The organism is Pseudomonas sp. PDM24 (assembly GCF_019218905.1).
In the GTDB taxonomy this organism is placed as follows: Bacteria; Pseudomonadota; Gammaproteobacteria; order Pseudomonadales; family Pseudomonadaceae; genus Aquipseudomonas.
Genome location: NZ_JAHUWR010000007.1, coordinates 57,672 through 115,202 on the forward strand (window position 1 = coordinate 57,672; position 57,531 = coordinate 115,202).

General features: G+C 58.5%; 50 protein-coding genes and 1 other RNA gene (2 of these 51 running past the window's edge). 29 read left to right on the top strand and 22 right to left on the bottom strand.

Annotation, left to right across the window (positions count from 1 at the left end):
* Nucleotides 1-698: the 5' portion of an AraC family transcriptional regulator gene (locus tag KW837_RS21990; protein ID WP_218398618.1), read on the bottom strand. Its footprint begins 283 nt before the window's first position; the window shows 698 of its 981 coding nt (coding positions 1-698); it begins with the start codon at nt 696-698; its stop codon lies beyond the left edge, outside the window.
* A gap of 188 nt (nt 699-886) precedes the next feature.
* Between KW837_RS21990 and KW837_RS21995 the strand changes: the two genes are divergently transcribed.
* The 6 genes from KW837_RS21995 (at nt 887) to KW837_RS22020 (ending at nt 6,884) form a co-directional block, all read left to right on the top strand.
* Nucleotides 887-2,071 carry an aldo/keto reductase gene (locus KW837_RS21995; protein WP_218398619.1) on the top strand — a complete coding sequence of 395 codons (1,185 nt, stop codon included), beginning with the start codon at nt 887-889 and terminating at the stop codon, nt 2,069-2,071.
* Nucleotides 2,072-2,248: 177 nt separating this feature from the next.
* On the top strand, nt 2,249-2,785 hold the full coding sequence (locus tag KW837_RS22000; RefSeq protein ID WP_218398620.1) for a LasR-specific antiactivator QslA: 537 nt from the start codon (nt 2,249-2,251) through the stop codon (nt 2,783-2,785).
* A 1,065-nt stretch (nt 2,786-3,850) separates the two neighbouring features.
* Complete coding sequence (locus KW837_RS22005; RefSeq protein WP_218398621.1) at nt 3,851-5,257, top strand: YfjI family protein; 1,407 nt, start codon at nt 3,851-3,853, stop codon at nt 5,255-5,257.
* Entirely contained in the window at nt 5,244-5,609 is a 366-nt protein-coding gene (locus KW837_RS22010) for a hypothetical protein (RefSeq protein ID WP_218398622.1), read from the top strand. The genes KW837_RS22005 and KW837_RS22010 overlap by 14 nt, the downstream gene beginning before the upstream one ends.
* Complete coding sequence (locus KW837_RS22015) at nt 5,593-6,573, top strand: integrase domain-containing protein (protein WP_218398623.1); 981 nt, start codon at nt 5,593-5,595, stop codon at nt 6,571-6,573. Before KW837_RS22010 ends, KW837_RS22015 begins: the two co-directional genes overlap by 17 nt.
* Entirely contained in the window at nt 6,570-6,884 is a 315-nt protein-coding gene (locus KW837_RS22020; RefSeq protein ID WP_218398624.1) for a hypothetical protein, read from the top strand. The genes KW837_RS22015 and KW837_RS22020 overlap by 4 nt, the downstream gene beginning before the upstream one ends.
* Nucleotides 6,885-7,288: 404 nt before the next feature.
* On the opposite strand, the gene KW837_RS22025 is transcribed toward KW837_RS22020, so the two are convergent.
* Nucleotides 7,289-7,798, bottom strand: coding sequence for an Lrp/AsnC family transcriptional regulator (locus KW837_RS22025; RefSeq protein WP_217857988.1), 510 nt, complete (start codon nt 7,796-7,798; stop codon nt 7,289-7,291).
* Between the two features lie 199 nt (nt 7,799-7,997).
* On the opposite strand from KW837_RS22025, the gene KW837_RS22030 reads away from it, so the two are divergent.
* From KW837_RS22030 to KW837_RS22050, 5 genes are all read left to right on the top strand, one after another.
* Complete coding sequence (locus KW837_RS22030; RefSeq protein ID WP_024077475.1) at nt 7,998-9,014, top strand: 1-aminocyclopropane-1-carboxylate deaminase; 1,017 nt, start codon at nt 7,998-8,000, stop codon at nt 9,012-9,014.
* Between the two features lie 137 nt (nt 9,015-9,151).
* On the top strand, nt 9,152-9,616 hold the full coding sequence (locus KW837_RS22035; protein ID WP_218398625.1) for a transketolase: 465 nt from the start codon (nt 9,152-9,154) through the stop codon (nt 9,614-9,616).
* 60 nt (nt 9,617-9,676) lie between these two features.
* Entirely contained in the window at nt 9,677-10,099 is a 423-nt protein-coding gene (locus KW837_RS22040; protein WP_217857986.1) for a hypothetical protein, read from the top strand.
* Nucleotides 10,096-12,795, top strand: coding sequence for an alpha-ketoglutarate dehydrogenase (gene mdeB, locus KW837_RS22045; RefSeq protein ID WP_218398626.1), 2,700 nt, complete (start codon nt 10,096-10,098; stop codon nt 12,793-12,795). The genes KW837_RS22040 and mdeB overlap by 4 nt, the downstream gene beginning before the upstream one ends.
* Nucleotides 12,796-12,834: 39 nt before the next feature.
* Nucleotides 12,835-14,100, top strand: a complete 1,266-nt coding sequence (locus KW837_RS22050; RefSeq protein WP_218398627.1) for a dihydrolipoyllysine-residue acetyltransferase — start codon at nt 12,835-12,837, stop codon at nt 14,098-14,100.
* A gap of 727 nt (nt 14,101-14,827) precedes the next feature.
* Here the strand turns inward: KW837_RS22050 and KW837_RS22055 are convergent.
* The 7 genes from KW837_RS22055 to KW837_RS22085 form a co-directional block, all read right to left on the bottom strand.
* Nucleotides 14,828-15,982, bottom strand: coding sequence for a M20 family metallopeptidase (locus KW837_RS22055; RefSeq protein ID WP_218398628.1), 1,155 nt, complete (start codon nt 15,980-15,982; stop codon nt 14,828-14,830).
* Nucleotides 15,979-17,403: a M20 family metallopeptidase gene (locus KW837_RS22060; RefSeq protein ID WP_218398629.1), complete on the bottom strand. Its 1,425-nt coding sequence runs from the start codon at nt 17,401-17,403 to the stop codon at nt 15,979-15,981. The genes KW837_RS22055 and KW837_RS22060 overlap by 4 nt, the downstream gene beginning before the upstream one ends.
* A complete protein-coding gene (locus KW837_RS22065; RefSeq protein WP_218398630.1) occupies nt 17,400-18,389 on the bottom strand; it encodes an ABC transporter ATP-binding protein in 990 nt (329 codons plus the stop codon). The genes KW837_RS22060 and KW837_RS22065 overlap by 4 nt, the downstream gene beginning before the upstream one ends.
* Nucleotides 18,386-19,402 (bottom strand): ABC transporter ATP-binding protein, encoded by a 1,017-nt coding sequence (locus KW837_RS22070; protein ID WP_218398631.1) that lies wholly within the window; start codon nt 19,400-19,402, stop codon nt 18,386-18,388. Before KW837_RS22070 ends, KW837_RS22065 begins: the two co-directional genes overlap by 4 nt.
* 16 nt (nt 19,403-19,418) lie before the next feature.
* Complete coding sequence (locus KW837_RS22075; protein ID WP_218398632.1) at nt 19,419-20,321, bottom strand: ABC transporter permease; 903 nt, start codon at nt 20,319-20,321, stop codon at nt 19,419-19,421.
* A 9-nt stretch (nt 20,322-20,330) separates the two neighbouring features.
* Complete coding sequence (locus KW837_RS22080; protein WP_217857978.1) at nt 20,331-21,248, bottom strand: ABC transporter permease; 918 nt, start codon at nt 21,246-21,248, stop codon at nt 20,331-20,333.
* 105 nt (nt 21,249-21,353) lie between these two features.
* The gene (locus tag KW837_RS22085; protein WP_218398633.1) at nt 21,354-22,874 is read right to left on the bottom strand and encodes an ABC transporter substrate-binding protein; all 1,521 of its coding nucleotides are present in this window, start codon (nt 22,872-22,874) and stop codon (nt 21,354-21,356) included.
* A gap of 189 nt (nt 22,875-23,063) precedes the next feature.
* Between KW837_RS22085 and KW837_RS22090 the strand changes: the two genes are divergently transcribed.
* Complete coding sequence (locus KW837_RS22090) at nt 23,064-23,981, top strand: LysR substrate-binding domain-containing protein (RefSeq protein ID WP_218398634.1); 918 nt, start codon at nt 23,064-23,066, stop codon at nt 23,979-23,981.
* A 355-nt stretch (nt 23,982-24,336) separates the two neighbouring features.
* Here the strand turns inward: KW837_RS22090 and KW837_RS22095 are convergent, their stop codons facing one another.
* The 9 genes from KW837_RS22095 to KW837_RS22135 form a co-directional block, all read right to left on the bottom strand.
* A complete protein-coding gene (locus KW837_RS22095) occupies nt 24,337-25,593 on the bottom strand; it encodes an integrase domain-containing protein (RefSeq protein WP_218398635.1) in 1,257 nt (418 codons plus the stop codon).
* Nucleotides 25,594-25,780: 187 nt separating this feature from the next.
* Nucleotides 25,781-26,174, bottom strand: a transfer-messenger RNA (tmRNA) gene (gene ssrA, locus KW837_RS22100).
* A gap of 116 nt (nt 26,175-26,290) precedes the next feature.
* Nucleotides 26,291-26,566 carry a hypothetical protein gene (locus tag KW837_RS22105; protein WP_218398636.1) on the bottom strand — a complete coding sequence of 92 codons (276 nt, stop codon included), beginning with the start codon at nt 26,564-26,566 and terminating at the stop codon, nt 26,291-26,293.
* Nucleotides 26,567-26,784: 218 nt separating this feature from the next.
* A complete protein-coding gene (locus KW837_RS22110) occupies nt 26,785-27,066 on the bottom strand; it encodes a hypothetical protein (RefSeq protein ID WP_008005503.1) in 282 nt (93 codons plus the stop codon).
* Nucleotides 27,067-27,195: 129 nt separating this feature from the next.
* Nucleotides 27,196-30,006 (bottom strand): FAD-binding and (Fe-S)-binding domain-containing protein, encoded by a 2,811-nt coding sequence (locus tag KW837_RS22115; protein WP_218398637.1) that lies wholly within the window; start codon nt 30,004-30,006, stop codon nt 27,196-27,198.
* A complete protein-coding gene (locus KW837_RS22120; RefSeq protein WP_218398638.1) occupies nt 30,003-30,674 on the bottom strand; it encodes a lactate utilization protein in 672 nt (223 codons plus the stop codon). The genes KW837_RS22115 and KW837_RS22120 overlap by 4 nt, the downstream gene beginning before the upstream one ends.
* Nucleotides 30,674-32,128 (bottom strand): LutB/LldF family L-lactate oxidation iron-sulfur protein, encoded by a 1,455-nt coding sequence (locus tag KW837_RS22125; RefSeq protein ID WP_123498862.1) that lies wholly within the window; start codon nt 32,126-32,128, stop codon nt 30,674-30,676. The genes KW837_RS22120 and KW837_RS22125 overlap by 1 nt, the downstream gene beginning before the upstream one ends.
* Nucleotides 32,125-32,949: a (Fe-S)-binding protein gene (locus KW837_RS22130; RefSeq protein WP_218398639.1), complete on the bottom strand. Its 825-nt coding sequence runs from the start codon at nt 32,947-32,949 to the stop codon at nt 32,125-32,127. The genes KW837_RS22125 and KW837_RS22130 overlap by 4 nt, the downstream gene beginning before the upstream one ends.
* 151 nt (nt 32,950-33,100) lie before the next feature.
* Nucleotides 33,101-34,792, bottom strand: coding sequence for a lactate permease LctP family transporter (locus KW837_RS22135; protein ID WP_218398640.1), 1,692 nt, complete (start codon nt 34,790-34,792; stop codon nt 33,101-33,103).
* A 262-nt stretch (nt 34,793-35,054) separates the two neighbouring features.
* Here KW837_RS22135 and KW837_RS22140 point away from each other — a divergent pair, with 262 nt between their 5' ends.
* A complete protein-coding gene (locus KW837_RS22140; protein WP_218398641.1) occupies nt 35,055-35,822 on the top strand; it encodes an FCD domain-containing protein in 768 nt (255 codons plus the stop codon).
* 142 nt (nt 35,823-35,964) lie between these two features.
* On the opposite strand, the gene smpB is transcribed toward KW837_RS22140, so the two are convergent.
* Nucleotides 35,965-36,447 carry an SsrA-binding protein SmpB gene (gene smpB, locus KW837_RS22145; RefSeq protein WP_007900551.1) on the bottom strand — a complete coding sequence of 161 codons (483 nt, stop codon included), beginning with the start codon at nt 36,445-36,447 and terminating at the stop codon, nt 35,965-35,967.
* A 118-nt stretch (nt 36,448-36,565) separates the two neighbouring features.
* On the opposite strand from smpB, the gene KW837_RS22150 reads away from it, so the two are divergent.
* The 3 genes from KW837_RS22150 to KW837_RS22160 are packed head-to-tail and all read left to right on the top strand — an operon-like array spanning nt 36,566 to nt 38,718.
* Entirely contained in the window at nt 36,566-37,969 is a 1,404-nt protein-coding gene (locus KW837_RS22150; protein WP_123498868.1) for a sodium-dependent transporter, read from the top strand.
* Nucleotides 37,970-37,976: 7 nt separating this feature from the next.
* Nucleotides 37,977-38,411, top strand: coding sequence for a type II toxin-antitoxin system RatA family toxin (locus KW837_RS22155; RefSeq protein ID WP_008067191.1), 435 nt, complete (start codon nt 37,977-37,979; stop codon nt 38,409-38,411).
* Entirely contained in the window at nt 38,404-38,718 is a 315-nt protein-coding gene (locus KW837_RS22160) for an RnfH family protein (RefSeq protein ID WP_192346343.1), read from the top strand. The genes KW837_RS22155 and KW837_RS22160 overlap by 8 nt, the downstream gene beginning before the upstream one ends.
* 61 nt (nt 38,719-38,779) lie before the next feature.
* On the opposite strand, the gene KW837_RS22165 is transcribed toward KW837_RS22160, so the two are convergent.
* Nucleotides 38,780-39,307, bottom strand: a complete 528-nt coding sequence (locus KW837_RS22165) for an outer membrane protein assembly factor BamE (RefSeq protein WP_007900538.1) — start codon at nt 39,305-39,307, stop codon at nt 38,780-38,782.
* Between the two features lie 97 nt (nt 39,308-39,404).
* Here KW837_RS22165 and fur point away from each other — a divergent pair, with 97 nt between their 5' ends.
* Nucleotides 39,405-39,809, top strand: coding sequence for a ferric iron uptake transcriptional regulator (gene fur, locus KW837_RS22170; RefSeq protein WP_003197684.1), 405 nt, complete (start codon nt 39,405-39,407; stop codon nt 39,807-39,809).
* A gap of 75 nt (nt 39,810-39,884) precedes the next feature.
* Here the strand turns inward: fur and recN are convergent, their stop codons facing one another.
* Nucleotides 39,885-41,558 (bottom strand): DNA repair protein RecN, encoded by a 1,674-nt coding sequence (gene recN, locus KW837_RS22175; protein WP_008067195.1) that lies wholly within the window; start codon nt 41,556-41,558, stop codon nt 39,885-39,887.
* Between the two features lie 241 nt (nt 41,559-41,799).
* On the opposite strand from recN, the gene grpE reads away from it, so the two are divergent.
* From grpE to KW837_RS22215, 8 genes are all read left to right on the top strand, one after another.
* Nucleotides 41,800-42,366: a nucleotide exchange factor GrpE gene (gene grpE / locus KW837_RS22180; protein ID WP_007900531.1), complete on the top strand. Its 567-nt coding sequence runs from the start codon at nt 41,800-41,802 to the stop codon at nt 42,364-42,366.
* Between the two features lie 102 nt (nt 42,367-42,468).
* Complete coding sequence (dnaK, locus tag KW837_RS22185) at nt 42,469-44,385, top strand: molecular chaperone DnaK (protein ID WP_007900530.1); 1,917 nt, start codon at nt 42,469-42,471, stop codon at nt 44,383-44,385.
* A 297-nt stretch (nt 44,386-44,682) separates the two neighbouring features.
* Nucleotides 44,683-45,807, top strand: a complete 1,125-nt coding sequence (dnaJ, locus tag KW837_RS22190; protein WP_008067198.1) for a molecular chaperone DnaJ — start codon at nt 44,683-44,685, stop codon at nt 45,805-45,807.
* Between the two features lie 9 nt (nt 45,808-45,816).
* Nucleotides 45,817-46,623 (top strand): 4-hydroxy-tetrahydrodipicolinate reductase, encoded by an 807-nt coding sequence (gene dapB / locus KW837_RS22195; RefSeq protein ID WP_008067200.1) that lies wholly within the window; start codon nt 45,817-45,819, stop codon nt 46,621-46,623.
* 259 nt (nt 46,624-46,882) lie between these two features.
* On the top strand, nt 46,883-48,019 hold the full coding sequence (carA, locus tag KW837_RS22200) for a glutamine-hydrolyzing carbamoyl-phosphate synthase small subunit (RefSeq protein WP_192346341.1): 1,137 nt from the start codon (nt 46,883-46,885) through the stop codon (nt 48,017-48,019).
* A gap of 117 nt (nt 48,020-48,136) precedes the next feature.
* Nucleotides 48,137-51,358, top strand: a complete 3,222-nt coding sequence (gene carB / locus KW837_RS22205; RefSeq protein WP_123498879.1) for a carbamoyl-phosphate synthase large subunit — start codon at nt 48,137-48,139, stop codon at nt 51,356-51,358.
* On the top strand, nt 51,355-51,831 hold the full coding sequence (greA, locus tag KW837_RS22210) for a transcription elongation factor GreA (RefSeq protein ID WP_007942892.1): 477 nt from the start codon (nt 51,355-51,357) through the stop codon (nt 51,829-51,831). Before carB ends, greA begins: the two co-directional genes overlap by 4 nt.
* A 28-nt stretch (nt 51,832-51,859) precedes the next feature.
* Nucleotides 51,860-52,264: an MFS transporter gene (locus tag KW837_RS22215; protein ID WP_123498883.1), complete on the top strand. Its 405-nt coding sequence runs from the start codon at nt 51,860-51,862 to the stop codon at nt 52,262-52,264.
* Between the two features lie 9 nt (nt 52,265-52,273).
* Here KW837_RS22215 and KW837_RS22220 read toward each other — a convergent pair whose 3' ends face one another.
* Nucleotides 52,274-52,582 carry a YhbY family RNA-binding protein gene (locus KW837_RS22220; RefSeq protein WP_192346335.1) on the bottom strand — a complete coding sequence of 103 codons (309 nt, stop codon included), beginning with the start codon at nt 52,580-52,582 and terminating at the stop codon, nt 52,274-52,276.
* A 101-nt stretch (nt 52,583-52,683) separates the two neighbouring features.
* On the opposite strand from KW837_RS22220, the gene rlmE reads away from it, so the two are divergent.
* The 4 genes from rlmE to glmM form a co-directional block, all read left to right on the top strand.
* Nucleotides 52,684-53,313 carry a 23S rRNA (uridine(2552)-2'-O)-methyltransferase RlmE gene (rlmE, locus tag KW837_RS22225; protein ID WP_007900501.1) on the top strand — a complete coding sequence of 210 codons (630 nt, stop codon included), beginning with the start codon at nt 52,684-52,686 and terminating at the stop codon, nt 53,311-53,313.
* A gap of 202 nt (nt 53,314-53,515) precedes the next feature.
* Nucleotides 53,516-55,426 (top strand): ATP-dependent zinc metalloprotease FtsH, encoded by a 1,911-nt coding sequence (gene ftsH, locus KW837_RS22230; RefSeq protein ID WP_123498885.1) that lies wholly within the window; start codon nt 53,516-53,518, stop codon nt 55,424-55,426.
* Nucleotides 55,427-55,434: 8 nt separating this feature from the next.
* On the top strand, nt 55,435-56,286 hold the full coding sequence (gene folP, locus KW837_RS22235) for a dihydropteroate synthase (RefSeq protein WP_218398642.1): 852 nt from the start codon (nt 55,435-55,437) through the stop codon (nt 56,284-56,286).
* A gap of 16 nt (nt 56,287-56,302) precedes the next feature.
* On the top strand, nt 56,303-57,531 hold the 5' portion of the coding sequence (glmM, locus tag KW837_RS22240; protein ID WP_218398643.1) for a phosphoglucosamine mutase. The gene runs 109 nt beyond the window's last position; only the first 1,229 of its 1,338 coding nucleotides appear in the window; its start codon is at nt 56,303-56,305; the stop codon falls past the right edge of the window.

The window sequence follows — 57,531 nt, forward strand, 5'->3', positions numbered from 1 at the left end:
AGCGGTTTGTCATAGTGATGTTTCAACCATTCAATGGCTCTCACGATGCCCTTGTCTCGGTAACCATCGCGAGTGACGCTGCGTAACCACTGGCCCGCTCCACTGAGCAGTAGCCGAACGCATATCTCCCGCTTGATAAGGTCCGACATCAAGCCTGCCTCAAGCGGCCGTTCGATCAGCGTGGCGAGTCGAGCGAACGCATCGAGCATCTCACTCGACGCCGCACCAGATGCGAAGCCCCGTGCTTCAGAAGCCATTTCCTGCCTTGGTGCTTCCAAGGTCTGGATCACCTCATTGAGCATGGAAAGATCGAGCTTCAACACAACTGATAAATAAGGGGTTTGCTCGTTAGCTGCGGTAACGCGAGCCAGTGTGGGTATATCGACCGAAGTGACGAAGAACGCCCCCTGCCCGAACTCACAGGCTTCCTCACCGAACGTGATCTCCTTCGCACCCTGCAGAATGATGGCTACGCAAGGCTCATAAATGCAGTACGTGGGCGTACCTAGCTCGGCCATTCGATAAAAGGTCAGGCCTGGAATCGATGTTGTGCAGACCTCGTTCAAACCAATCTGCATGGTGACTTTTTCGATAAGCCGTCTGAGTACCTGGAGGCGTTCGTTGGGCTGAGCGGGTTCGCTCAAGGTCAGGGAATGCACATGGCCGGAACCAAACTGCGAGAAGGAACCGCTCGTCATCACATGCACCCCTATTTACGGAATGTTCGAGTCTGCTGAGAGTGCGTGACCAGCACAAGTGCATCGGCAGGATTGTGCAAAAGATATGGCGCATTAGGGTCACCCGGCCAACCCTCGTTGTTCTAGTTTCTAGTATGAAGACCGGCTTCGATGAGCCCGTGAACCCTCAGTCGCGAAAGGAAAGTTGGATGGACAGACGAGATTTTCTTACCTATTCGGCGGCGGGTGCTGTTGCAGCCGCTTTGCTGCCAGCATCGAGTATCGCAAGTTCGGTGGCTACAGCCCCAGCGCCCTCTTCGCTGACAGAGCGCGGAAGCGTGATGCGTACGGAAGGGCGGCTCGTGCGCGCAGACCTGCCCCTCAATTTGCCCTCGCATACAATGAGATACATGACGCCTCAACGCTTTGGTATGGGCGGGACGCAGATCGGCAATATCTTTGCGCCGATCAGCGACGAGCAGGCGGGTTTGGTTCTGCAGGCTGCTTGGGGTGCGGGTGTAAGGCTTTACGACACGTCGCCGTTCTACGGGTTTGGCTTGAGTGAATATCGTCTAGGCCGCTTCCTGCATGGCAAAGATCCAGACGACTATGTGGTCTCCACCAAGGTCGGCCGCGTATTGACGGCCGCTGGTGGCCTGCGCGCGGACCATGCCATCTGGAAGTCGTCGGCGCCCTTCAAATATCGATATGACTACACCGCAGCAGGCACGCGTCGTTCCGTGGAAGACAGTCTGCAACGTCTGGGGTTACCCCGTATCGATATCGTCTTTATCCATGACATCTCGCCAGATAACACCGAGCTGGAAGGCGGATGGGACGCGGCGTATCGAATTGCGCGCACAGGGGCGATGGTAGAGCTTGAAAAGATGCGTGACGAAGGGCTCATCAAGGCATGGGGCTTCGGAGTCAATACGCCGAACGCGGTGATTCAGGCACTGGCCAGTAATGACCCGACTCCCGACATCGTGTTGCTTGCTTGCCAGTATTCCCTCCTTGACCACGGCGATGCGTTGCGCAGCACCTTTCCGGCGTTGAGAAGTAAGGGCACCAGCGTCGTGGTTGGAACACCACTGAATGATGGATTTCTGGGAGGTCGCAGCCGATATAACTTCAGCCAGGATCTACCTGCCGGTGCGGTAGAAAAGCGCGCGCGAATCATGGGAGTTGCCAGCCGACATGGCATCGACATTCATACTGCCGCCTTGCAGTTCGCAGCGGCACATCCGCAAGTGTCCGCGATCATTCCGGGGGCGCGTTCGCCGGGGCAGGTAGTTTCCAATGTACAGGCGATGAAGGTCGGTATTCCGGCAGCCTTTTGGGAGGAGCTGAAGAGCCAGAGCTTGATCGATGCTCAAGCACCGGTTCCTTCCTGAGTAGTTAAGCGTACCCCAGCGACTGTATGTCAAGTTAAGCACGGCTTACCGTCAAACGGCTGATGGCAGCTTTTTACTTGTCCAAGGAGATAAGGAAAATGGCATACCCCCCTTTAAGCTCGTGCGCCACCCTGGCCGTTTGGATCGTCCCGCAAACTATCTCGGAGGACATCCGTGATGTTTGAGCTCTTGCTTCTAATCAGCCTTCCCAAACCCAACACCATCGATACCGCATCGCTTACCCCCGAAGATGCCGCAATTAAACTAAGGCAGGCTGCCACGCTTCGGCTTAATGGAGCTCAAAGCATCCTGCTTCATTTTCCGCAGGACGTTGAGCTGGCGGTAGAGCTTTTGGATGATGCCGCAGTGTTGTTCGACAAGGCGTTCCAATATCTGACGGGTATCCCATCTCAACGAGTTCATCAACCGATCGGTGAGTACTACTCAGTTCCGTCCACTGAAGGCTGTCCCGGTATTCGAACCCCATGGGGCAATGAGTTCGGCCCGATGATTGAGGACGGTGTTCGTTGTGCGCGGACCTGGCTTGATGGCTCATCACTACCGCTATGGTGGGCACTGGCGCAGAACCGAAAGCGTCATCGTCCAGGTGATCCTCAAGATGCGTTCGAAGCCGGTTTTCTGCTACGGCTGCAACAGGCGCTGGTCATGCGGCGTGAAGCCGCCACCGCCCAATCAACCAGCGTTGATGCTTGAGGCGGTCTTTGACGTTTGAATTTTTGCTTTTCCGCCAAACCCTCCGATCCAGCGATCTTTGATCGCGCCGATCGGAGGGTTCCTCGCTCTTTCTCGGAGCCACCTCGTTCCTTCCCCCCCCATTTCAAATTTGATTAGCTCCGTCTTCTTTTTCCCGAGTAATTGCCCACGACCTCTATCGAGCGCAACGCAGGTTCAGCGTCAAAGCCGAGCTTGTCGTAGGGGCTATGGTTGGAGATGTGGCGACACCGGCGACAGCGGCGACAACCCGCGCAGCACGGGGCCTGGAGCGTGGCGACAAAAGTGGCGACAGTCGCCACTTTTTGCACGCTTTGGCCGTGATGCTTGACCACCTTTTCGAGTGGGTATAACAATTGGCGCACGGACCGCTGTCGTTGACAGCACCTGCCCAGGTAGCCAGAACCTTCAAGGCTACGCCACTGGCGTGGTGGTTCTCCCGAAGTGCGATTAGCGTCCGGCGGCTCGCACGGTCACTCCCCAAGAGTGATGGATGCCTACTCGACTTATCTGCCCACTGCGGCAGACGATGGACTTTCCTCGCTGCGCTGCAGCAACTTCACCTCTCGACGCACTTCGTTGCGCCAGACTGCGCCCGTCTCTTTCTCCTGGAAAGAGACGGGCGCTCGTACCACTGCTGCAAGCCACGTCGTACAGGGCATTGCCGCAACTCTCCTCGTGACAATCGACCTGACAAATTCGATTTGTCGCTATCCGCAACGACACAGATACCGGTGCCGCAGCCATGGAAAGGCTGCACCTGGCTGACAGTCAGGCATGCCCCAGGTGTCCAGGTCTTTGCCTTCTCCCACCCAGGATCTCCAGGTGCCGAACTCGTCAGTCGGCACAGCCTCCGCCCGCCCGTATCTTCGGATACGTCAAGGAGGTCAGGTTCATGGGTTCATGCCCTCGCTCCCGGTCGTAAGGAGCCGTTCGTTCCGCGTCAGTGAACACCTCACAGGCCGCAGGGGCCTTGATCCCTGATAACACTCAACAGCCGTGGTGGGACTACGTGAGGACAACCAGCAATGAACGAGGAGAGGGCCCATGCAGCAGTTAGATTCGAAGCTTGAACTACCACGATCCCCTCGACCGTTAATCGAGTCGAATCCGGAGGCCGAGCCTTATCCTGTCCAGGCACTGGGTGAAATTCTCGGGCCTGCAGTCGAGCGCATATCCGAGGTCATCGGGGTGCCCCAGGCATTGGCTGCACAATCGGTCTTGGCTGCCTCAGCGCTGGCCACTCAAGGTCATGCGGGCTTACAGCTCGACGGGAGGAAGTATCCCCTGTCGCTGTACTTGATCACGGTGGCCGCGTCCGGAGATCGCAAGACCGCGGCAGATCGATGTGCATTGCTGCCCGCGCGGCAATGGGAGCGTGAGCAGTGGCAGTGCTACCGCGAACAGCTCGCCCGGTACCGTGTCGCGCAGCGACAGGCACTGCGTATCAACCCTGTCGAACCCGACTGCACAGTAAGCATGGCGCTGAAAGCGGAGCCCTCTGCCCCTCGGCTGATCACCACCGATCCTACTATCGAGGCCCTGATCAAGGGGCTCTGTCACGACCTGCCCAGCATGGGCCTGTTCTGTGATGAGGGCGGACAGTTCCTCGGCAGCAGCACCATGAGTCGGGATAACCGTTTGAAAGCGGTCACGACCTTGTCGTCACTCTGGGACGGCAGCCCGATTGATCGAGCTCGCTCGATGGCAGGCGAAAGCCTGCGAGCCTATGACCGGCGCGTGAGCCTGCACTTGATGCTGCAACCTTACCTGGCCATGCAGTTACTCAGTGATCCGTTGTTGCAGGGACAAGGCATCCTCGGTCGCTGCCTGATGACCTGGCCCACCAGCCTGGCCGGACAACGTCGCTATCAGGCTGTCGACTTATCCAAAGACGCTGCCCTAAAGCGCTATCACCACCGTCTTTCGGCCCTGTTTCATCAGCCTTGGTCACTTACTCCTGACGGTGCCTTGCGGCTGTCACCGCTGAGCCTCAATCCGCTGGCCCGCCGTCGCTGGATTGATCTGCATGATGCCATCGAAGCCCAGTTGGGTGAGTTTGGGGAACTGGCCAGCGTACGGCCCAGCGGATCGAAGGCCGCCGATAACCTGCTTCGAATCGCCGGCATCCTGGCAGTGGTGGAGGAGAGCAGCACGGTGGAGGCCGACCATATCCAACGGGCCTCGGCCTTAATCGGCTACTACCTCACCGAGATCCAGCGCCTGACCGAACAGGAACCGGTATGCCGGGTGAAGGAGGAGGCGGACCGCCTGCTGCGCTGGCTGCAGGTCAAGGATTGGAAGCGCTTCAGTATTCGAGAGCTGAACCGCAACGGTCCCCGCTTTGCCCGCAAGAGCAGCCATCATGCCGCCAAGTTGTTGGTCGAGTTGATTGATCATCAGTGGTTGATCACCGACGGTCATACCTTCGAGGTGCGCGATGTTCAATCTTGATGAGGCGCTACGTAACCATTTAGCTCAGCGCCAAAAAGAGCCAAAAACGCGGTTTGTCGCCGCTACTGTCGCCGCTACTGTCGCCACTTTGTCGCCACGCTCAAAGCCAGGCAGGAAAAGGGTTGTCGCCGCTGTCGCCGGTGTCGCCATCACCCATAAAGCTACTGCCTCGACGACAGCGATCATCCAATGGTTGAAAGAGGAGGGCGCGCATCTTTACGTCACCGACAACACGCTGTGTTTTCGCCCGACTGATTGGGCTCAGTTCGCTATCGTGAGTGCGAACTGGCGAGCCCTTTTGCATGATCTCGCGGCAGTCGATCAGGAACAGAGCAATGGCTCGGGTCGGTAAGCGAGCTGGGCGCAATTTTGGCTTCGGTCGCCAGCTCAGCTATGCCGGACCGCAAGCCCTGAAAGATCTGTTTGGCGATGGCCATTTTGCTACCGTCAAAGCCCATAGCGATCGCTGGCAGGCCTTCGTGCGTTGGTGTCGATCCGATGAAGGACCGAGGCTTAATGATGCGCGACAGATCGACCGTGAGATCCTCATGCGGTACGCCACCTACATGCGGGAGCAGGTCGATCAGGGCAACGTCGGCATCGCCACCGCGCAAAACCGCCTGTCCAGCGTGAACCGAACGATGGCCGCGCTGCGCGGTGATCAGTACGTCAAAATTCCCAGTCCGAGCAAGGCGCTTGGCTTGCAGCGCTCAAGTGTGCGTAGTGAGGCCCCGCGAGGCCAGGACCGTGTGCAGGTCAGGCTGATTGCGCAAGCGCTGTCAGAGCGACAGCAAGCGAGGGTGAGTGCCATTGTGCTCCTCGCCCGGGAGACCGGCATGCGCCTGCGTGAAGCGATCTTGGCGGACCTGCCACGGTTGCAACGAGAGGCTCAACGACTGGGGAAGATCAATATCCAGGACGGCACTAAGGGCGGCCGATCCGGCGCGTCTGCACCGCGTTGGATTACGGTCACGGATCAAGTCCGCGGCGCCCTGGATAGAGCCTGCGAGGCGTCACCCAGTGGCAGCTGGAATTTGTTGGCGCCCAATGAAAGCTACAAAGGCTTCATCCAGACAGTTGTGCGGCCGGCACGGGATATTCTGCATGAGCAGGGATTGAAGGGCTTACATGAACTGCGTGCGGCTTACGCCTGTGAGCGCTATGAGCAACTGACCGGCTTTCCTGCACCCGTCAATGGCGGTCGTGGTCACCGAGAAGATCGAGAGCTTGATCGGCGCGCCCGTCAGCAGATCAGCCACGAGTTGGGGCATAACCGCATCGAAGTGGTGAGTGCCTACATCGGAGGTCGGCGATGAAAGCCGAGTTCAATATGGCGTTGTTTCTGAGTCCGGTGCTCAACGGTGCGCATGCCACGCGGCAGCGGCACATCAGGCAAGCAGAAAAGATGCGTGAGGTGATTCGTGAGCGCTGGGATTGCGCGACGCCCTGGTCCTGGAAGGAAAAGCACACGAAATGGTTTTTGGAGCACTATCTGCGTTGCTCTGCACCAGCGACCGTTTACTACTACGAATTAACAGCAAGGTTGATTCGTCGAAGATGTGAAGGCCGTTCAGCTGACTATCAGCTCAATATGGATAAACGCTCCCCAAGCCATAACGGTAAATAAGCCAAATGCTCTGCTTCAAGCTGACTCTCCCAGGGCCTCTACGGAAGCGCTCCATTGGGTTTAGGGGGAGGAGATCGCTGTTTGTAAGGAATCATAAGCGGGGTGGTAGGAGTGGTACTCAGCCAAGAAAATACGGTCGGTACCTAGCATTCTCGCGATTAATCCGCATAAAAGCCCCACGGGACTGACCCCGCCGATGGCGATGCTAGAGCCGTTACTGACTTTGTATTTTCACGGTCTGGAAGGTTGTCGCCTGCTTTTGTCTCGAAACGCTGAAATGGGCTCCATCAAGGTTTACATAGGATGCAGGTTATAGAAACAACGCTCTCACGAGGGGATTCATCCTGTCCTTGAGTTGCTCGGGCAGCGGGTCGATACAACCTGACATCGGGCTAAATTGAGCCTCATAGGGGGATGTGGGTTGTCGACAAGACCTGGCGCAACCCCATGAACGAGCGAATCTGGCGAACCCCGGGCAGGTAAAGCAATTGCTCCGCGTGGAGCCGGTTGAAACTGTTGCTGTCCTTGGTTCGTATCAACATGAAGTAGTCGAATTCCCCCGTCACCACATGGCATTCCATGCAGCCGGACACCTTTTGCGCCGCGGCTTCGAAGGCTGCGAAGGATTCCGGCGTCGAGCGGTCCAGTACCACGCCGATCAACACCACCATCCCTGCATCGAGCGCTTGATTGTCCAGCAACGCGACAATGCCCTTGATCAGGCCCGCCTGTTTGAGGCGTTCGACTCGTCGCAGGCAGGCCGGCGCGCTCAGTTTCACCTTCTCGGCGAGCGCCACATTGGAGATAGAGGCGTCTCGCTGCAGGGTCTTGAGAATGGCGCGGTCGGTTCGGTCCAGCGGGTGCGGCTCCGCACCTGAAGTGCCGGGTTTCTTGTGATTATTTGTTGCGCTCATATTGGTTTCTACACAATAAAAATATGTTTTAAGTAGTGGTCGATGATTTATGTTTCTTTAATGGATTGAAACTTGCAACACATATTTTCAGCTTTGTTCTTAATATTGAACTCATCGAAGCCCTCTGAAAGAACCTGGAACGCAGCCTTTTTGCCTTTCGGTCTGGCGCTTGGATATCCAATAAACAAGGAGCAGAGTCATGAACCTGAATCGTTTTAAACGTTATCCGCTGACCTTCGGTCCTTCTCCGATCACGCCCTTGAAACGCCTCAGCGAACACTTGGGCGGCAAGGTCGAGTTGTATGCAAAACGTGAAGACTGCAACAGTGGCCTGGCCTTCGGCGGCAACAAGACGCGCAAGCTCGAATACCTGATTCCCGAGGCACTCGAACAGGGCTGCGACACCTTGGTGTCCATCGGCGGGATCCAGTCGAACCAGACCCGGCAGGTCGCCGCCGTCGCTGCCCACCTCGGCATGAAGTGTGTGCTGGTGCAGGAAAACTGGGTGAACTACTCCGACGCTGTGTATGACCGGGTCGGCAATATCGAGATGTCCCGCATCATGGGGGCGGACGTACGACTGGACGCTGCCGGGTTCGATATCGGTATTCGGCCCAGCTGGGAGAAGGCCATGAACGACGTGGTGGAGCGGGGTGGCAAGCCGTTCCCGATACCGGCGGGTTGTTCCGAACATCCCTACGGCGGGCTCGGGTTCGTCGGCTTTGCCGAGGAAGTGCGGGAGCAGGAAAAACAACTGGGGTTCAAGTTCGATTACATCGTGGTCTGCTCCGTCACCGGCAGTACCCAGGCCGGCATGGTCGTCGGTTTCGCCGCGGACGGCCGTTCGAAGAACGTTATCGGCATTGATGCCTCGGCCAAGCCCGAGAAAACCAAGGCACAGATCCTGCGTATCGCCCGGCACACCGCTGAGCTGGTGGAACTGGGTCGTGAGATCACCGAAGACGACGTGGTGCTCGATACACGCTTCGCCTACCCGGAATATGGTTTGCCCAACGAAGGTACGCTGGAAGCCATTCGTCTGTGCGGCAGCCTTGAAGGTGTGTTGACCGACCCAGTGTATGAAGGCAAATCCATGCACGGGATGATCGAAATGGTCCGCCGTGGCGAGTTCCCCGAAGGCTCGAAAGTGCTTTACGCACACCTGGGCGGGGCACCTGCGCTGAACGCCTACAGTTTCCTGTTCCGCAACGGCTGATTAACGCCAATAACCTGTAGGCGCGAGCTTGCTCACGAAGCGGTGGGTTAGTCGGCATCAATGTTGAATGTCACGGCCGCATCGTCGGATCACCGCCCGGAGCAAGCTGCTCCTACCAAACCGCCGGGAGTACCGCCATGCATGCGATATCGCAATCCGCAGTCTGGATCAAGGAACCTTCGGCGGATGCCGGAGTGGTCATCGTGACCAGCGCCGCGTTGCCCAAAGACATGATCGACAAGCTGCACGTGGCGATAGATGACTGGGACCAGGTGGCTTATCTAGCCGTTAAGCAATCCGAGGAGTTGATGGTCGACTGGTTGCGGGTCGGGTCTAGCCCGGAGCAATCTGCTGGGGGCTACGCGTGTTATGCCAGCCACCTGTTGCGCTCCGTCTCCCACGGCAGTTTTTTACTGGATGTCGAAGTCGGCACGGTTCCCGGCTTGACCTGGCTGGGGTCCGTGCGCGGTCACCCGTTGCGCGTCGTCGAACTGGGAACGATAGCCTCATCCACCGCAGCGATGGATCAACAGGTAGAACAAGTGCTTTCGGCGACCCGCCGTCTGGCGAAAAGCGTGCTGCAGGCGCGCGGCGTCATTTAGCCAGTGTCCTCGCCAATTCGCCTGTTGAATCAACCACCCCAAACAACAAAGGCAACGCCTATGAGCCAAGCTGCCGACTGTCGTACCAACGCCCTGAAGTGGATGCGCGAGCCTTCAAATTGCACACGTATCGTGGTCATCGCGTGCGGGCTTGATAGCGATCATATTGACTTGATCCATCAGGGTTTCAGCTGTTTTGACAATGTGGCACTGATCCATGTCGATGCTGTGAACACGATGCCTGGCCAGCTCGCTGAAGTGCGAGTGGCCAAGGGTGACTACTGTTTTGTCGTGCTCGGTGAACTGGATGAGCGTTTATTGCACGACCTTTCCATTGGTCAGCCCTGCATCTACCCGATTGCTTCAGACGGGGCGGCCGAACGTTCGGTCATTGCGGCGGTAGAACAGGTGAAAAGCCTTGCCCGAGTGAACCGTTCGCACCACCTTGAAGTGTTATCCGACACCTGCAGGAGTTGCTCATGAGCCCGTCCGATATCCAGACCCAATTGCCGGGCCAGACAGCTGAAGATGCACAGGAAATGGCCGAGTGGCGGGAGGCGTTGCTGTCCGTCATCGCCCACGGCGGCACGGTCCGGGCAAAACAGATCCTCGACATGCTGGTGGCCGTGGCCAGCACTTCCGAGATCGGTTGGCGGCCCAGCCACGGCACGCCCTATATCAATACGATCAGCGTCGAGCAGCAGCCGGTGTTTCCGGGCGACCTGGCGTTGGAAGAGCGACTGGCTTCGATCATGCGCTGGAACGCACTGGTCATGGTCGCCAGGGCCAACCAGGCCTATGGGGAACTGGGTGGCCACATCGCCAGTTACGCCAGCGCCGCCGATTTGTTTGAGGTGGGCTTCAACCATTTTTTCAAGGCGCGCACCGACAGTCGCGGCGGTGATCTGGTGTTTTACCAGCCGCACTCGGCACCGGGCGTTTATGCGCGGGCCTTTCTGGAAGGGCGCCTCGAGGAGCAGGATCTGCAACATTATCGGCAAGAGATCGGCGCGCGCGCCAATGGCGCCCGGGGTTTGTCGAGTTACCCGCACCCGTGGTTGATGCCGGACTTCTGGCAGTTCCCGACGGGCTCGATGGGCATCGGTCCGATCAGCTCGATCTACCAGGCGCGTTTCATGCGTTACCTGGAGCACCGCGGCCTGCAAAATACCTCGGGGCGGACCGTCTGGGGGGTGTTTGGCGACGGTGAAATGGATGAGCCGGAAAGCATGTCGGCACTGACCCTGGCGGCGCGTGAAGGGCTGGATAATCTGGTGTGGGTGGTCAACTGCAACCTTCAGCGCCTGGACGGTCCGGTGCGTGGCAACGGTCGCATCATCGATGAGCTGGAGGCGCTGTTCGGCGGGGCCGGCTGGAACGTCATCAAACTGGTCTGGGGCTCCGACTGGGACGGATTGTTTGCCCGGGATAAAGACGGCGCGCTGGTCCGGGCATTGTCGGCAACGGTCGATGGCCAGTTCCAGACGTTCGCGGCCAAGGATGGGCGCTTCAACCGTGAGCATTTCTTTGGCCAGAACGAAGCCCTGTCGCATTTGGCTCAAGGCTTGACCGATGAACAGATCGATCGCCTCAAGCGTGGTGGTCATGACCTGGTGAAAATCTTTGCCGCGTATCAAAGCGCAATGCTCGAGGGCAAGAAGCCTACGGTGATTCTGGCGCAAACCAAGAAAGGCTTCGGCATGGGCGACGCCGGGCAGGGCAAGATGACCGTGCACCAGCAGAAGAAACTCGACAAGGACGCCTTGATCGCCTTCCGCAACCGCTTCAATTTGCCGCTGACCGATGAACAGGCGACCTCGCTGAGCTTCTTCAAACCTGCCACCGACAGCGCGGAAATGCGTTACCTGCACGAACGTCGCCGGGCGTTGGGCGGGTACATGCCGTCGCGGCCCACCACTTCGGCGTCGTTGGTTGTGCCTGACGTCAACAGCTACGCCGGGTTTGCCATCACCGCCGAAGGCAAGGAAATGTCCACCACCATGGCCTTCGTGCGGATGCTCAGCGGTTTGCTGCGGGACAAGCAACTGGGGCCGCGCATCGTGCCGATCGTGGCGGATGAAGCGCGTACCTTCGGCATGGCCAGCCTGTTCAAGCAGATCGGCATCTACTCCAGCGTGGGGCAGCGTTATGAGCCGGAGGACATTGGTTCTATTCTGAGTTATCGAGAAGCCCTAGACGGGCAGATTCTCGAAGAGGGCATCAGCGAGGCCGGCGCCATCAGCTCCTGGGTGGCTGCCGCGACCAGCTACTCGGTGCATGGCCTGCCGATGTTGCCGTTCTACATCTATTACTCGATGTTCGGCTTCCAGCGCATCGGCGACCTGATCTGGGCAGCGGCAGATCAGCGTGCTCGCGGGTTCCTGCTCGGCGCCACCGCGGGGCGCACGACCCTGGGCGGCGAAGGTTTGCAACACCAGGACGGCAACAGCCATTTGATGGCGTCGATGGTGCCCAATTGCCGTGCCTACGACCCGGCGTTCGCCAGTGAGTTTGCGGTGATTCTGGACCACGGCATGCGCCAGATGCTGGAGCGTCAGGTCGACGAGTTTTACTACGTCACGTTGATGAACGAGAACTACCCGCAGCCGAATCTTCCCGAAGGTGTCGAGCAGGCGATTATCAAGGGCATGTACCTGTTCGCCCGACATGAAGTCGAAGACGCGAGCGGCAGCGTTCAGCTGTTGGGCTCCGGCACGATCCTGCTTGAGGTGATCGCGGCGGCCGAGTTGTTGGCCTGCGACTGGAACATCGACAGCGAAGTCTGGAGCGTCACCAGCTTCACCGAGCTGGCCCGGGATGCCCGGGAAGTGGAACGCTGGAACCGCCTGCACCCCGGACAAACCGCGCGGCACAGTCATGTTCAGGAGTCGCTCAACGACACGGCGCCGATCATCGCCTGCACCGATTACGTGCGCGCCTTGCCCCAGTTGATCGCCAGTTATCTCGATGCCCGTTACACCGTGCTCGGCACTGACGGCTTTGGCCGTAGTGATACCCGCAACCAGTTGCGCAGGTTCTTCGAAGTGGACCGCCACCAGATCGTCTTGAGTGCGCTGACTGCACTGGTGCATGAGGGGCGTCTGGACGCCAGTGTCTGTGCCGAGGCGATTGCGCGCTACGCCATTGACGTTGACGCAGTAGTCCCTTGGGACGCTTGAAACCGGCTTCAGACAGAATCGAATTTTCAGGAAGTGGTCATGAAGAATGTGCATGAAGTTCGAATGCCCGACATCGGCGATGCCAAGGATGTCGGGGTCATTGAAATCCTGGTCAGCGCGGGCGATACGGTGCTCGAAGGGCAGGCCCTGATCATCGTCGAGACCGACAAGGCGTCCATGGAGATTCCTTCGCCGCAAACGGGTGTGTTGCAATCATTGGCGGTCAAGCTGGATGACAAGGTCAGCGAAGGATCGTCGATTGCCTTTATCGAGATCGATCGGCCATTGTCAGTGCCTCCACAACCGGATGTCGCACCTGTAGCCGAAGCCGTTGCAACCTGCGCCGAACCCGAGCGGGTCGTTGCGACACCATCGCCAACTGAAACCAATGGTTCACTAACGGACTTGCCGCTGGCATCGCCCTCGGTGCGTAAGTTCTCTCGGGAACTGGGTGTTTCACTCAAGGCCATTCAGGGCACGGGAGCGCGTCATCGCATCACTAAGGATGATGTCCTGGCCCATGTAAAAGGGGCTCTGACCGCCCAGGCGCCGGCGGCCAATTCTCAGCCGTTGGGTGGTTTATTACCTTGGCCGGTGGTTGATTTCGCCAAATATGGGCCGGTGGAAAGCAAGGCGCTGTCCCGGATCAAGAAAATCAGCGGCGCTAACTTGCACCGCAACTGGGTGATGATTCCTCACGTTACCAATCATGACGATGCGGATATCACATTGCTGGAACAGTTCCGTGTGCAGATGAACCAGGAAAAAGCGCAAGGAGGAATAAAGATCACGTTGCTGGCCTTGTTGATGAAAGCCTGTGCGGCGGCGCTGAAAAAGTTTCCGGAGTTCAATGCCAGCCTTAATGGCGACGAACTGGTGTTTAAGCGTTACTTCCATATCGGGTTTGCCGCCGATACGCCGCAAGGGTTGGTCGTCCCTGTGATCAAGGATGTCGACCAGAAAGGCGTGCTGGCGATTGCGCGGGAAATGTCAGCGCTTGCTGAGAAGGCTCGTGCAGGTAAGTTGAGCGTTAGCGATATGAGTGGCGGCTGCTTTTCCATCTCATCGTTGGGCGGGATTGGCGGGACCTATTTCACGCCGATCATCAATGCGCCCGAGGTCGCCATATTGGGGGTGGGTAAAAGCAGGGAAAGACTGGCGATGGAAGATGGGCAAGTGGTCACGCGGAAGATTCTGCCATTGAGCCTGAGTTGGGATCATCGCGTGATCGATGGCGCCGCCGCCGGGCGTTTCAATGCCTATCTGGGCAGTGTGCTGGCGGATTACCGCAGGCTTGTCTTGTAGTCTGAAAGTGATGGTTTGGTCGAGCCGTTTATAGATTTTTCGTTTGTCATCGCGTTGATCTACAAGGCGCTGTAAATCACCCCTGTTGCGATGCTCATCATCTGGAAGGTACGGATAAATTGGTGGGTGTTTTCCCGCGACTGCAAATCAGAATGTGGCGGATCATCTTCATGTCTCCGCCAATTGGGATGACGTTACCGTTGCGCTTTGGTCACGTCCCGGTGTGGTGTGGACGTGGGTAAACTTATCGGCATGGCGGCGGCGACGGAACTTTCCCCGGCAAGTCGAGGGTGTGCAGGCATTCTTGAAGGATACCGTGACGAATGCCGCGTTCTGGCCTCGGGCGAAAAACAGTGCCGTCAGTGTATTGGCCACACGGTATTCGGCGCGGTGTCCCCCGTTGGGTAAGTAGGCTGTTGCACGCATCCAGGAAGCGTTGCATACGCAGGAGCATGGTGCGCAAGGTCCCGATGGATTCTTATGCTTGCGATACGTTACGCCTCCAGGCTTGAGCGCTTGTCGCCATCTAGGGCGTTGAAGGAGTAGTCCACCAATTCCGGACAGTAGCGTTGGACCCTTGGAATTGTCATGACCATGCTCTCTCACAGTCGGATGCTCGAATGTCATCTCGTCGGTGGTATGCCATCAGGTGATGACGTCAACCTTCAACGCCGGGGCGTGACTGCGTGAACACCCTATCCCCGGCGATTCGTAGATACTCATTACCTCAACTGCTCTCGCCGACAGCCAGAATGGTCGCCACCAAGGCCAGCGCGCGAGGCACCAGCGTGTCCAGTTCCAGATATTCACGATCGGTGTGGACCTTGCCACCAACCGGCCCGAGGCCACACAGGGTTGGAATGCCCAGGCTGGCGGTGAATCCGGAGTCGGCGCAACCGCCGGTGAATTCACCTTCGACGCTGAAACCCAGCGCCAGCGCTTTTTGCTGGTAGATGTGCAGCAGCCGTTCGCTGTGATGGGCTTCCATCGGCAGAAAGATCGTCGCTTCCTTGAGGATGGCGCTGGTGCCGATCAGTTCTTCTTCTGCGACGATGGCCTGGATTGCGGTAAAGATCTGATCCCAGTGTTTGAGTTCGATGAAGCGCACGTCCAGCCGGGCGGAGGCGCTAGGCGCGACGGTGTTGCTGGACGTGCCACCGGATATCAGGCCAACGTTAGTGGTGATGCCTGCCGGGTAATCGGTCAAGGCATGGAGCTTGACGATCTTGCGTGCCAGGGCCTCGATGGCGCAGGCTCCGTCGGCATGGTTGACCCCGGCATGCGCCGCGCGGCCGCTGACTTCGATGATCAGCGTGGCGCCGCCTTTGCGTGCGCTGACCACGTTACCGCTGGCCCGGCCGGGTTCTGTATTGAGCACGGCGCGGGCGGCACGGGCTGCGTGTTCGATATGGGGCCTGGAACTGCCGGAGCCGATTTCTTCGTCGCCGGTGTACAGGACCTGCACCGGATAGGGCAACGGACCGGCGCGCTTGAGTGCTTTGAGCGCGAAGCAATTGAGCACCAGGCCGCCTTTCATGTCGGCGACGCCGGGGCCAAAGGCGAGGTTGCCATCGCGGCTGTAGCCGCGCGTCGCGGTGGTGCCTTTGGGGAACACCGTGTCGCGATGGCCCAGTAGCAACACCGGCTTTCCAGGTTCGCCTGGCACTTCGGCGAGTAGCACGTCGCCAAAACCATCGACCGGCATGCGCTTGAGCAGAATGCCGTCGGCTTCCAGTTCAGCCGCAAGCAGCGCGCCCACCGCGTCGACACCCGCCTTGTCATAGCTGTTGGAGTCGGTGTCGACGATACGCTGCAGCAGCGCTTCCATGGCTGGGCGCTGGTCAGCAAGCCAGTCCAGCGCCTGTTGTGCAGTGGCGCTCATTGCGCCTGCTCCCGCAACTGATGTTCCTGGGTCAGGCGTGCCGCGTCGTTGCCCAGGTCCCAGAACAGCCCGGCCATGATTTGCAGGCTTTCCTTGACCACCGGTGCCAGCAGGTGTTCGTTCGGCGCATGTTGTGAGCAGGCCGGGTACGAGTGCGGCACCCACAAGGTTGGCAGGCCGAGCACGTCCGCGAACACATCGTTGGGCAGCGAGCCTCCGAGGTTTGGCAGCAGCGCGGGTTTTTTGCCGGTGGTCTGTGCCAAGGAGCTGAGCGCCCAATTGACCCACGGGCTTTGCGGGTCCAGCCGCGTGGCATGCATTACATCGATGCGGCTTTGCTTGACTTCGACATTGCTGAAACCATGAGCATCCAGGTGGGCGCGCACCGCCGGGATAAAGGTCGTGTAGTCGCTGTTCACCACGAAGCGGATATGGCAGTGGGCGTTGGCTTTGCCGGGGATCGCGTGCACCGGGGCGTCCGGGTTGCCGGTCTTGAAGGCGATGACGTCGAGGGTGTTCCAGCCGAACACTTTTTCGCTCAGCGAGAGCTCCGGGTTACCCCAGTTGGCGTCGATTTCCGGATCGCCCGGTCCGCCACCGACGTCAATATCGGCCAGTGCCTGGCGAACCGGCTCAGGCAGTGTCTCGGGCATCAGGCCCGCCACTTTCACCCGACCGTGTTCATCGACCATGCTTGCGATGGCATTGGCCAGAATGATGCCAGGGTTGGCCAGCAACCCGCCCCAGTTGCCAGAGTGATGAGCGCCTTCGCGCAAATTGACCACCAGCTCGAAGTTGAACACCCCGCGTGAACCGAGAAAAATCGTCGGTCGTGATGCCGCCAGGCGCGGGCCGTCCGAGGCGATGAAAACATCCGCGGCGAGCTCTTTACTGTGGGCGGCACAGAATGCATTCAAGCCTGGCGAGCCTTCTTCTTCGCCCATTTCCAGCAGCAGTTTGACGTTGAAACCCAGCTTGCCGTCGCGAGCCTTGAGCGTTTGCTCCAGCGCGGTCAGGTTGATCAGGTGCTGGCCTTTGTTATCCGCCGTGCCGCGGCCGTACCAGCGATCGCCTTCAGCAATGACTTGCCACGGCGACAGGCCTTCACGCCATTGCGCTTCATAGCCGCGCACCACATCACCGTGACCGTAGCTGAGCACGGTCGGCAGTTCCGGATGTTCAATGCGTGTGGCGATCATGAAGGGGCCGCGCTCTGCCACCGGGTTGTCATAGATATTGACACTGAAGCCCATCGCCTCGACATGCGGGGTAATGAAGTCATTGAGGTAGCGATACAACTCGGGCCGGCTGTCCGTTGCCTGGCTTTCGGTGTGCAAGGCGACGCTACGTTCGAGCAGATTGAAAAATGCGCCGTTATCAAATTGCTCGGTGGTGTTGCTGATGGCCAGTGAACGACTCATGAGTGGACAAGCTCCAGTGTTTGGGCGGGATTGTCGTGAAGGTGGCAACGCACGTTGCCGCCGATAATCGGATCATTGGCCGGGTAGGCCGTTTTGCAGGGGGCGAAGCAGCTCGGGCAGCGCGGATGGAAGGCGCAACCGGAGGGCGGTGACATCGGATTGGGGAAGGAACCGCGCAGGCCGATTTCGGGAATGCCCAGGCGCGGATCGGGCGTGAGCACCGAATCCAGCAAGGCACGGGTATAAGGATGGCCGGGTTTGGCGAATAACGATTCGCGAGTGCGTTCTTCGACGATGCGTCCCAGGTACATCACCGCGACCCGGTCGGCGAGGTGTTCGATGACCGCCAGGTTATGGCTGATCAATAGATAGGTCAGGCCGAATTCGCGCTTGAGGTCTTGCAGCAGATTGAGAATCTGCGCCTGCACCGAAACGTCCAGCGCCGAGGTGGGTTCGTCGCAGATCAACACGTCAGGGCGCATGATCAACGCCCGGGCAATGGCCACCCGTTGCCGCTGGCCGCCGGACAGTTGGCTCGGATAGCTGTCGATGACCCGTTTCGGCAGACCGACCACATCGAGCATCTCTTCGGTCTGCTTGCGTCGCTCGGCGGTGCTGCCAATGTCGTGCACGATCAGCGGCAGGGTCACGATTTCGCGCAGCGTCTTGCGTGGGTTCAGCGAGGAATACGGGTCCTGGAATATCGGCTGGATGTGCCGGGACATTTCCTTGCGATCAGTCGCCGCCAGATGTTTGCCATTGACCAGCACATCGCCGCTGGTTGGCGGCAACAGACCGAGCAGCATTTTTGCCAGGGTACTTTTTCCGCAACCGGACTCGCCGACCAGGCCGAGGGTCTCGCCACGCATCAGACGCAGGGAAACGCCATCGACGGCCTTCAGCGTGGCGGCAGGTTTGAAAAAGCCCTTGTTGATCCGAAACTCGCGACGGATGTCGCACAGCTCCAACGTGATGTCCTTTTTCATGACCGTGCCCTCTCTTGAAGGCGAATCGGTGCCGGGGCCGGTGCGGCGAACAGGCAGCGCGCCATGTGGCCGTCCTGTTCGATTTCGGGGATGTTTTGCGCGCAGGCCGCTATCGCCTGAGCGCAACGATTGCGGAACGCACAACCTTGCTGTTCGCCCACCAGACTCGGCACCAGGCCTGGAATCGAACCCAGCGCTTCACCCGGTTTGGTCCGGCCAGGGATTGGAATACTGGCCAGCAGACCACGGGTGTACGGATGCTGCGGGTTCTCGAACAGTTGCAGGGCAGGGGCGGTTTCGACGATTTCCCCGGCATACATCACTGCGACCCGATCGGCGATCCGTGCCACCAGCCCAAGGTCGTGGGTGATGAAGATCACCGCCAGGCCGAACTCTTTCTGAATGTCGCGGATCAAGCGCAGGATCTGCGCTTGGATGGTCACGTCCAGTGCCGTGGTGGGTTCATCAGCGATGATCAGGTCCGGCTCGCACATCAACGCCATGGCGATGATCACCCGCTGGCGCAAACCGCCAGAAAGTTGATGCGGGTACTGACGCAAGCGTTCGGTAGCATTGCTGATTCCGACTTTCTCCAGCATCTGCGCGGCGCGAGCCAGGGCATCCTTGCGTGACACCTTGCGATGCTGAGTCAGCACTTCGCTGAGCTGATCGCCAATGCTGTAGGCCGGGTTCAGCGAGGTCATCGGTTCCTGGAAGATCATCGCCAGACGGTTGCCGCGCAGGTCACACATGCGCCGTTCGCTCTGGCCCAGCATGTCGATACCGTCCAGAGTCAGCCGGGACGCGGTGCGTTTAGCCTTGCGTGGCAACAGGTCCATCAGCGCCAGCGAGGTCAGGGATTTACCGCAGCCGGATTCGCCGACGATGCACAGCATTTCACCGCGCTCGACTTCAAAATCCAGACCGCGCACGGCATGCAGCATGTCATCCGGCGTCGGGCTGTTGCCCATGGGGATGTCCACGCGCAGGTTTTCCACATGGAGTAGTGCCATGTTCGGTACTCCTCTATCAGTTGCGGCCGTCGGGCAGGATCAGATCGCGCAGACCATCGCCGACCAGGTTGATGCCCAGCACCAGAATCATCAGGGCGACGCCGGGAATGGCGATGACCCATGGGGAAAAGAACATGTAGGGTTTGCCTTCAGCGATCATCAAACCCCAGGACGGCGTCGGCGGCTGCACGCCAACCCCGAGGAACGACAGTGCCGACTCCAGCAGGATCGCGTGGGCCATTTCCAGAGTCGCGACGACGATCAGCGCGCCGACCAGATTGGGCAGAATTTCACTGACCAGAATGCGCAGGGTCGAGCAGCCAAGAGCCTGGGCCGACGCCACATATTCAGCATCGCGAATCTGTTGCACCGAAGCCCTGACTACCACCGCGAAGCGATCCCATAACAGGCAGCCGAGCAGCACGATTACCACTTTCAGTGAGCCGCCCATCAGCGAGGCTGAGGCCAGCGCGACCATCACGACCGGCATCGCCAGTCGGGTGGTGATCAGGTAGCTGATAAACGCATCGACCTTGCCGCCGTAGTAACCAGCCAACAGCCCCATGACGGTGCCGATAAAGCCGGAAATCAGCGCCGCCGCAATGCCGATGAACAGCGAAATACGTGCGCCGTAGAGCAGTCGCGACAGGTAGTCACGGCCCAGCTTGTCGGTGCCGAGGACGTATTCCCAGGTGCCGTGGGCCATCCATACCGGCGGTTTCATGCGCAGCATCACGTCTTGCGCATAAGGGTCGTAAGGTGCCAGCCACGGCGCGAACAGTGCACCAGCGAAGATGATCAGCAACAACACCGCGCCGATGGCGAAACCACGATGACGAAAGCTCTTGCCAAGCACTCGGCTCAGGCTGCGCGGTGGTGGCAGGTAGTCATTGATCGCAAGGGTCGTGGGGGTGCTCATGTAAGCCTCCTAGCGCACGCGAATGCGCGGGTCGAGCAGTGCGTTGAGCACATCGGCCAGCAAGGTGAGGATGATGTAGATCACCGCAATCAGCAGGACCACGGCCTGTACCACCGGAAAGTCGTCACGGGCGATGGCGTCCCAGGCGAGTTGTCCGATGCCTTGCAGGGAGAACACGGTTTCGATCACCACCGAACCGCCGAGCATGAAGCCGAACTCCACCGCCGCCAGCGCGACTACCGGAATCAAGGCGTTGCGCAGTGCGTGCTTGAACAACACGCGGGCAGGGCGCAGGCCCTTGGCGCGGGCGGTGCGGATGTAATCGGAACTGAGTACATCAAGCATGCCGGCGCGGGTCAGACGCATGATTGCCGGAGTCGCGTAGTAGCCCAAGGCAATGGCCGGCATGACGAAGTGCAGCATGGTTGAGTTGCCGGACACCGGCAGCCACTTGAGCGTCACCGCGAACACCACGATCAACATCAGCGCAAACCAGAAACTTGGCATTGCCTGACCCAGCACCGCAATGCTCAAGGCCAGTCGGTCAACCCAGGTGTCGCGTTTGACCGCCGCCAGCACGCCCAGTGGAATCGCCACCAGCAATGCGATACCCAGCGCCATGGCACCTAACCCGAGGGTAATCGGCAAGCGGCTGGCGACGAGGTTGTAGACCGATTCCTGAAAGAAAAAAGAGTTGCCCAGGTCCAGCCGCAGCAAATCGCCCAGCCAGTTGAAGTACTGGGTCGGTAGCGGTTTGTTCAAACCGTATTGCACGCGGATCTGTTCGATCTGTTCGCTAGTGGCTTCCGGTCCGCCAATGGCCGTGGCCAGGTCGCCGGACAGATGCAAAAGAGAAAAGCTGATCACCGACACGGTAATGGCAACGCAAATAGCGATGCCCAGACGGCGCAGAAGGAATCCAAGCATGGCAAGTTTCCTCATATCCAATGGATGGCAGGTGTGAGGACGTGTCCGTGGTGAGGGTTAGTCCGCAAGCCACGGCACCTCTCGATCAATCCGTTCGGTTGCGGATTACTTCCAACTGGACTGAACGAAACGCGGCAGCTCATCCGGGTACGGCGTGAACGCGAGTTCGGAGGAGTAGGCGTAGTTCATCGAGTAGTTGAACAGCGGCGCCCAGTACGCCTGTTCGCTGATGCGCTGCAACGCCTTGCGGTAGTTGTCCTTGCGGAATTGCGGGTCGAGGGCGTTATCGGCGGCCTGCAACCAACCCTGGACTTGCGGATCTTTGATGTTGTCGTCCGGATTGCCCTTGAACCAGGTGCCGGCCGACGCCGAGGTGTCGAGGATCGAGAACGAGCCCCAGGCCTGAAACGACATCGGCACCTTGCCGCCACGTTGCTGATCGCGCAGGGCGGCGTACTTCAAGTAACGTAGCTTGGCGTTGATGCCCACCGCGCGCAGGTTGCCGATGATGGCTTCGACGTAATCACGGTCGCGATAAGCGAAGATTTCTGTCTCGAAGCCATTTGGGTAACCGGCTTCGGCGAGCAGCGCCTTGGCCTTGGCCGGGTCATAGTTGTAGACCGTGGCAGCGGTGGTATCGCAGCCGAACTGGCCTGGATAACAGGCAACCTGCAAGGGTTTGGCTTCGCCACCCACCAATTGCGTGGCCAGCGCATTGCGGTTGATCGCATGGTTGATGGCCTGACGCACCTTGAGGTTCTTCATCGGCGAGTTTTCCGTGGAAGTGCCCCGAGCATCAAGAATCAGGAAGCCGATGCGCATGGTTTCGCTGCTGGTCACGGTCAGGTTCGGCATGCCTTTGAGGTCGACTGCCTGATCCGAGGTCACACGCCAGGTCCAATCGACACCATCGGTCATCAACTCGGCCAGGCGGGTTTCTGCATCCGGGATCACCCGGAACGTGAGGTGGCCGATATGTGGCTTGCCTTGTGGGCTGTCCGGAAAGTAGTCCTTGTTGATCTCCATGGTCACGCCTTCGCCAGCCACCACCGACACGGCTTTATACGGCCCGGTACCAATTGGCTTGCGACTGAATTCGGCCAGGCCGACCTTCTCGAAGTACTGCTTGGGGAACATCGGAACGGCGTTGGACAGGTATTCCAGTGCCGGAGGGAAAGGCTTCTTCAAATACAGGCGGACGCTGTAGTCACCGGTTTTTTCGGCGCTCTTGATCCAGTCTACGTTTTGCACGGTAACGACCTTCGCTTCGGGCGACACCACGTAGTTGAGGGTGAACACCACGTCGTCGGCGGTGAAGGCGTCGCCGTTGTGAAATTTGACGCCTTTGCGCAGCTCAAAGTCGATGGTGGTGTCGTCGACCTGTTTCCAGCTGGTGGCCAGCATGGGTTTGTATTCGCCGCTGTTGGGATCGCGGTAGATCAGGTTGTCCCAGATCAGCCGGCCGAGAATCACACCTTCGCGTAAATCGTTGTGATAGGGGCTGATGTTTTCAGGCTCGCTGTCGGAAGCGTAAACCAGGGTGTCGTTGGCTTTACCGGCGTGAGCCGGAAAACTGCTGATGAGGCCCATCAGCGCAATACTGCAGGCGAAACCTTTGATGCCCATGCCGTCGTCTCCGTTGGCGAGAGTGGTTGAATCAAAGGGCAGCGAATCGCAAATGCGTAAAGGAGGATAAGAAGGTCAGGTAATGTTTTTTTTTTTGATCTGGACACGAATGTAGGGAAAGGCTATCAATGCCACAAGAATAATATTTCGATACTTCCGTTGCCGAAAAGGCAATCCTTGGGGGCGCCGATGCAGCTGTATGGTGTGCAGTCCACGGCACTGCGCTATTTTCTGGAAGTAGCGCGATGCGGATCGGTTAGCGAAGCCTCGGTGCGATTGAATGTCGCGGCGTCAGCGGTGAGCCGACAAATTTCCAAGCTTGAGTTGGCCCTGGATGCCAGCCTGTTTGAGCGTCGTGCCCGGGGCATGGTGCTCAGCGAGGCGGGGGCGCGACTGGCGGCTTATGCGCGCAAGTCGCAGCTTGAGGCCGAGCAGGTGGTGCTGGAAATTACCGAGCTGCATGGCTTGCAACGGGGTCATGTGCATGTTGCCTGCTCGGAAGGATTTGCACTGGAATACATGCCCAGGAGCATTAGCGCGTTCAGGCGTGAGTATCAAGGCATTCATTTCACATTAGAGGTCTGTGCGCCTGCGGAAGCGACTGAGAAGGTTCGTTCCGGCGAAGCCGATCTGGCGATGACCTTCAGCCTGATGCCGCAAAAGGAAATCAAGGTCGAACATGTCCTGAGCGGGGCGATTTTTGCCGTGGTCTCCAATTCTCATCCCTTGGCCGGGCGTGAAGCGGTTAGTCTCGCCGAGTTGCAACCCTGGCCCATAGCATTACCGAAGGCCGATACTACGATACGGCAACTGTTCGACATCTGTTGCGGTGTACAGGGGTTGTTGTTCGACCCGGTGTTGACCACTAATTACGTTGCCGCGCTCTATAGCTTCGTCCGCGAAGAGGGAGTGATTAGCCTGGCCAGCGAAATGACCTTGCACAAGCAGGTGGCCGACAAGGCACTCCAATGCTTGCCGATCCTGGATGAAGGCATGCAGGCACGGCGCATCGAACTGCAAAGCATGGCTGGACGCAATTTACCGGCGGCGGTTTCTGCGTTCAGGGATTTTCTGATCGCTGAGCTGGCGAAGGCGAAGCGTCGTTGAAAAGACGAGGTTACTCGACGCTTCCGCCTTGTGGTCGCTCTAGCGCCCAAATCAAACTCTACGAGTGGCTGCGAATGACTGTGGACTTAACCATACGATGCAACAGCCGCAACCATTGTTCCAAAGTAAAATCGACGACGTGCAAGAAGAACCCAGGCAGTACCACGAGGAAGGCGCAACTCGTGGCTGTCTGATAGACCTTTTAAGCGTGAGCCCCTGAGTATGGGAATGTGGAGCCTTCCCATACTCAGGGGCTTGGCCGGAGAAGCGCAGGCATGCGAGAGATTCAGCGACAGTCGCCATTTCTGTCTCCATTCTCCACGACACGAATGGCATGGATTGTCGCCGGTGATGTTCAGCGTATCGGCACCACGTTGCGGTCTCTGGTTTGATTGATGGCAGATGCCGACAGGCTGCCAGTGGCCGCCTTCTGGATATGTTCACTCCACCAGGCCATCATCGGACGCCGGCGTTCGATGTAATCCGCCCGGTTGTAGGCGCTACGCACTTCGTCCTTGTCGACATGTGCCAACGCGACCTCGATCAGTTCCGGATCCCAGCCATGCTCATTCAGGATGGTGCTGGCCGTGGAGCGCATGCCGTGGCTGACCAAGCGGTCCTGGAAACCCATGCGTTTCAACGCCATGTTGGCAGTCTGGCTGTTGGCGTGGGTACGTGGATTTCTGTCCGCCGGAAACACGTACTCCCTGTGGCCGCTGTGGGACTTGAGTGCCTCCAGCAGCGCGAGTGCCGGTTCTGACAATGGAATGGTATGCGCGCGACGCTTTTTCATGCGTTCCGGGGGGATGGTCCAGATACGTCTGTCGAAGTCGATATCTGCCCATCGGGTGGTTGCCGCTTCGGCAGGACGAGTCATGGTGTGCAACTGCCATTCGATCAGGCAGCGGGTCGTTCTTTTGATTGCAGCGTTGGCAATTTCCAGCATGAGCTCCGGAAGCTCATCAGGTGATAGCGCGGCCATGTTCTCTTTCTTGGGCTTTTTGAAGACCGCTCGAATACCGCTGAGGGGGTTGGCAAAGATCAGTCCCGAATTTACCCCGTAGGTCATGATCTCGTTGAGCCTTTGGCTCAACCGCTTCACGGTCTCGAGGCTGCCTTTTGCCTCGATTGGCCGAAGCAGTTCGATGATCATCGGAGCGGTAATTTTCGAGAGCGGCGTTGCTTTCAGGTCTGGAAATACATGAAGTGAGAGCGACCGCCAGATGTCTTCGGCATATGCAGGTGTGACCGAATCTCTCTTCAATTCAAACCAGGCGGTGGCGATGTTCTCGAACGTGTGTTCGGTCTCCGCTCGTTTGGCTTCGTTCTGAATGTTGCGCTGCACCTTGGGATCAATGCCTTGTGCAAGTAGCTCGCGCGCTTCAACGACTTTCTTTCGGGCATTCGCCAACGAGAGCTCTGGATAAGTGCCCAGTCCCATGTTGATACGGTTCTTGGTTATCGGATCGCGATAGTTGAAGTTCCACAGCATTGAGCCGTTGCTCCTGACCCGGAGCTGGAGACCGTCACCATCGCTGAGGACGTAATCCTTGTCTTTGGCCTTGACTGCCTTGAGCTGGCGGTCGGAGAGGCGAAGGGCTGGAGCAGGCATGAGAGCTACCTCTGACACCGTTTTGGTATTCCAAAAAATAGCACCGGATGCCTTGGAATACCATTTGGAATACAAAAAACGCTGGAACTCAAAAAACCTCGAAAGCCCTCAATAGCCCTGAAACCCTTGTATTTACTGGATTTTAGGCACAAAAAAAGACGTCCGTGGACGTCTTTAGATGATGAAGTGGTGGAGCCGGGGGGATTTGAACCCCCGTCCGCCAGTACTCCGCTGTCGGTACTACATGCGTAGCCGTGTCTATTAAGTTAACCCTCAGCGACCCGACGGGCAGGGTGCTTTGGGCGAGTTGTGTAAGTTTTAGCCGCTTCGTCCACAACGTACTGCACGGCGATTCTGTTCTATATGACAATCACTTTGGGTTTACAGACATCCCCTGATGATTGCTGGACCCGAAGGTACCAGGAGGGAAGGGCTAAGGCTGCTTACGCAGCGAGAGCGTATTCCCCGTAGGTTTCGTCATTGGCAACTATAGAAAGTTGCAACAGTGGATTTACGAGTTCTGTTACCAACTCGGCATGCACCTAAAGTTTCGCAACCGGCGTCGAATCCTAAACGGCCCCGAACCTGCTGTGTGTAACCAGCAGGCAAGCGCAGTGTACGCCAATGCGCGCGGCGAGTCGACCTTCTGTCCATGCTTGCGTGTCAGAGCCAACGCTGGATTGGCTCTGGTCTGGCCCTACTGACCGTGCGCGTGGCTTTGAATGTCCTGAAGCGCTTGCTGCGTCAGGGAAACACACTCTCTGTCATTGTTGGCGGTGTGGGCGGCCTTGGCTTGTTCATTTTTGGTGATCACGACACCTTTGGTGGCAGCGTCCAGCGTGGTAGTGCTGGACAGCTTGCTGTTGACTTCCTGGAGCTTCATTACGCATTGATCGCTATCGTTTGAGGCGTATGCGGAGGAGGCCAGCATTGTTGCAGCGATGAGCAGTCCAGCCAGGGCGGAACGCTTCATGGGTATCTCCTGGAACGGGGGTGGGGATTGGGCCACGCTGATTGGGGCTTAACAAATGGACTGTGATGGCGTGCAAGGGTTCTGTTTTTGCTGGCGATGGGGTGAAAGATTTTTCCGGGAGGCGGGTGCGAAAAAGGGACAAGAAACGCCTGATGCTCCGCAAGCTTAGGGTTTACATGGCTGAGAAGGCCAACCCGAAGGTTGGCCTTCGGTAGTTATTAGCCTTTATCACCTTTGCCCGCGTTCTGGATCTCCTGCAGGGTTTGAGTGGTTTCGGAGATGCATTTTTTAGTGCCTTCCTCGGTGTTTTGCGCTTGGTAGGCCTTGGCTTGCTGGACGCTGGCCTCGACGCGAGTCTTGATTTCCGGCGCCAGGGTCTGGGTCTTGGCATTGGCGATGGCTTGCAGGTTGGTTGCACAGAGATCATCGCCGGCGGCAAACGAGGAGGAGGCCAGCATTGAGGCAGTAACGAACAGACCTAACAGTACTGAGCGTTTCATGGGTATCTCCTTGAACTGAGGGGCCAGGCATTGCTGGCCATCAGAACGGGCTGCCAATTTTGGGAAAGGTCCCGCGTTTGCGGGACTTGATCGGTGGACTGCGACGGTGCGTCAGGGTTCTATTTTTCTTCAGGTCGCCCTGGCCTGGGTCACCCGATCCACCAGATAGACCAACCCGTGGTAGTCAATTCCGCCGTGTTGCGTCAGACCAATCTCACAGGTGCGGCTGGTGGAAATCCCTTCGCTGCATTGCTGTACCGCGTCCTTGAGCGTGCGTAACGAATGGGCATTCAGTTCCGGGGTGGTGAAGCCCTTGTCGCCGGCAAAACCGCAGCAGTGAATGCCTTCCGGGATGACCACGTTTTTACTGCACTTGCGCGCAAGATCGATCAACGCCTGGCTCTCGCCGAGATGCTGAGTGCTGCACGTGACATGCACCGCGATCGGCGCTTCCTGGGGGGTGAAATCGAGACGATCCATCAAGTGAGTGCGGATGAAGCGCACGGGGTCGTACAAGTCCAGTCGCACGTCGCCCAGGTCCTGAACCAGCCGCAAGGTGCAGGGGCTGGTGTCGCAATAGATCGGGTCGAGCCCGCCGCGGCTGGCGTGCAGCAGTGCGCCGATCAGTTCCTGGCGCTTGTGTTCGGCCTGTTCAGCGTAACCCTTGGAAGCAAACGGCTGACCGCAGCAGAGGTTGTCCTGATTGTCTGGAGAAACTACCTGATAACCGGCCTTTTCCAGCAGGCCGCGGGTTTTTTCGTACAGCGACATTTGCTCTTTATCACCCGCCGCCGGGCCCATGACCCGCGACACGCAGGCCGCCAGGTACACCACTCGAGGCCGCTCGTCCGACACCGTCGGGCTGAAGCGAATGGCCCTTTCCGGCTGCGGCATGGCGTTGGTCCATTGCGGGATTTGACCCTTGGACAACCGCGTCAGCGATGCCGAAAGTTTTGCCAGGCGCGGTGCTCCCAATAGCATCCGCGCACCGTTGGCGACGTGCAGGGTGAAGCGCGCGCCTTGCAGCACAGTGGCGAAATTTCCTTCAATCCAGTTGGCGGTTTTCGTATGCGTCGCTTTACGGCCGCGGAGTTTCTTCACCAGCTCACCGGTGTTGATTCCTACAGGGCAACGTTGTGCACACAGGCCTGTGGCGGCGCACGTTTCGATGCCTTGGTATTCGTAGGCCTGTTCCAGCTCGGCGGTGTCTGTGCCAGCGCGTTTCTTCGCTTGAATGTCACGCCAGATCACGATGCGCTGGCGTGGGCTCAACGTCAGGCCTTTCGACGGGCACACCGGTTCGCAGAAACCGCACTCGATGCACTTATCCACAATCTCATCGGCGGCCGGCAACGGTTTCAGATGCTTGAGGTGGATCTGTGGATCGTCGCTGAGCACCACGTCCGGGTTGAGAATGCCGTTAGGGTCGAGCAGGCGTTTGAGCTGCCACATCAACTGATAAGCATCGCTGCCCCATTCCAGTTCGACGAAGGGCGCCATGTTGCGACCGGTGCCGTGTTCAGCCTTCAGCGAACCGCCGAATTCAACGGCCACCAACTGCGCCACGTCGTCCATGAACGCTTGGTAGCGTGCGACTTCTTCCGCACTGTTGAAGCCTTGGGTGAAGACGAAGTGCAGATTGCCTTCCAGGGCGTGTCCGAAAAGGATCGCTTCGTCGTAGTGATGTTTGTCGAACAGCTCGATCAAGCGGTTGACGCCACTGGCCAGCTGTTCCACCGGGAACGTCACGTCTTCGATGATCACCGTGGTGCCGGTTTTGCGCACCGCGCCGACGGCAGGGAAGGTGTCCTTGCGGATTGCCCAGAGCCGGGCGTTTTCCACCGGGTCTTCGGTGAAGTCGATTTGCTTCTCTACCGGGAACCCAGTCAGCGACGCCATGATTTGTGTCAGCTGTTCCTGGAGCAAAGAGGACGACGCGGCGCGGGATTCGATCAGCAGGGCGCAGGCATTGGTCGACAGTTGTTGTACGAAAGCAGGCATGCCGGGCTTGTCCTGCACCGAGCGCAGGCTGCGGCGGTCCAGCAATTCCACCGCCGATACGGGTTGGCTTTTCAGCACGGTGACGGCGTTGCAGCAGGTTTCTACGTCAGGGAACACGATCAGCGCCGACGCCTTGTTCGGGTGGTCGATTACCGTGTCGTAGGTCACCGCGCTGATAAACCCGAGCGTGCCTTCGGAGCCCACCAGCAAGTGGCTCAAGATATCCACAGGCTCATCGAAATCCACCAGCGCATTGAGTGACAGACCGGTGGTATTTTTCAGACGGTATTTGTGGCGAATTTTCGCGGCCAGTTCAGCGTTTGCGCGGGTCTCGCGGCCCAACGTTGCCAGTTGTTCCAGCAACTCGGCGTGGCTCTCACGGAAGGCCGTCACACTGGCGGCATCTTCGGTATCGAGACGGCTGCCGTCAGCCAGTACCAGACGAATACCGGCCAGCGTGTGATAGGTGTTCTGCGCCGTGCCGCAGCACATGCCACTGGCGTTGTTGGCGACGATGCCGCCGATTTTGCAGGCGTTGATCGATGCCGGGTCTGGGCCGATCTTACGTCCGAACGGTCCCAGCCAGGCGTTGGCCTGGGCGCCAATCACGCCCGGTTGCAGACGGATTTGCGTGCCCTGACCTCGGATTTCGCGACCGTTCCAGTTATCCCCCAGCACGATCAGCACCGAATCGCTGATGGCCTGGCCAGACAGGCTGGTGCCGGCGGCGCGGAAGGTCACCGGGACTTTATCCCGTTGCGCCAGTTTGAGTAGCGCCACCACTTCGTCTTCGGACTCGACGCGAATCACCAGTTTCGGAATCAGCCGGTAGAAACTGGCGTCGGTGCCGAAGGCCAAGGTCGACAGCGGATCGTCGAAACGTCGCGTTTCAGGAATCAGTTGCTGCACATCTCGCAGGAAAGCCACCGGTAGACTCATTGGTCCTCCAGGATCAGAACGACCAGGTCTTTCGGGCCGTGGGCACCGTAAGCCAATACTTGCTCGATGTCGGCAGTCTTCGACGGGCCGGACACCAGCAAGGCGTTGGTCGGCATGCCTTGAGCCCATTCGAACTCCTGCTGCACCTGATAGAAGTTATCGCGGATTTCACTGGCCTTGAGCAGGGCGAAATGCACCGGCGGCACCAGGCTCATCAGGCGCGGTTCTTCCCGCGTCGGCCAGAGAATCAGACTACCTGTCGCGGCGATTGCGCCGAGGGTGGTGGTCAGGCTAGCCGGGGTGTCGTTGAACAACTCGGCTTTCCATTCCTCGACCGGATGGTCGTAGGCTTTGAGCGCGGGCAGGCCAGGATTTTTCGCCCAATGCGCAGTGATGCGTTGACCGTGGGGTGTCGTCGGCGCAATCAACAGGCTCGGCAACTGGCGATCCTGCAGCAGTTGCGCCAGCAATTCGGGCCAGCCATCTCTGGACGTCAGATGAATTTCGGTGTGCACCGCTTCCATCAGTTTGCGCAGTTGCGGGATGCGTTGTTCTGGCGTGTAGGTGTAGGGCTCGGTCACCAATTCGACATCGAAGTTGTCAGGCACCGGTGTGGTGCCTGTCAGACTGTTGCGCAATTTGGCGAGGATATTTTGTTTGGCGCTCATCAGCGGTCTCCCTGTTTGGCCAGATGCTCGCGGGCCATGTCATGCAGTGAGCGGGCGGCGGGTTTCGGTGCGCTGTGGTTCTGGGTCCACGGGCCGACGTTGCTCGGCGTCAGCGCTCGCAGGCGGGTGGCGAAAAAGCCGAACAAGCGATAGAGCGTTGGCGAGCTGTTGAGCTTCGCCCAGGCGTTCCAGATAAACCGTTCTTTGCGTGAGAACTTGCTGCCCTGGCCGCGCATGACTTGATGCGGGCTGTCCGGGGCTTTGACGTTCTCTTCCCGCAGGCGACGCAGCAATGCGGGGATCGGAATTTTTACCGGGCAGACTTCACCGCAAGCACCGCATAACGACGAGGCACTTGGGTGGTCGGGGACTTTCGCCAGGCCGACCATGTGCGGGGTGATGATTTTTCCGATAGGCCCAGGGTAAACCTCCCCATAGGCATGGCCGCCAATTCGGGTATAGACCGGGCAATGATTCATACAGGCGCCGCAGCGGATGCAGTTCAGGGTCTGACGTAATTCGCTGTCGGCGAAGGCTTGGCTGCGACCGTTGTCGAGCAATACCAGGTGCACTTCCTGCGGGCCGTCGAGTTCATGTTCCTTGCGCGGCCCGGAGATCATGTTGACGTAGGTGGTGATCGGTTGGCCGAGGGCCGAACGGGTCAGCAGCGACAACAGCGGTACAACGTCCCGCAGGTTTTCGACGACTTTCTCTATACCCGTGACGGCAATGTGTACGGGCGGCACGGTGGTCGACATGCGCCCGTTGCCTTCGTTTTCCACCAACAGCAAGGTGCCGGTTTCGGCCACGGCGAAGTTGACGCCGGAGACGCCGATGTCCGCTTCGAAGAACTTCTGCCGCAAGACCTTGCGACCGATCTGAATGAGTTGGTCAACGTCCTTGGTGTATTCCACGCCAAGTTTGTCGTGGAACAAGGACGCGACCTGACCGGCATTCTTGTGGATCGCCGGCATAATAATGTGTGAAGGCTTCTCGTGGTCGAGCTGGACGATGTACTCGCCCATGTCCGATTCCAGGCATTCAATGCCCTGTTCAGCGAGGAAGTGATTCATTTCCATCTCTTCGCTGACCATCGATTTGCCCTTGATCACTTGCCGCCCCTCGTGAGCGCGGATGATCGATAAGACGATGCCATTGGCTTCGTCCACCGTTTCCGCCCAGTGCACTGTCACACCGTTGCGGGTCAGGTTCTGTTCAAGTTGCTCGAGCAGGTCGGGCAACTTGGATAAAGCACGGGCTCGGACAGCATTGCCCAGCACTCGCAAATGTTCTCTTTCATGGGCATCGCTGAAGGACGCTGCCCGTTTGCTCATCAGTGAATCCATCGCGCTGCGAAAGTTGTTTCGCAGTTGCGTGTCAGCCAATGCCTTGTGCGCCCGGGCGCGAAAGTCTTCTTCTACGGCAACCGTAGGAATAATCGTGGAAGTGCTCATCGGGCACCTCCGGTACGCTGCCACAGGAAACTGGCCAGATGCTGACCTCGCAACGCTTCCTGCTGTTTCTCCAGCGAGCCATTGATGTTCATCAGGCAACCGCAGTCGGCACTCAGTACCTTGTGCGCACCGGATTCCTTCAACGACCGGGTCTTGTCAGCCACCATCGCGCCGGAAATATCTGGCATACGGACGCTGAAAGTCCCACCAAAGCCACAGCATTCACTTTCGTGGCTGTGGTCGACTCGCTCCACATTGCTTAGCTGCGCCAACAACTCACGGCCGTGCAGGTGGGTGTTCATTTCTCGGCGTGCCGAGCACGACGTGTGCAACGCCACTTTGACCGGTTCGCCGCTGTCCCTGAGCTGCACCTTGCAGACAAACAGCAGAAATTCGGCCAGCTCATAAGTCCGGGCGGCCAGGGCCTGGACCTGCTTCAGCGTTTGCGGCTCGTCCTTGAACAAGTCGGCGTAGTGTTCGCGCAGCATCCCCGCGCAAGACCCCGACGGCACCACCACCGGATAATCACCGGCAAACAGCGCCAGTTGCGAGCGCGCCACGGTCCGGGCCTGTTCGGTGTAGCCCGAGGTGTAGGCCGGTTGCCCGCAGCAGCTTTGCCCTTGCGGGTATTCGACACGAATGCCTTCGCGTTCCAGCAGGTGGATCGCGTCCATCCCGGCTTCCGGGTAGAACAGATCCACCACGCAAGTCCCGAACAGGTAGACCCGTGACGGTTTTTCGCTGGGGTATTGCCGAGGCTCGGGCAGTGGCGGGGCGACGCGGGTCGCATTCGGCACAGCGTTGTAAAAAAGCTCGCTCATCAGGCGTGTCTCCGGGTGGTCCCGGTTATCCGTCCGCTGAGGCTGCTGAATATAGAGAGGGAAGCTTTCAGCAGCCTTGCAGACCCGGTTGTGAATAGCTGACGCCGGGGGCGTAACCCGGCATCGGTTTTTTCCGTGTCGCGTGTAGTTCTTAGTGCACCAGCATGCCGGTGAACCAGTAGGCCTGAGCCAACGTGATCAGGCCGACGATCGTTGCAAAGAATAGGCTGTGCTTGAGGGTGAAGCGGAACAGATCCGATTCCTTGCCCACCAACCCGGTCGCGGCGCAGGCCACGGCGATCGATTGTGGCGAAATCATCTTGCCGGTCACGCCGCCGCTGGTATTCGCCGCCACCAGCAAGGTGTCGTTGACGCCGATCTGGTGCGCGGTGGTTGCTTGCAGTGAACTGAACAGTGCGTTGGACGATGTATCGGAACCGGTCAGGAACACGCCGAGCCAGCCGAGGAATGGCGAGAAGAACGGGAATGCCGCACCCGTACCTGCCAGTACCAAAGCCATGGTCGACGACATGCCTGAGTAGTTGGTGACGAAGGCGAAGGCCAACACCATACCGATAGACAAAATCGGCCAGCGCAGTTCGTAGACGGTCTCTTTAAAAGTGGTAAGACCAGTTTTTAGATTGATCTTCAATACCAGCATTGAGATCAGCGCAGAGAAGAAAATCGCCGTGCCGGTCGCGGAAATCGGATCGAGTTTAAACACCGCCGGAATCGCCATCGGGGCGGTTACGATCGGTGCGACTTTGATCACCATTTGATCCAGATGCGGAATCGCGAAGTTGAACACCCAGCTATACATCGAGCCACCCGCGGCGAACATCGCCTTGAACGGTTTCAGCGTCCAGATGGTGACCAGTACGGTGAGGATCAGGAACGGCGACCAGGCTTTGAAAATTTCCCCCAGGCTGTAAGGCGAAGCCACGGTGGTGCGCGGTTGGCCGAAACCGCCGGCGCTGGCCACCACGGAAGCCGAGACGGCGCCGACGATGTGTTGGCCGGCGGCGCGTTTTGGCTGCCAGATTTTCAGGAACAGCGTCAGGGAAATCAGGCTGGCCAGCGCGGAAGTGATGTCCGGCAGTTCCGGGCCAATGAAGTTCGAGGTGAAGTATTGGGTGACGGCAAAGCTTAAACCAGCTACCAGCGCCGCCGGCCAGGTTTCCCGAACGCCGCGCAGGCCATCCATCATGAACACTAGCCAGAAAGGCACGAACAGCGACAGCAATGGCAGTTGGCGACCGGTCATGGCGCCGATCTTGAACGCGTCGATGCCGGTGACTTGACCGGCGACGATGATCGGAATCCCCAAGGCGCCGAAAGCCACCGGCGCGGTGTTGGCGATCAGGCACAGGCCGGCGGCGTATAGCGGGTTGAAACCCAGCCCTACCAGCAGCGCGGCGGTAATCGCGACCGGTGCGCCGAAACCGGCGGCACCTTCCAGGAAGGCGCCGAAGCAGAAACCGATCAGCAGCACTTGCAGGCGCTGGTCGTCAGTAATCGACAGCACCGAGCTGCGGATCACTTCGAACTGGCCGCTCTTGACCGTCAGTTTGTAGAGGAACACTGCCGCGACGATGATCCACGCAATCGGCCACAAGCCGTAGGCGAAGCCATATCCGGCTGCCGCGAAGGCCATATCGACCGGCATCTGGAACGCGAAGATTGCCACCGCAATCGACAGCGCCAGGGTAATGCTGCCGGCCACGTGGCCTTTGAGACGGAACACGGCCAAAGCGAGGAAGAAAAATACGATGGGGATGACGGCCGCGAGTGCGGACACGCCGAGACTGCCGAGCGGGCTGTAGAGCTGTTGCCAGGTTTGCATATGGGGTGGCCCCTAATTGTTGTTGGTCAGGCACTGGTCAGCGTTCTTGGTTAATTGGTAATACCAATTTACAATCGCTGTTGGCTAGGGTAAAAGCCTTGTATGCGGTGTGTCAATTTGCCGCCCTAAAACTTTTGTCGAATGAGCGGTGCAGAACGCATCTGATCTGTTCGATCAAACGTCGTCTGGTAGGTGCTGGTACAGCGCCAATAGGCCAGAATAGAGAGCCCGGCGAGCCGCCGGGATCGTGGAGAATTGAGTGATGGGGTTTGATCAGATTCGGCAGCGCCGTTTGTCTGACGATATTGTCGAGCAACTCGAGGGGATGATCCTCGAGGGCACATTGAAGGCTGGCGAACGCTTGCCGGCAGAGCGCGCGTTGGCCGAGCAATTCGGCGTGTCACGCCCTTCGTTGCGCGAAGCGATTCAGAAACTGACGGCCAAAGGGCTGCTGGTCAGTCGTCAGGGCGGCGGTAACTATGTGGTGGAATCCCTGGGCTCGACGTTCAGCGATCCGCTGTTGCATCTGCTGGAAAGCAACCCCGAGGCCCAGCGCGATTTGCTGGAGTTTCGTCATACGCTGGAAGCCTCCTGTGCTTACTACGCGGCATTGCGCGCCACCGACCTGGATCGCGAGCGGCTGACGGCGGCATTCGACGAGTTGCAGGACTGCTATTCGCGTCATGACGAAGTGAGTCGGCTAGAAGAGGGCGCGGCGGACGCAAAATTTCACTTGGCGATCGCCGAAGCGAGTCATAACGCGGTGTTGCTGCACACCATTCGTGGGCTGTTCGACCTGCTCAAGCGCAACGTGGTGACCAACATTGGCGGCATGTACAAACAGCGCTCCGAAACCCGCGATATGCTGATTGCGCAGCACAGAGAATTGTACCTGGCGATTATCGAAGGAAAGGCGGAGCAGGCGCGGGAGGTTTCCAGTCGACACATTCTGTATGTGCAGGAAGTGCTGGAAGAGGTGCGTCAGGAAGTGCAGCGCGTGGCTCGGGCGGAGCGGCGCAAGGGGATGTAGTCAGTTAGTTCTGTGGTGATTGGACGATTGCATTCGCGAGCAAGCCCGCTCCCACAGGTTCCGGGTCTGCCACATAAATGTCGGCATCCACGGATAATGTGGGAGCGGGCTTGCTCGCGAAAGCGATCTGAAGGCGAAAGAACTAGTCTTCCTTGCCCTTGTTTCGCACCGCACGCTGCAACTCACGACCGGCGTCGCGCTCGCGTTCGGTATCACGCTTGTCGTATTCCTTCTTGCCCTTGCCCAGAGCGATCTCGCACTTGACCATGTGCTTGCTCCAGTACCAGGACAGGCACACGCAGGCGTAACCTTTTTGCTGCACGGCAGCAGCCAGCTTTTCCAGCTCGCGCCGGTTGAGCAGCAATTTGCGGGTGCGGGTCGGATCGGCGATGACGTGGGTGCTGGCCGTCATCAATGGCGTAATGTGGCTGCCGAGCAGCCAGGCTTCGCCATCTTTGAGCAGCACGTAACTGTCAACCAGTTGTAGTTTGCTTGCCCGCAAACTTTTTACTTCCCAGCCGGCCAGGACCAGACCAGCCTCGAACTTATGCTCGATGAAGTAATCGTGTCGCGCCTTTTTGTTCTGCGCGATGGTCCCTGTTGGGTGTTTCTTCTGTTTAGCCATAGGGGCGGCATTATAGGGAGTTGCAAGCGAGTCGGCTACGGTATCGCTACGTGCTTGAGCAGGTTGATTGAATCCCGGACAATGCGGCCTCTTTTTTGAACGCTTGGGCGTGATAACGATGTCGACAGACAAGGTTTCTGTCCACGGCAGTTGGGCTAGCCGCTGGGTCTTCATACTCGCCGCGACCGGTTCGGCCGTGGGTTTGGGTAGTATCTGGAAATTCCCTTACATGGTCGGCGTCTACGGTGGCGGAGCCTTCGTGCTGATGTTCCTGACCTGTATCGCGCTGATCGGTGTGCCCGTGATGCTGGCCGAAACCCTGATCGGCCGCCGCGCACGGCAGAGCCCGGCCAATGCCTTGAAGGTCCTGGCGCTGGAAGCGGGGCATTCGGCGAAGTGGTCCTGGGGGGCGTTTGCCGGGATGATCACGGCGCTGCTGATTCTGTCTTTCTATAGTGTGGTCGGCGGCTGGTCGCTGGACTACATCATCGACATGGGGCGTGGCGACTTCCAGGGCGCGACACCTGATCAGGTCGGCGCCTACTTCGGCAATGTGATCGCCGACCCATGGCGCCTGACACTTTGGCACACGATTTTCATGCTCCTCTCCGCTGTGGTGATCGCCAAAGGCGTAGTCGCCGGGCTGGAGCGCAGCCTGCGAATCATGATGCCGCTGCTGTTCGTGATGGTGATTGTCCTGCTGGGCTACAGCATGACCACCGGCCATTTCATGGAGGGCGTGCATTTCATGTTCGACTTCCACCCGGAAAAAGTGCTCGACGGCTTGCTGCCGGCCATGGGGCATGCGTTCTTCTCCCTGAGCGTGGGCGTCGGTTCGATCATGATCTACGGTGCTTACATGCCGAAGAGCTCGTCGATTTCCGGCACCATTGTCGGTGTGGCGCTGCTCGATACTTTCGTTTCCCTGGTGGCCGGTCTGGCATTGTTTCCGATTGTGTTCGCTGCCGGCCTGAACCCGAGCGAAGGCCCTGGCCTGATGTTCGTCAGCCTGCCATTTGCCTTTGGCAACGTAGCGTTCGGCCAATTGATGGGCGTAGTGTTCTTCGTGCTGGTAGCGATTGCGGCCTGGAGTTCGGCGATTTCCCTGCTCGAGCCAATGGTGGCTTACCTGGTTGAGCGTACGAAGATCAGTCGTGCCTGGGTTACCTTCTGGTTGGCATTCATCTGCTGGTTCGTCGGTCTGGGTACGGTGTTTTCCTTCAATATCTGGAAGCAAGCCAAGTTTTTCGTGAACGAAGGCGGGATGTTCCACCTCTATCAATGGGGAGCCTCCGGTGGTCTGGACTTCTTCGGTGTGATCGATTTCTTCACCTCGCGGATCATGTTGCCACTCGGTGGTTTGTGTTTCGTGGTGTTTGCGGGCTGGGTGATGGGGCGTGAAGCGGTGCGCGACGAATTGTCGATCCGCCGTCCGGTGCTGTTCGCCTTGTCCCTGTTCTTGATGCGCTATGTGGCGCCCATCGGCATTCTTGTAGTGTTTGCCGCCCAGCTGTGGAAGTAACGCTGACATGACGACACACATTCAACGTTCGGCCCTGCTGCCATATCCGGCACAAGCGCTGTATGACCTGGTCAACGACGTGGCCCGCTATCCGGAATTCCTGCCGTGGTGCTCGTCGGCCGAAGTTCTGGAAAGTACTCCTGAGCTCATGCGCGCCAGCGTCGGCGTGGCCAAGGGCGGCCTTAGTCAGCATTTCGTGACGCGTAACACCCTGGTGCCCGGGCATTCGATCGAGATGAACCTCGAAGAAGGTCCGTTCAGCCAGTTGCATGGCATCTGGGTGTTCAAGCCGTTGGGCGAGAAGGCCTGCAAGATCAGTCTGGACTTGTCATTCGACTATTCGGGGCCGCTGGTGCGTGCGACGTTGGGGCCTTTGTTCAATCAGGCGGCGAATACGCTGATGGACGCGTTTTGCCAGCGTGCGAAACAGATGCATGGTTGAGGCCGTGATCAAGGTTGAAGTGGTGTATGCCGCTGTAGATCGTCAGCTATTGCTGACCGTAACGGTGCCGGTGGGTGCAACAGTGCGAGATGCGTTGCTCAAATCCGGCCTGAACAGCGAATTCCCTGAGCTGGATCTGGCCAGTTGTCCGGTTGGGATCTTTGGCAAAGTGATCGCTGAGCCGGCCAATCGTCCGGTTCAGGCGGGGGATCGCCTCGAGATTTACCGACCGTTGCTCGCCGATCCAAAAGAGGTTCGCCGGTTGCGTGCAGCCAAAGCGGCCGAGGCCAAAGCCCGGAATCAGTGATCCGGTTAAACGCCAGGCGATAAAAAACCCGGACATGCCGGGTTTTTTATTGCGTCGCAAATTATTGCGGCGAGGTTTCCAGCGGTTCTGGCGTCGGGACTGGAACGGTTTCCACGTTGTCCACGTCCTTCTGGATCTGATCCAGCAACGACCCAGGCTTGACCGGTTTTTCTGGCTTCGGCTTCTCGGCGTTTTCGGCAGGCGCGGTCACGGTAGTGTCGCTGTCCTTGCCGAGAATGGCTTCGTCGCGGCTCACGCCTGGCATGAAATCGCCAGAGAGGCTGACAAGTTGGTCATTTGGGTTGAAGATAACGCTAATGCGTTCCTGTTGGCGTTCTCCGCCACCCGGTTGCAGGCTGTACAGATAATCCCAGCGATCGGCATGGAACGTGTCGGTCAGCAGAGGGTTACCCATGATAAACCGTACTTGCCGGCGGGTCATTCCCGGGCGTAACTGGTCTATCATGTCCTGCGTGACGACATTGCCCTGCTGGATGTCGATTTTGTAAACCCCGGGGAATGAACAACCGGCGAGTGCGAGCAGTCCCACAAAGGTGAAACTGGTTAGCAAGAGCTTGGTGTTTTGCATCGGTGGGCGACTTCCACTATCTTGGCTGGGACAACGTAAACGCCGATCATACCCGCATTAAGAGAAGCTGCGAAGCAGCATCGCGAGAAAGCTGACCATGGTTGAAAATAGCGAACTACGCAAAGCCGGCCTCAAAGTGACCCTTCCACGGGTCAAAATTCTGCAAATGCTCGATTCCGCCGAGCAACGCCACATGAGTGCCGAGGATGTCTACAAGGCGCTGATGGAGGCTGGTGAGGACGTCGGTCTGGCCACGGTTTACCGTGTCCTGACCCAGTTCGAGGCAGCTGGCCTTGTGGTGCGGCACAACTTCGACGGAGGCCATGCGGTCTTCGAGCTGGACGACGGCAAGCATCACGACCACATGGTCAACGTCGAGACCAGTGAAGTGATCGAATTCTTCGACGAAGAAATCGAGCGGCTGCAGAAAGCAATCGTCGACAAGTATGGCTTCGAGATGGTTGATCACAATCTTGTACTGTACGTGCGCAAGAAAAAGTAAGCATGTCGCGCGAACTTCAGGTTCGCGAAACGAACGAAGGCGACCCCAGGGTCGCCTTCGTGCTTTCTGCTGTTCTTAAATTTTCGCGGTAACGACCATCTTTTTCGCGTGAGCCAGTGATTCCTTGGTGAGATCGATGCCGCCCAGCATCCGTGCCACTTCTTCAACGCGATCGGTCTTGCTCAGTTTGGAGACGGCTGTATGCGTGGCGTCTTCACCGCGGACCTTGTGTACAAATAGATGTTGATGCCCCTGCGCCGCCACTTGCGGCAAGTGAGTCACGGTCAGAACCTGCCCACGCTCCCCGAGGCGTCGCAGCAACTGGCCGACAATCTCGGCGGTCGGGCCGCCGATACCCACGTCCACTTCGTCGAACACCAGTGTCGGTACGCGGGAAGTCTGTGCAGTAATCACCTGAATCGCCAGGCTGATACGCGACAGTTCGCCACCCGACGCCACTTTTGCCAGGGCTTTCAATGGTTGCCCCGGGTTGGCGCTTACCAGCAGTTCTACTTGTTCGAGTCCATTGGGCAGCAGTTCGTCGCTGCTGTTGGGGCGCAGTTCGATGGTGAAGCGGCCGCCGGGCATGCCCAAACGCTGGATTTCCTGTTCCACGGCGCTGGCCAGGCTGCTTGAGGCTTGATGTCGCAGATCGCTCAGCTCACGGGCCTTCTCCTGGTAATGGCGGGCGTAGGAGGCCAGCTCATCGCTCAGGCGTTCGATGGATTCGTCGTTGGCATTCAGGGTTTCGATTTCATCGAGTAGCTTCTGCTGCATCTCGGCGACCTCGGTCGGCTGGATGCGGTGTTTGCGCGCCAGGGTGTAGATGGCATCGAGGCGTTCTTCCAGGTATTGAAGGCGGGCCGGGTCGGCGTCGAAATTGTCGAGGAAACGGTTGAGCTCGCCCACGGCTTCTTCAACCTGAATCTGCGCGCTGGTCAGCAGGCTGCTGGCTTCGCCCAAGGCGCCGATCGAATTGTTCACGCTCGATAGGCGATTAAGGCTGGCGGTGAGCGCGTTCAATACGTTGCCGGAATCACTTTCGCTGCATTGTTCGACCACTTGCCGACAAATGCCCAGCAGGGTTTCGGCGTTGGTCAGGTTCTTGTGTTCCTGTTCCAGCTGCTCCAGCTCGGTTTCGCCAAGGCCGAGGTTTTCCAGTTCTTCGAGTTGGTAGCTGAGCAATTGATGGCGGGCGCGTTGTTCGTCGCCGGAGTTGGAAAGGCGTTCCAGTTCCTGGCGGGTCTGGCGCCAGCGTTGGGCAGCCAGTTGCACCTGGCGGGCGAGGTCTGTGGCACCGGCGTATTCGTCGAGCAGGCGGCGATGGGTATCGGTTTTGAGCAGGGATTGGTGTTCGTGCTGGCTGTGGATATCGATCAGCAACTCGCCCAGGGCCTTCAAGTCACCGAGAGGGCAGGGGGTGCCGTTGATATAGCCGCGGGATCGCCCTTCAGCGGTGATCACTCGACGCAGAATGCACGGGCCGTCGTTCTCGAGGTCGCGCTCGGCCAGCCAGGCGCTGGCTTCCGGGATGTCGATCAGGTCGAAGGTGGCCAGGATATCGGCCTTGTCGGCGCCCGGGCGGACCACGCCGCTGTCGGCGCGATCGCCCAGGGTCAGGCCCAGGGCGTCGAGCATGATCGACTTGCCGGCGCCGGTTTCCCCTGTGATCACGCTCATCCCGCGATCGAGTTCGAGATCGAGATGTTCAACGATGGCGTAGTTATGTACGGACAGGTGCACCAGCATAAAGGCCGCTCCCAGGCTTTAAGTCTGGTTATTTATACAGTGTTTTGTTTCGGGCTGACAATGCCCTCTCTTAGGTCGATTTGCTTGATTTGCGAAAATCCTTAGCGCAATGAGGAATGACAATGCAGCTGTTTTTTGTAGGGGTAATCATCAAATAGCCCTTGAAGCTGAATTTTGCGGCCCCATATACCGGGGCAGAAGCGCGAGTTGAGCTCGCGGACGATATTGGAAGGAGAAATCTATGGCTGACGAACAGACAGTGGATACGCAAAATCTAGACGCCAACCAGGGCCCCGAGGCTTCGGGTGAAGACCTGGCGGCTCGTGTACAAGTGCTCGAAGAGCAATTGGCTGGTGCGCAGGATCAGGCTTTGCGTGTAGCCGCCGATCTGCAGAACGTCCGCCGCCGTGCCGAGCAGGACGTTGAAAAGGCTCACAAATTCGCCCTGGAAAAGTTCGCTGGCGACCTGCTGCCGATCATCGACAGCCTGGAGCGCGGCCTGGAGCTGTCCAACCCTGACGACGAAAACATTCGTCCGATGCGCGAAGGGATCGAACTGACCCTGAAAATGTTCCAGGACACCCTGAAACGTTATCACCTGGAAGCGATCGATCCTGAAGGCGAACCCTTCAACGCCTCGCATCACCAGGCAATGGCCATGCAGGAAAGCGCCGACGTCGAGCCAAACAGCGTGCTCAAGGTGTTTCAGAAGGGCTACCAGCTTCACGGTCGCCTGCTGCGCCCGGCCATGGTCGTGGTCAGCAAGGCACCTGCACCGGTTTCGCCTTCGATTGACGAGCAGGCTTGAAATTAGCCGCAAGGCCCCCATTTAGAAGTCAAGCGTTTAAGTGCTACCGCAGTCAGCCACCACTACTGCGGCATCCAAATCCAAAGTTTCGGGAGAGTGAACATGGGCAAAATTATCGGTATCGACCTGGGGACTACCAACTCCTGCGTCTCCGTGCTGGAAAACGGCAAAGCCAAAGTTATTGAAAACGCTGAAGGCGCGCGTACCACGCCGTCGATCATCGCTTATGCCAACGACGGTGAAATCCTGGTTGGCCAGTCGGCCAAGCGTCAGGCGGTGACCAATCCGCATAACACCCTGTACGCGGTGAAGCGTCTGATCGGTCGTCGTTTTGACGAAGAAGTCGTACAGAAAGACATCCAGATGGTCCCTTACAAGATCGTCAAGGCTGACAACAACGACGCCTGGGTTGAAGTGAACGGCCAGAAAATGGCGCCGCCACAAATTTCGGCTGAAATTCTGAAGAAAATGAAGAAGACCGCCGAAGACTACCTCGGCGAGCCAGTGACCGAAGCGGTGATCACCGTTCCGGCCTACTTCAACGACAGCCAGCGTCAAGCCACCAAAGACGCCGGCCGCATCGCGGGTCTGGACGTTAAACGTATCATCAACGAACCAACCGCAGCCGCACTGGCCTACGGTATGGACAAGGCCAAAGGCGATCACACCGTGATCGTTTACGACTTGGGCGGCGGTACTTTCGACGTTTCCGTGATCGAAATCGCTGAAGTTGATGGCGAGCACCAGTTCGAAGTGTTGGCCACCAACGGTGACACTTTCCTGGGTGGTGAAGACTTTGACATTCGTCTGATCGACTACCTCGTTGACGAGTTCAAGAAAGAAAGCGGCATGAACCTCAAGGGTGACCCGCTGGCCATGCAGCGCCTGAAAGAAGCCGCTGAGAAAGCCAAAATCGAACTGTCCTCGAGCCAGTCGACCGACGTGAACCTGCCGTACATCACTGCAGACGCTACCGGTCCTAAGCACTTGAACGTGAAAATCTCCCGCGCCAAGCTCGAAGCGCTGGTTGAAGACCTGGTTCAGCGCACCATCGAACCTTGCCGCATCGCGATGAAAGACGCCGGTATCGACGTTGGTTCGATCAACGACGTGATCCTGGTCGGCGGTCAGACCCGTATGCCACTGGTTCAGAAGCTGGTAACCGATTTCTTCGGTAAAGAAGCACGTAAAGACGTCAACCCTGACGAAGCTGTTGCCATGGGTGCTGCTATCCAGGGCGCGGTATTGGCTGGTGACGTGAAAGACGTTCTGCTGCTCGACGTCAGCCCGCTGACTCTGGGTATCGAAACCATGGGCGGCGTAATGACCGCGCTGATCGAGAAAAACACCACGATTCCTACCAAGAAATCGCAAGTGTTCTCGACTGCCGACGACAATCAGGGCGCAGTGACCATTCACGTACTGCAAGGTGAGCGTAAGCAGGCCGCACAGAACAAGTCCCTGGGCAAGTTCGACCTGGCCGAGATTCCACCAGCACCACGTGGCGTGCCACAAATCGAAGTGACCTTCGACATCGACGCCAACGGCATTCTGCACGTCGGCGCGAAAGACAAGGCTACCGGCAAGACTCAGTCGATCGTGATCAAGGCCAACTCCGGTCTGTCCGAGGAAGAAATTCAGCAGATGGTTCGCGATGCTGAAGTGAACGCTGAAGAAGACCGCAAGTTCGAAGAGCTGGCCAGCGCCCGTAACCAAGGCGATGCCCTGGTTCACTCGACGCGCAAAATGGTCGCTGATGCTGGCGATAAAGTGAGCGCTGAAGAGAAGACTGCAATCGAAGCCGCTGTAGTTGCCCTGGAAACCGCCATCAAAGGCGACGACAAGGCCGCTATCGAAGCCAAGGTTGAAGAGCTGTCCAAAGTCTCCGCGCCAGTGGCTCAGAAGATGTACGCCGACCAGGCTCAGCCAGCTGAAGGCGCGGCACCGCACGACGAGAAAGCTGAAAAAGCTGACGACGTCGTCGATGCCGAGTTCGAAGAAGTCAAAGACCACAAGTAAGTTGTTGGTCGCCCGGTTGACTGCCTTCAGGCGGTGACTGGTAGGATGTCGCCGCGCGGGAGCTTGCTCCCGCGTTGGCGTGTCTGGAGTAAGCGAATTTTTACAGCATGCGACAACGCTCGAATGCTGGCGGTATGACCGAAAATGCTCCTGCCTTTCGAGTCGAAAGTACCGCATCGAATCAAAGACCAGGATCGTTGAATTGACGTGAGTTGGGTCCGGGCCTGTATTGGGGCTCAACGAGTTTGGCGAGGCTCAGGAGAGGTTTGCCGAACGTCCTTAAGAGTGCAAAGACTTATGGCAAAGCGTGACTATTACGAAGTATTGGGTGTTGAGCGTGGCTCAAGCGAAGCGGACCTGAAGAAGGCCTACCGTCGCCTGGCGATGAAGCATCACCCGGACCGTAATCCCGATGACAAAGCGTCGGAAGATATGTTCAAGGAGGCCAACGAGGCCTACGAAGTGCTGTCCGATTCCAGCAAGCGCGCGGCCTATGATCAATACGGTCATGCCGGTGTCGACCCGAGCATGGGTGGCGGCGGTGCCGGGTTTGGCGGTCAGAATTTCTCCGACATCTTTGGCGATGTCTTCAGTGACTTCTTCGGTGGCGGTCGCGGCGGTGCTCGTGGCGGCGCTCAGCGCGGCAGCGATCTGCGTTACACCCTGGAGCTGAACCTGGAAGAAGCGGTGCGCGGCACGACCGTGAATATCCGTGTTCCGACATTGGTCAACTGCAAGCCGTGCGATGGCTCGGGCGCCAAGAAAGGCTCCTCGCCGATCACGTGCCCGACGTGCGGCGGTATCGGTCAGGTACGCATGCAGCAGGGCTTCTTTTCGGTGCAGCAGACCTGCCCACGCTGCCATGGCCAAGGCAAGATCATTTCCGATCCGTGCGATTCCTGCCGCGGCGAAGGTCGTGTCGAAGAGTACAAGACCCTGTCGGTGAAAGTGCCGGCCGGTGTCGATACTGGCGACCGTATTCGCTTGTCTGGTGAAGGCGAGGCGGGTGCGCAGGGTGGTCCGACCGGCGACTTGTACGTGGTAATCAACGTGCGCGAGCACGCGATCTTCCAGCGTGACGGCAAGCACCTGTTCTGCGAAGTGCCAATCAGCTTCGTCGATGCAGCGCTGGGCGGCGAGCTGGAGATTCCGACCCTTGATGGTCGGGTCAAGCTGAAGATTCCGGAAGGGACTCAGACCGGTAAGCAGTTCCGTGTTCGCGGCAAAGGCGTCGCGCCGGTTCGTGGTGGCGGTGCGGGTGACCTGATGTGCCGCGTGGCGGTCGAAACCCCGGTCAACCTGGGTCGTCGTCAGCGCGAATTGCTGGAGGAGTTGCGCAGCTCCCTGGCGGGTGACAACAGTCATTCGCCGAAAACCACCGGTTGGTTCGAAGGCGTGAAGCGCTTCTTCGGCGATTTGTAAGGAGTCGGCATGCGACGTATAGCTGTGATGGGCGCTGCCGGGCGCATGGGTAAGATTCTGGTCGAAGCGGTGCAGCAACGCGCGCCGCTGACCGGCCTGACAGCAGCCATCGTGCGCCCCGGCAGCACGCTGATTGGCGTGGATGCCGGTGAGCTGGCATCGCTGGGGCGTATCGGTGTGCCGCTGTCCGGTAAGCTGGATGCGGTGGCCGATGAGTTCGATGTGTTGATCGACTTCACGCTCCCGGAAGTGATGCTGAAAAACCTGGAGTTCTGCCGTAAAGCGGGCAAGTCCATGGTGATCGGCACCACGGGGCTGGACGCGGCGCAGAAGCAGTTGCTGGCCGAGGCGAGCAAGGATATTGCGATTGTGTTCGCGGCCAATTTCAGTGTTGGTGTAAACCTGTCGCTGAAGCTGCTCGATATGGCAGCTCGTGTGCTGGGCGATGAGGCTGACATCGAAATCATCGAGGCCCATCATCGGCACAAGATCGACGCCCCTTCAGGCACGGCTCTGCGCATGGGCGAAGTGATCGCCAGTGCACTGGATCGTGATCTGCAGAAGGTCGCGGTTTATGGTCGTGAAGGTCACACCGGTGTGCGTGAGCGTGAAACGATCGGCTTCGCGACTGTTCGCGGTGGTGATGTGGTCGGTGATCATACGGTGCTGTTCGCCTGCGAGGGTGAGCGACTGGAAATCACGCACAAGGCATCCAGCCGTATGACCTTCGCCAAGGGGGCGGTACGGGCAGCTTTGTGGCTGGACGGTCGTGAACCAGGCCTTTACGACATGCAAGACGTGCTCGACCTGCGGTAAGATGTGCCCGAAATCGGGTTCAAACTCAGCGTTTGAGCCCGGTTTTAAACTGCCAAGCGACGTCCTGTCGCATTCTCCGGCCTTTAGGGCTCATTGGCGGTAGACCAAAAATGCCTTTTTCTGTAAGCTACAGCTTTAGTGTGTCCACTAAAAGCGCGCAGAATAATTCGATGAAGAAGCGGGGTGACGTGTCCATACGTCACTCCGCTTTTTTACAACCTGCGATCGCCCTTTCAGGCTTTATTTACGGGAGGTCTTCTTGACTAAGCCAGCCATACTCGCCCTTGCTGATGGCAGCATTTTTCGCGGCGAAGCCATTGGAGCCGACGGTCAAACCGTTGGTGAGGTGGTGTTCAACACCGCAATGACCGGCTATCAGGAAATCCTTACCGATCCTTCCTACGCCCAACAGATCGTTACCCTGACTTACCCGCACATCGGCAATACCGGCACCACGCCGGAAGACGCCGAGTCCGATCGCGTCTGGTCCGCTGGCCTGGTCATCCGTGACCTGCCACTGGTTGCGAGCAACTGGCGCAACACGATGTCACTGTCCGACTACCTGAAAGCCAACAATGTGGTGGCAATCGCCGGTATCGACACTCGCCGCCTGACACGCATCCTGCGTGAGAAAGGCGCGCAGAACGGCTGCATCATGGCCGGTGACAACATTTCCGAAGAAGCCGCCATCGCCGCCGCCCAGGGCTTCCCTGGCCTTAAAGGCATGGACCTGGCGAAAGTCGTCAGCACCAAAGAGAAGTACGAATGGCGCTCGACTGTCTGGGACTTGAAAACCGACAGCCACGCGACCATCGACGCTTCCGATCTGCCGTACCACGTGGTTGCCTACGACTATGGCGTCAAGGTCAATATCCTGCGCATGCTGGTCGAGCGCGGCTGCCGCGTGACCGTGGTGCCTGCGCAGACTCCAGCCGCCGAAGCATTGGCACTGAAACCGGACGGCGTGTTCCTGTCCAACGGACCGGGCGACCCTGAGCCTTGCGACTACGCGATCCAGGCAATCAAGGACGTGCTGGAAACCGAGATTCCGGTGTTCGGTATCTGCCTTGGTCACCAGCTGTTGGCTCTGGCCTCCGGCGCCAAGACCCTGAAAATGGGCCATGGCCACCACGGTGCCAACCACCCGGTCCAGGATCTGGACAGCGGTGTGGTGATGATCACCAGCCAGAACCACGGTTTTGCGGTAGACGAAGCGACCCTGCCAGGCAACGTTCGGGCGATCCACAAATCGCTGTTCGACGGCACCCTGCAAGGCATCGAGCGTACCGACAAGAGCGCCTTCAGCTTCCAGGGTCACCCTGAAGCCAGCCCTGGCCCGAACGACGTAGCGCCACTGTTTGATCGCTTCATCAACGAAATGGCCAAGCGACGCTAATCGCTCGCCCTGATGTAGCGAAGCCTGAGGGCGGTCCCGAAACCGGTGGCCCCCTCAAGGCTTCAGAGATTGAACAAGACGGCTTGCCGACTGACCTGCGGATTTGAGTGACAACCCATGCCAAAACGTACAGACATTAAAAGCATCCTGATTCTCGGCGCTGGCCCGATCGTGATCGGCCAGGCCTGCGAATTCGACTACTCCGGCGCCCAGGCCTGTAAAGCCCTGCGCGAGGAGGGTTACCGCGTCATCCTGGTGAACTCCAACCCGGCGACCATCATGACCGACCCGGCCATGGCCGACGCCACCTACATCGAACCGATCAAGTGGCAGACCGTTGCCAAGATCATCGAGAAAGAGCGTCCGGACGCGCTGCTGCCAACCATGGGCGGCCAGACCGCTCTGAACTGCGCCCTGGACCTGGAACGCGAAGGCGTTCTGGAGAAGTTCGGCGTAGAAATGATCGGCGCCAACGCTGACACCATCGACAAGGCCGAAGACCGTTCGCGCTTCGACAAGGCGATGAAATCCATCGGTCTGGACTGCCCGCGTTCGGGTATTGCCCACAGCATGGAAGAGGCCAACGCGGTTCTCGAGCGTCTCGGCTTCCCGTGCATCATTCGTCCGTCCTTCACCATGGGCGGCACCGGTGGCGGTATCGCTTACAACCGTGAAGAGTTCGAAGAAATCTGCGCCCGCGGTCTGGACCTGTCGCCGACCAAAGAGCTGCTGATCGACGAATCGCTGATCGGTTGGAAAGAGTACGAAATGGAGGTTGTCCGCGATAAGAAGGACAACTGCATCATCGTCTGCTCCATCGAAAACTTCGACCCGATGGGCGTGCACACCGGTGACTCGATCACTGTTGCGCCAGCACAGACCCTGACCGACAAGGAATATCAGATCCTGCGTAACGCCTCCCTGGCGGTACTGCGCGAGATCGGCGTCGAGACTGGCGGTTCCAACGTCCAGTTCGGCATCTGCCCGAACACCGGCCGCATGGTTGTCATCGAGATGAACCCGCGGGTATCCCGTTCCTCGGCCCTGGCCTCGAAAGCCACTGGTTTCCCGATCGCCAAGGTCGCGGCAAAACTGGCTGTCGGTTACACCCTCGACGAGCTGTCGAACGACATCACCGGTGGCAAGACCCCGGCGTCCTTCGAGCCGTCCATCGACTACGTCGTCACCAAGCTGCCACGTTTCGCCTTTGAGAAGTTCCCGAAAGCCGACGCACGCCTGACCACACAAATGAAGTCGGTCGGTGAAGTCATGGCCATCGGCCGGACTTTCCAGGAATCCCTGCAGAAAGCCCTGCGCGGTCTGGAAGTGGGCGTTTGCGGCCTGGACGAGAAGCTCGACCTGAGCAACCCGGAAAGCATGAGCATCCTCAAGCGCGAACTGACCGTGCCGGGCGCCGAGCGTATCTGGTACGTCGCTGACGCGTTCCGCGCCGGCCTGTCGGTCGAAGATATTTTCGGCATGAACATGATCGATCCGTGGTTCCTGGTGCAGATCGAAGATCTGATCAAGGAAGAAGAGAAGGTCAAGACCCTGGGTCTGGCCAGCATCGACCACGACGTGATGTTCCGCCTCAAGCGCAAAGGCTTCTCCGACATGCGTCTGGCCAAGCTGCTGGGCGTGACCGAGAAGGCTCTGCGTCGCCACCGTCACAAGCTGGAAATCTTCCCGGTCTACAAGCGCGTTGACACCTGCGCGGCCGAGTTCGCCACCGACACCGCTTACCTCTACTCGACGTACGAGGAAGAGTGCGAAGCCGCGCCGTCGGGCCGCGACAAGATCATGATCCTCGGCGGCGGTCCAAACCGTATCGGCCAGGGCATCGAGTTCGACTATTGCTGCGTACACGCGGCACTGGCCCTGCGCGAAGACGGTTACGAGACCATCATGGTCAACTGCAACCCGGAAACCGTTTCCACCGACTACGACACCTCCGATCGTCTGTACTTCGAACCAGTGACCCTGGAAGACGTATTGGAAATCGTCCGCGTCGAGAAGCCGAAAGGCGTGATCGTCCAGTACGGCGGCCAAACCCCGCTGAAACTGGCGCGTGCCCTGGAAGAAGCCGGCGTGCCAATCATCGGCACCAGCCCTGACGCCATCGACCGTGCCGAAGACCGTGAGCGCTTCCAGCAAATGGTTGAGCGTCTGAACCTGCGTCAGCCGCCAAACGCCACCGTGCGCAGCGAAGACGAAGCAATTCGTGCCGCGGCCAAGATCGGTTACCCGCTGGTGGTTCGTCCGTCCTACGTACTGGGCGGCCGCGCGATGGAAATCGTCTACGAAGAAGAAGAACTCAAGCGCTACCTGCGTGATGCGGTGAAAGTGTCCAACGACAGCCCGGTGCTGCTCGATCACTTCCTCAACTGCGCGATCGAAATGGACGTGGATGCGGTCTGCGACGGCACCGACGTGGTGATTGGCGCGATCATGCAGCACATCGAGCAGGCCGGCGTTCACTCCGGTGACTCCGCGTGCTCCCTGCCGCCGTACTCGCTGCCCGCTCACATCCAGGACGAGATGCGCGAACAGGTCAAGAAAATGGCCCTGGAACTGGGCGTTGTCGGCCTGATGAACGTTCAGTTGGCGCTGCAAGGCGAAGACATCTACGTCATCGAAGTCAACCCGCGCGCTTCCCGTACCGTTCCGTTCGTGTCCAAGTGCATCGGTGTTTCCCTGGCAATGATCGCGGCTCGCGTGATGGCCGGTAAAACCCTGAAGGAAATCGGCTTCACCAAAGAAATCATTCCGAACTTCTACAGCGTGAAAGAGGCGGTGTTCCCATTCGCCAAATTCCCTGGCGTGGACCCGATCCTGGGCCCAGAGATGAAGTCCACCGGTGAAGTGATGGGCGTGGGCGACACCTTCGGCGAAGCCTTTGCCAAAGCCCAGATGGGCGCCAGCGAAGTGCTGCCGACTGGCGGTACCGCGTTCATCAGCGTGCGTGACGATGACAAGCCACTGGTTGCAGGCGTAGCCCGTGATCTGATCAACTTGGGCTTCGAAGTGGTCGCCACTGCCGGTACTGCCAGGCTGATCGAAGCCGCAGGCCTGAAAGTGCGTCGTGTGAACAAGGTGACCGAGGGTCGTCCGCACGTGGTCGACATGATCAAGAATGACGAAGTCACCCTGATCATCAACACCACCGAAGGTCGCCAGTCGATCGCCGATTCCTATTCCATTCGTCGTAATGCCTTGCAGCACAAGATCTACTGCACCACTACCATTGCTGCTGGCGAAGCTATCTGCGAAGCGTTGAAGTTCGGTCCCGAGAAGACCGTGCGCCGCTTGCAGGATTTACACGCAGGATTGAAGGCATGATCAAATACCCAATGACCGTCCAGGGCGCGAAAGCCCTGGAAGAAGAACACGCTCACCTGACCAAGGTCGTCCGTCCGAAGCTCAGCCAGGACATCGGTACGGCCCGCGAGTTGGGTGACTTGAAGGAAAACGCCGAATACCACGCTGCTCGCGAGCAGCAGGGGATGGTCGAGGCGCGGATTCGTGACATCGAAGGCCGGATTCAGAATCAGGTCATCATCGATGTCACGACCATTCCTCACACCGGCAAAGTGATTTTCGGCACCACCGTTGAAATCGCCAACGTCGAGACGGATGAGCGCGTCACTTACCACATCGTGGGTGAGGATGAGGCTGACTTCAAACTCGGCAAGATTTCGGTGGGTTCGCCACTGGCTCGCGCCTTGATCGCCAAGGAAGAGGGTGATGTGGTCGCCGTGAAAACGCCGGGTGGCGTTATCGAGTATGAGATTGTCGAAGTTCGCCACCTCTGAAAGAAGGCGCCCGCTACGTGCGGGCGCCATGCTTTGGCAGCTGACCCAAATGTTGTGGGTTGGCGGTCTGTGGCTGTTGCACATCGGTCTGCTGCCGGTGCTGGGGCGAATAGGCCTGGCGCCGCTGCTGATCGACGAAATTGCAGGCATGCTGAATACGCTGATGGTGGGATTTGCCGCAGCGTGTGTGATTTTTCAGGTTTTGGTGCTGGTTCAGGCCGAGGGCCTTGCCAGTCTATGGCGCGATATTCGTGGGCAACTGCTGATGATGGCGCTGTATGGGGGCGCGATGTATTTCGCGGTCCACGTAGGCTGGCCGCAGGCCGCGCATTGGCAGCTGTTCAGCTATCTTGTTCTGGGGTTTTCCGGGCTGGTGCTGGTGATGCAACCGGTGCCGGGATGGAGTGTGAGGGTGCGCGAAGCACACCCTTGACCCTTGTCATCACTTGAAGCGATGGACGTTCGACAGCTGCTTGTTGACGCTGAAGTTCTTGCGGTAAACCAGTGCCATCTTGCCGATGACTTGAACCAGATCGGCTTTGCCGGCCTTGCAGAGTTCTGCAATGGCTGCCAGGCGCGATTCGCGATCGAGGATGTTGAGCTTGATTTTGATCAGCTCGTGATCCGCCAAAGCGCGTTCAAGTTCGGCTAACACACCTTCAGTCAAACCGTTGTCAGCCACAATCAAAACTGGTTTCAGATGGTGGCCAATGGATTTGTACTGTTTCTTCTGCTCTTGAGTGAGCGGCATAATCTGACCCTTTAGTCTGGATTCTGTAAAATGGCGGCCATTTTACCCGAGGGTTCGTGGATCCGCCCAATTAATCACGACCCTTATCATCGAGGTGCCCAATGGCGCGTTCCAAGACAAGCCTTGGTTGGCTGAAAAGACATGTCAATGATCCCTATGTGAAGCAGGCGCAGAAGGATGGTTACCGCTCGCGTGCGAGTTACAAGCTTCTGGAGGTCCAGGAGAAATACAAGCTGATCCGTCCGGGTATGAGCGTTGTCGACCTGGGTGCGGCGCCCGGCGGCTGGTCGCAGGTCACTAGTCGGCTGATCGGTGGTCAGGGGCGTCTGATCGCCTCGGACATCCTGGAAATGGACAGCATTCCGGACGTGACTTTCATCCAGGGTGACTTCACCCAGGACGAAGTGCTCGCTCAGATCCTTGAAGCCGTGGGTAATTCGCAGGTGGACCTTGTGATTTCCGATATGGCCCCCAATATGAGTGGTACGCCTGAGGTGGACATGCCAAAAGCCATGTTTCTATGTGAGCTGGCTCTTGATCTGGCGGCTCGGATACTCAAGCCGGGTGGTAATTTCGTGATCAAGGTGTTTCAGGGCGAAGGGTTTGATGCTTACGTGAAGGACGCTCGTCAGAAATTCGACAAGGTCCAGATGATCAAGCCGGACTCTTCCCGTGGCAGTTCCCGCGAGCAATACATGCTGGCTTGGGGCTACCGCGGCCGTAGTGAGTAAATCGAGGTTTTTTTGCGGGTCGATAGGATTTTCGTATTTCGCCCCGTGAGCATTAGCGAATATTGTGTAGAAAGTGTTTCACAAAGGGTTACAGACGGCGCCTGCCAGAGCCGTAGGTAATGTAGTAAGTTAGGCCGGTGAATATCATGCGAAGCACGCGCCATTAGCGGAGCTTGCTTCAGAGGGTAGTTAATTGAACGATATGGCAAAGAATCTGATCCTGTGGTTGATCATCGCGGCTGTCCTGGTGACGGTGATGAACAACTTCTCCAGCCCTAACGAGCCGCAGACCCTCAACTATTCCGACTTCATCCAGCAGGTCAAGGATGGCAAGGTCGAGCGCGTAGCGGTTGATGGCTACGTGATTACCGGCAAGCGCAACGATGGCGACAGCTTCAAGACCATTCGTCCGGCAATCCAGGACAATGGCCTGATCGGCGACCTCGTGGATAACCACGTGGTAGTCGAAGGCAAGCAGCCTGAGCAGCAAAGCATCTGGACTCAACTCCTGGTCGCAAGCTTCCCGATCCTGGTGATTATCGCGGTCTTCATGTTCTTCATGCGGCAGATGCAGGGCGGTGCCGGTGGCAAGGGCGGGCCGATGAGCTTCGGCAAGAGCAAGGCGCGCCTGCTCTCCGAAGATCAGGTGAAAACCACTTTGGCTGACGTTGCCGGTTGCGACGAAGCCAAGGAAGAAGTTGGCGAGCTGGTCGAATTCCTGCGTGATCCGGGCAAGTTCCAGCGTTTGGGCGGTCGCATTCCTCGTGGCGTGCTGATGGTCGGTCCTCCTGGTACTGGTAAAACCTTGATCGCCAAGGCGATTGCCGGCGAAGCCAAAGTGCCGTTCTTCACTATTTCCGGTTCCGATTTCGTCGAAATGTTCGTCGGTGTCGGTGCCAGTCGTGTTCGTGACATGTTCGAGCAGGCGAAGAAGCACGCGCCATGCATCATCTTCATCGATGAAATCGACGCCGTCGGTCGCCACCGTGGTGCCGGCATGGGCGGCGGTCACGACGAGCGCGAACAGACACTCAACCAGTTGCTGGTGGAGATGGACGGCTTCGAAATGAATGACGGCATCATCGTCATTGCAGCAACCAACCGTCCCGACGTGCTGGACCCTGCATTGCTGCGTCCGGGTCGTTTCGACCGTCAGGTCGTGGTCGGTCTGCCGGATATCCGTGGTCGCGAGCAGATTCTCAAAGTCCACATGCGCAAAGTGCCAATGGGTGACGACGTCGCTCCGGCCGTGATCGCGCGTGGTACTCCTGGTTTCTCCGGTGCCGACCTGGCCAACCTGGTGAACGAGGCGTCGTTGTTCGCGGCTCGTGCCGGCAAGCGCATCGTCGAGATGAAAGAGTTCGAACTGGCCAAAGACAAGATCATGATGGGCGCCGAGCGCAAATCCATGGTCATGTCCGAGAAAGAGAAGCAGAACACTGCTTATCACGAAGCTGGTCACGCTATCGTCGGTCGCGTTGTCCCTGAGCATGACCCGGTCTACAAAGTGTCGATCATCCCGCGCGGTCGTGCGCTCGGTGTGACCATGTTCCTGCCAGAAGAAGATCGCTACAGCCTGTCCAAGCGTGCGCTGATCAGCCAGATCTGCTCGCTGTACGGCGGTCGTATCGCTGAAGAGATGACCCTTGGCTTCGACGGTGTCACAACCGGTGCATCCAACGACATCATGCGTGCCAGCCAGATCGCACGGAACATGGTGACCAAGTGGGGCTTGTCGGAAAAACTCGGTCCGTTGATGTACGCCGAAGAAGAGGGCGAAGTGTTCCTCGGTCGTGGCGGCGGTGGTCAACATGCCAGCTTCTCCGGCGAGACAGCCAAACTGATCGACTCCGAAGTACGCAGTATCATTGACCAGTGCTACGGCACGGCCAAACAGATCCTTACGGATAACCGTGACAAGCTCGATGCCATGGCGGATGCCTTGATGAAGTACGAGACGATCGATGCTGATCAGATCGATGACATCATGGCGGGTCGTACGCCTCGCGAACCTCGCGACTGGTCTGGTAGCAGCGATACTTCCGGTACGCCTCCGGCTGTGCAGGATGGGCGTCCGGAAACACCAATCGGTGGCCCGGCTGCTGACGTATAAGGTTTGAAATGACTTCTGTTCAGTCCTCGACCCGGTTGCCTTGCGGCAACCGGGTTCTTGATTTGGCCCAGACGCATGTCATGGGCATTCTCAATGTCACTCCCGACTCCTTTTCCGATGGCGGCCGATACAGTCAGCTGGATGCGGCCCTGCGCCATGCTGAGGCGATGGTGGCGGCTGGCGCGACGCTGATCGACGTTGGTGGTGAATCGACCCGCCCCGGTGCCAGGGCGGTTTCACCGCTTGAAGAGCTCGAGCGGGTAGCGCCTATCGTTGAACGCATCAGTCGTGAACTCGATGTGATCATCTCGGTCGATACCTCCACGCCGGCAGTTATGCGTGAAACCGCAAGGCTGGGGGCGGGTTTGATCAATGATGTGCGTTCGTTGCGTCGAGATGGCGCTCTGGATGCGGCAGCGGCCACCGGCTTGCCGGTATGTCTGATGCATATGCTCGGTGAGCCGGGCGACATGCAGGACAATCCGCAGTACCAGGATGTGACGAAAGAGGTCAGCGAGTTTCTCGCCGAGCGCATGGTTCAGTGCGCGTCGGTAGGCATCCCTGCTGAGCGGATCATCCTCGATCCGGGCTTCGGCTTCGCGAAAACCTTGCAGCACAACCTGAGCTTGTTTAAGCATATGGAGGCCTTGCATGCCTTGGGGCGGCCCCTGTTGGTCGGGGTTTCGCGAAAGAGCATGATCGGGCAAGCCTTGAATCGGCCGGTGGGAGAGCGTCTGCATGGCGGTTTGGCGCTCGCGGCACTGGCTTCAATCAAGGGGGCGCGTATATTGCGCGTCCATGATGTGGCCGAAACCGTCGATGTGGTGCGGATGATCGCCGCCGTAGAATCAGCCGAATAAGAATGATGGAGTACTTATGAGCAAAAAATACTTTGGCACCGACGGCATTCGTGGTCGAGTCGGTCAATACCCGATTACTCCTGATTTCATGCTCAAGCTTGGCTGGGCGGCAGGCATGGCATTTCGCAGCATGGGTGCCTGCAAGGTGCTCGTGGGCAAGGACACCCGGATCTCTGGTTACATGTTCGAGTCGGCGCTTGAGGCCGGGCTGACCTCGGCAGGTGCTGATGTGATGCTCCTGGGGCCGATGCCGACGCCGGCCATCGCCTATCTGACACGTACCTTTCATGCTGAAGCCGGCATCGTGATCAGCGCTTCGCACAACCCTCATGACGACAACGGCATCAAATTTTTCTCCGGGAAGGGCACCAAGCTTCCGGATGAAGTCGAGTTGATGATTGAAGAGTTGCTCGACACCCCCATGACCGTGGTTGAGTCGAGCAAGATCGGCAAGGTATCGCGAATCAACGATGCCTCGGGCCGTTATATCGAATTCTGCAAGAGCAGCGTCCCGACCGGTACCAGCTTTGCCGGGCTGAAAATCGTGATCGACTGTGCTCATGGTGCGACCTATAAAGTGGCGCCTAGTGTGTTCCGTGAGCTGGGGGCCGATGTCGTTGTGCTTTCTGCTCATCCTAATGGCCTGAACATCAATGAGAATTGCGGTTCAACCCATATGGAGCCGCTGCAAGCTGCCGTATTGGCCGAGCACGCCGATTTGGGTATTGCCTTTGATGGAGATGGTGACCGGGTCCAGATGGTTGATCACACTGGCGCTGTCGTCGACGGTGACGAGTTGCTGTTCATCATTGCTCGCGATCTGCAAGAGCGCGGCAAGTTGCAGGGCGGTGTGGTCGGTACGCTGATGAGTAACCTGGGGCTGGAATTGGCCTTGGCGGATCTGTCTATTCCTTTTGTGCGCGCCAACGTTGGCGACCGTTACGTGATCTCCGAGTTGCTGGAACGCGATTGGCAGGTGGGCGGGGAAAACTCGGGGCACATTGTCTGCTTCAGTCATACCACCACCGGTGATGCAATTATTGCCGCGCTGCAGGTGTTGATGGCCCTGAAGAGGCGCGCTGAAGGCCTGGCTCAGTCCCGTCAGGCGTTGCGCAAGTGTCCTCAGGTGCTGATCAATGTCCGGTTTGGCGGTGGTGCGAATCCACTCGAACATCCGACCGTCAAGGAAGCGAGTGATCGTGTCACTCAGGCGATGGCCGGTCGTGGGCGCGTACTTTTACGCAA

Bases quoted from the DNA above. Each gene is read 5' to 3' on its own strand.
- KW837_RS22030 (WP_024077475.1), top strand. From the start codon at position 7,998: ATGAACCTGAATCGTTTTAAACGTTATCCGCTGACCTTCGGTCCTTCT.
- KW837_RS22010 (WP_218398622.1), top strand. From the start codon at position 5,244: ATGTTCAATCTTGATGAGGCGCTACGTAACCATTTAGCTCAGCGCCAA.
- fur (WP_003197684.1), top strand. From the start codon at position 39,405: ATGGTTGAAAATAGCGAACTACGCAAAGCCGGCCTCAAAGTGACCCTT.
- greA (WP_007942892.1), top strand. From the start codon at position 51,355: ATGATCAAATACCCAATGACCGTCCAGGGCGCGAAAGCCCTGGAAGAA.
- KW837_RS22000 (WP_218398620.1), top strand. From the start codon at position 2,249: ATGTTTGAGCTCTTGCTTCTAATCAGCCTTCCCAAACCCAACACCATC.
- KW837_RS22135 (WP_218398640.1), bottom strand. From the start codon at position 34,792: ATGCAAACCTGGCAACAGCTCTACAGCCCGCTCGGCAGTCTCGGCGTG.
- KW837_RS22140 (WP_218398641.1), top strand. From the start codon at position 35,055: ATGGGGTTTGATCAGATTCGGCAGCGCCGTTTGTCTGACGATATTGTC.
- folP (WP_218398642.1), top strand. From the start codon at position 55,435: ATGACTTCTGTTCAGTCCTCGACCCGGTTGCCTTGCGGCAACCGGGTT.
- KW837_RS22130 (WP_218398639.1), bottom strand. From the start codon at position 32,949: ATGAGCGAGCTTTTTTACAACGCTGTGCCGAATGCGACCCGCGTCGCC.
- KW837_RS22070 (WP_218398631.1), bottom strand. From the start codon at position 19,402: ATGGCACTACTCCATGTGGAAAACCTGCGCGTGGACATCCCCATGGGC.
- KW837_RS22050 (WP_218398627.1), top strand. From the start codon at position 12,835: ATGAAGAATGTGCATGAAGTTCGAATGCCCGACATCGGCGATGCCAAG.
- KW837_RS22040 (WP_217857986.1), top strand. From the start codon at position 9,677: ATGAGCCAAGCTGCCGACTGTCGTACCAACGCCCTGAAGTGGATGCGC.
- KW837_RS22090 (WP_218398634.1), top strand. From the start codon at position 23,064: ATGCAGCTGTATGGTGTGCAGTCCACGGCACTGCGCTATTTTCTGGAA.
- KW837_RS22165 (WP_007900538.1), bottom strand. From the start codon at position 39,307: ATGCAAAACACCAAGCTCTTGCTAACCAGTTTCACCTTTGTGGGACTG.
- KW837_RS22075 (WP_218398632.1), bottom strand. From the start codon at position 20,321: ATGAGCACCCCCACGACCCTTGCGATCAATGACTACCTGCCACCACCG.
- KW837_RS22035 (WP_218398625.1), top strand. From the start codon at position 9,152: ATGCATGCGATATCGCAATCCGCAGTCTGGATCAAGGAACCTTCGGCG.
- mdeB (WP_218398626.1), top strand. From the start codon at position 10,096: ATGAGCCCGTCCGATATCCAGACCCAATTGCCGGGCCAGACAGCTGAA.
- dnaJ (WP_008067198.1), top strand. From the start codon at position 44,683: ATGGCAAAGCGTGACTATTACGAAGTATTGGGTGTTGAGCGTGGCTCA.
- KW837_RS22085 (WP_218398633.1), bottom strand. From the start codon at position 22,874: ATGGGCATCAAAGGTTTCGCCTGCAGTATTGCGCTGATGGGCCTCATC.
- KW837_RS22105 (WP_218398636.1), bottom strand. From the start codon at position 26,566: ATGAAGCGTTCCGCCCTGGCTGGACTGCTCATCGCTGCAACAATGCTG.
- KW837_RS22115 (WP_218398637.1), bottom strand. From the start codon at position 30,006: ATGAGTCTACCGGTGGCTTTCCTGCGAGATGTGCAGCAACTGATTCCT.
- KW837_RS22120 (WP_218398638.1), bottom strand. From the start codon at position 30,674: ATGAGCGCCAAACAAAATATCCTCGCCAAATTGCGCAACAGTCTGACA.
- KW837_RS22055 (WP_218398628.1), bottom strand. From the start codon at position 15,982: ATGAGCGCCACTGCACAACAGGCGCTGGACTGGCTTGCTGACCAGCGC.
- dapB (WP_008067200.1), top strand. From the start codon at position 45,817: ATGCGACGTATAGCTGTGATGGGCGCTGCCGGGCGCATGGGTAAGATT.
- KW837_RS22065 (WP_218398630.1), bottom strand. From the start codon at position 18,389: ATGAAAAAGGACATCACGTTGGAGCTGTGCGACATCCGTCGCGAGTTT.
- grpE (WP_007900531.1), top strand. From the start codon at position 41,800: ATGGCTGACGAACAGACAGTGGATACGCAAAATCTAGACGCCAACCAG.
- KW837_RS22020 (WP_218398624.1), top strand. From the start codon at position 6,570: ATGAAAGCCGAGTTCAATATGGCGTTGTTTCTGAGTCCGGTGCTCAAC.
- KW837_RS22025 (WP_217857988.1), bottom strand. From the start codon at position 7,798: ATGAGCGCAACAAATAATCACAAGAAACCCGGCACTTCAGGTGCGGAG.
- KW837_RS22060 (WP_218398629.1), bottom strand. From the start codon at position 17,403: ATGAGTCGTTCACTGGCCATCAGCAACACCACCGAGCAATTTGATAAC.
- rlmE (WP_007900501.1), top strand. From the start codon at position 52,684: ATGGCGCGTTCCAAGACAAGCCTTGGTTGGCTGAAAAGACATGTCAAT.
- KW837_RS22015 (WP_218398623.1), top strand. From the start codon at position 5,593: ATGGCTCGGGTCGGTAAGCGAGCTGGGCGCAATTTTGGCTTCGGTCGC.
- KW837_RS22080 (WP_217857978.1), bottom strand. From the start codon at position 21,248: ATGCTTGGATTCCTTCTGCGCCGTCTGGGCATCGCTATTTGCGTTGCC.
- KW837_RS22155 (WP_008067191.1), top strand. From the start codon at position 37,977: ATGACGACACACATTCAACGTTCGGCCCTGCTGCCATATCCGGCACAA.
- dnaK (WP_007900530.1), top strand. From the start codon at position 42,469: ATGGGCAAAATTATCGGTATCGACCTGGGGACTACCAACTCCTGCGTC.
- recN (WP_008067195.1), bottom strand. From the start codon at position 41,558: ATGCTGGTGCACCTGTCCGTACATAACTACGCCATCGTTGAACATCTC.
- KW837_RS22150 (WP_123498868.1), top strand. From the start codon at position 36,566: ATGTCGACAGACAAGGTTTCTGTCCACGGCAGTTGGGCTAGCCGCTGG.
- carB (WP_123498879.1), top strand. From the start codon at position 48,137: ATGCCAAAACGTACAGACATTAAAAGCATCCTGATTCTCGGCGCTGGC.
- smpB (WP_007900551.1), bottom strand. From the start codon at position 36,447: ATGGCTAAACAGAAGAAACACCCAACAGGGACCATCGCGCAGAACAAA.
- KW837_RS22215 (WP_123498883.1), top strand. From the start codon at position 51,860: ATGCTTTGGCAGCTGACCCAAATGTTGTGGGTTGGCGGTCTGTGGCTG.
- KW837_RS21995 (WP_218398619.1), top strand. From the start codon at position 887: ATGGACAGACGAGATTTTCTTACCTATTCGGCGGCGGGTGCTGTTGCA.
- KW837_RS22095 (WP_218398635.1), bottom strand. From the start codon at position 25,593: ATGCCTGCTCCAGCCCTTCGCCTCTCCGACCGCCAGCTCAAGGCAGTC.
- KW837_RS22220 (WP_192346335.1), bottom strand. From the start codon at position 52,582: ATGCCGCTCACTCAAGAGCAGAAGAAACAGTACAAATCCATTGGCCAC.
- KW837_RS22125 (WP_123498862.1), bottom strand. From the start codon at position 32,128: ATGAGCACTTCCACGATTATTCCTACGGTTGCCGTAGAAGAAGACTTT.
- KW837_RS22110 (WP_008005503.1), bottom strand. From the start codon at position 27,066: ATGAAACGCTCAGTACTGTTAGGTCTGTTCGTTACTGCCTCAATGCTG.
- KW837_RS22005 (WP_218398621.1), top strand. From the start codon at position 3,851: ATGCAGCAGTTAGATTCGAAGCTTGAACTACCACGATCCCCTCGACCG.
- ftsH (WP_123498885.1), top strand. From the start codon at position 53,516: ATGGCAAAGAATCTGATCCTGTGGTTGATCATCGCGGCTGTCCTGGTG.
- KW837_RS22160 (WP_192346343.1), top strand. From the start codon at position 38,404: ATGGTTGAGGCCGTGATCAAGGTTGAAGTGGTGTATGCCGCTGTAGAT.